The 53,060-nt window shown below is 51.6% G+C and carries 43 protein-coding genes; 35 read left to right on the top strand and 8 right to left on the bottom strand.

What is annotated here, in order from left to right:
• Positions 1–532 precede the first annotated feature (532 nt).
• Entirely contained in the window at positions 533–1,000 is a 468-nt protein-coding gene (locus EGT51_RS10280) for a hypothetical protein (protein ID WP_135368618.1), read from the top strand.
• Positions 1,001–1,044: 44 nt separating this feature from the next.
• On the top strand, positions 1,045–1,512 hold the full coding sequence (locus EGT51_RS10275; protein ID WP_135368617.1) for a hypothetical protein: 468 nt from the start codon (positions 1,045–1,047) through the stop codon (positions 1,510–1,512).
• A gap of 220 nt (positions 1,513–1,732) precedes the next feature.
• Here EGT51_RS10275 and EGT51_RS10270 read toward each other — a convergent pair whose 3' ends face one another.
• Positions 1,733–3,034 (bottom strand): IS1380 family transposase, encoded by a 1,302-nt coding sequence (locus EGT51_RS10270; RefSeq protein WP_135368616.1) that lies wholly within the window; start codon positions 3,032–3,034, stop codon positions 1,733–1,735.
• Positions 3,035–3,600: 566 nt separating this feature from the next.
• Here EGT51_RS10270 and EGT51_RS10265 point away from each other — a divergent pair.
• The gene (locus EGT51_RS10265) at positions 3,601–4,776 is read left to right on the top strand and encodes a CAP domain-containing protein (RefSeq protein WP_135368615.1); all 1,176 of its coding nucleotides are present in this window, start codon (positions 3,601–3,603) and stop codon (positions 4,774–4,776) included.
• Between the two features lie 409 nt (positions 4,777–5,185).
• Here EGT51_RS10265 and EGT51_RS13160 read toward each other — a convergent pair whose 3' ends face one another.
• From EGT51_RS13160 to EGT51_RS10255, 3 genes are all read right to left on the bottom strand, one after another.
• Positions 5,186–5,356, bottom strand: a complete 171-nt coding sequence (locus tag EGT51_RS13160) for a transposase domain-containing protein (protein ID WP_318531311.1) — start codon at positions 5,354–5,356, stop codon at positions 5,186–5,188.
• Entirely contained in the window at positions 5,353–5,523 is a 171-nt protein-coding gene (locus EGT51_RS13155; RefSeq protein WP_318531312.1) for an IS66 family transposase, read from the bottom strand. The genes EGT51_RS13160 and EGT51_RS13155 overlap by 4 nt, the downstream gene beginning before the upstream one ends.
• A 214-nt stretch (positions 5,524–5,737) precedes the next feature.
• Entirely contained in the window at positions 5,738–6,289 is a 552-nt protein-coding gene (locus tag EGT51_RS10255) for a cysteine hydrolase family protein (RefSeq protein WP_135368614.1), read from the bottom strand.
• A 412-nt stretch (positions 6,290–6,701) separates the two neighbouring features.
• Here EGT51_RS10255 and EGT51_RS10250 point away from each other — a divergent pair, with 412 nt between their 5' ends.
• From EGT51_RS10250 to EGT51_RS10180, 15 genes are all read left to right on the top strand, one after another.
• Positions 6,702–7,604, top strand: coding sequence for a D-alanyl-D-alanine carboxypeptidase (locus EGT51_RS10250; RefSeq protein ID WP_225428718.1), 903 nt, complete (start codon positions 6,702–6,704; stop codon positions 7,602–7,604).
• Between the two features lie 191 nt (positions 7,605–7,795).
• Entirely contained in the window at positions 7,796–8,113 is a 318-nt protein-coding gene (locus EGT51_RS10245; RefSeq protein WP_135368613.1) for a PadR family transcriptional regulator, read from the top strand.
• Positions 8,106–8,741: a DUF1700 domain-containing protein gene (locus EGT51_RS10240; RefSeq protein WP_135368612.1), complete on the top strand. Its 636-nt coding sequence runs from the start codon at positions 8,106–8,108 to the stop codon at positions 8,739–8,741. Before EGT51_RS10245 ends, EGT51_RS10240 begins: the two co-directional genes overlap by 8 nt.
• Complete coding sequence (locus EGT51_RS10235) at positions 8,738–9,697, top strand: DUF4097 family beta strand repeat-containing protein (RefSeq protein ID WP_135368611.1); 960 nt, start codon at positions 8,738–8,740, stop codon at positions 9,695–9,697. Before EGT51_RS10240 ends, EGT51_RS10235 begins: the two co-directional genes overlap by 4 nt.
• A gap of 1,177 nt (positions 9,698–10,874) precedes the next feature.
• A complete protein-coding gene (locus EGT51_RS10230) occupies positions 10,875–11,285 on the top strand; it encodes a hypothetical protein (RefSeq protein ID WP_135368610.1) in 411 nt (136 codons plus the stop codon).
• 57 nt (positions 11,286–11,342) lie between these two features.
• A complete protein-coding gene (locus tag EGT51_RS10225) occupies positions 11,343–17,432 on the top strand; it encodes an MBG domain-containing protein (protein ID WP_135368609.1) in 6,090 nt (2,029 codons plus the stop codon).
• A 381-nt stretch (positions 17,433–17,813) separates the two neighbouring features.
• Positions 17,814–18,809: a tRNA dihydrouridine synthase gene (locus EGT51_RS10220; RefSeq protein ID WP_135368608.1), complete on the top strand. Its 996-nt coding sequence runs from the start codon at positions 17,814–17,816 to the stop codon at positions 18,807–18,809.
• A gap of 203 nt (positions 18,810–19,012) precedes the next feature.
• Positions 19,013–20,215, top strand: a complete 1,203-nt coding sequence (locus tag EGT51_RS10215) for a trans-2-enoyl-CoA reductase family protein (protein WP_135368607.1) — start codon at positions 19,013–19,015, stop codon at positions 20,213–20,215.
• A 254-nt stretch (positions 20,216–20,469) separates the two neighbouring features.
• On the top strand, positions 20,470–20,916 hold the full coding sequence (locus EGT51_RS10210; protein ID WP_135368606.1) for a flavodoxin domain-containing protein: 447 nt from the start codon (positions 20,470–20,472) through the stop codon (positions 20,914–20,916).
• Between the two features lie 704 nt (positions 20,917–21,620).
• Positions 21,621–22,139 (top strand): GNAT family N-acetyltransferase, encoded by a 519-nt coding sequence (locus tag EGT51_RS10205; protein WP_135368605.1) that lies wholly within the window; start codon positions 21,621–21,623, stop codon positions 22,137–22,139.
• A 204-nt stretch (positions 22,140–22,343) separates the two neighbouring features.
• Positions 22,344–23,717: an amino acid permease gene (locus EGT51_RS10200; RefSeq protein ID WP_135368604.1), complete on the top strand. Its 1,374-nt coding sequence runs from the start codon at positions 22,344–22,346 to the stop codon at positions 23,715–23,717.
• A 522-nt stretch (positions 23,718–24,239) separates the two neighbouring features.
• Positions 24,240–24,902 (top strand): hypothetical protein, encoded by a 663-nt coding sequence (locus tag EGT51_RS10195; RefSeq protein WP_135368603.1) that lies wholly within the window; start codon positions 24,240–24,242, stop codon positions 24,900–24,902.
• A 284-nt stretch (positions 24,903–25,186) separates the two neighbouring features.
• The gene (locus tag EGT51_RS10190; RefSeq protein ID WP_135368602.1) at positions 25,187–25,834 is read left to right on the top strand and encodes a WxL domain-containing protein; all 648 of its coding nucleotides are present in this window, start codon (positions 25,187–25,189) and stop codon (positions 25,832–25,834) included.
• Positions 25,835–25,881: 47 nt separating this feature from the next.
• Entirely contained in the window at positions 25,882–26,913 is a 1,032-nt protein-coding gene (locus EGT51_RS10185; RefSeq protein WP_135368601.1) for a DUF916 and DUF3324 domain-containing protein, read from the top strand.
• Positions 26,914–26,925: 12 nt separating this feature from the next.
• Complete coding sequence (locus EGT51_RS10180) at positions 26,926–29,055, top strand: WxL domain-containing protein (RefSeq protein WP_135368600.1); 2,130 nt, start codon at positions 26,926–26,928, stop codon at positions 29,053–29,055.
• An 824-nt stretch (positions 29,056–29,879) separates the two neighbouring features.
• On the opposite strand, the gene EGT51_RS10175 is transcribed toward EGT51_RS10180, so the two are convergent.
• A complete protein-coding gene (locus tag EGT51_RS10175) occupies positions 29,880–31,115 on the bottom strand; it encodes an ArgE/DapE family deacylase (protein WP_135368599.1) in 1,236 nt (411 codons plus the stop codon).
• A gap of 313 nt (positions 31,116–31,428) precedes the next feature.
• On the bottom strand, positions 31,429–31,851 hold the full coding sequence (locus EGT51_RS10170) for an Lrp/AsnC family transcriptional regulator (protein WP_225428717.1): 423 nt from the start codon (positions 31,849–31,851) through the stop codon (positions 31,429–31,431).
• Positions 31,852–32,069: 218 nt separating this feature from the next.
• Between EGT51_RS10170 and EGT51_RS10165 the strand changes: the two genes are divergently transcribed.
• The 8 genes from EGT51_RS10165 to EGT51_RS10130 all read left to right on the top strand — a co-directional run bounded on the left by EGT51_RS10165 (position 32,070) and on the right by EGT51_RS10130 (position 41,892).
• Complete coding sequence (locus EGT51_RS10165) at positions 32,070–33,002, top strand: ABC transporter ATP-binding protein (protein ID WP_135368598.1); 933 nt, start codon at positions 32,070–32,072, stop codon at positions 33,000–33,002.
• The gene (locus tag EGT51_RS10160; RefSeq protein ID WP_135368597.1) at positions 33,003–34,523 is read left to right on the top strand and encodes an ABC transporter permease/substrate-binding protein; all 1,521 of its coding nucleotides are present in this window, start codon (positions 33,003–33,005) and stop codon (positions 34,521–34,523) included.
• Positions 34,524–35,013: 490 nt separating this feature from the next.
• Positions 35,014–36,144, top strand: coding sequence for a vitamin B12 independent methionine synthase (locus EGT51_RS10155; RefSeq protein ID WP_135368596.1), 1,131 nt, complete (start codon positions 35,014–35,016; stop codon positions 36,142–36,144).
• Positions 36,145–36,410: 266 nt separating this feature from the next.
• On the top strand, positions 36,411–37,529 hold the full coding sequence (locus tag EGT51_RS10150; RefSeq protein WP_135368595.1) for an ABC transporter ATP-binding protein: 1,119 nt from the start codon (positions 36,411–36,413) through the stop codon (positions 37,527–37,529).
• Complete coding sequence (locus EGT51_RS10145; RefSeq protein WP_135368620.1) at positions 37,495–38,439, top strand: carbohydrate ABC transporter permease; 945 nt, start codon at positions 37,495–37,497, stop codon at positions 38,437–38,439. The genes EGT51_RS10150 and EGT51_RS10145 overlap by 35 nt, the downstream gene beginning before the upstream one ends.
• Entirely contained in the window at positions 38,439–39,257 is an 819-nt protein-coding gene (locus EGT51_RS10140; RefSeq protein WP_135368594.1) for a carbohydrate ABC transporter permease, read from the top strand. Before EGT51_RS10145 ends, EGT51_RS10140 begins: the two co-directional genes overlap by 1 nt.
• A gap of 5 nt (positions 39,258–39,262) precedes the next feature.
• The gene (locus tag EGT51_RS10135; protein ID WP_404819927.1) at positions 39,263–40,618 is read left to right on the top strand and encodes an ABC transporter substrate-binding protein; all 1,356 of its coding nucleotides are present in this window, start codon (positions 39,263–39,265) and stop codon (positions 40,616–40,618) included.
• Between the two features lie 578 nt (positions 40,619–41,196).
• Positions 41,197–41,892, top strand: coding sequence for a glycerophosphodiester phosphodiesterase (locus EGT51_RS10130; protein ID WP_135368592.1), 696 nt, complete (start codon positions 41,197–41,199; stop codon positions 41,890–41,892).
• A 136-nt stretch (positions 41,893–42,028) separates the two neighbouring features.
• Here the strand turns inward: EGT51_RS10130 and EGT51_RS10125 are convergent, their stop codons facing one another.
• A complete protein-coding gene (locus tag EGT51_RS10125) occupies positions 42,029–42,580 on the bottom strand; it encodes an NADPH-dependent FMN reductase (protein ID WP_135368591.1) in 552 nt (183 codons plus the stop codon).
• Between the two features lie 68 nt (positions 42,581–42,648).
• On the opposite strand from EGT51_RS10125, the gene EGT51_RS10120 reads away from it, so the two are divergent.
• The 8 genes from EGT51_RS10120 (at position 42,649) to EGT51_RS10085 (ending at position 50,059) form a co-directional block, all read left to right on the top strand.
• A complete protein-coding gene (locus tag EGT51_RS10120) occupies positions 42,649–43,092 on the top strand; it encodes a MarR family winged helix-turn-helix transcriptional regulator (protein WP_225428716.1) in 444 nt (147 codons plus the stop codon).
• Between the two features lie 80 nt (positions 43,093–43,172).
• Positions 43,173–43,769 (top strand): PepSY domain-containing protein, encoded by a 597-nt coding sequence (locus EGT51_RS10115; RefSeq protein WP_135368589.1) that lies wholly within the window; start codon positions 43,173–43,175, stop codon positions 43,767–43,769.
• 639 nt (positions 43,770–44,408) lie between these two features.
• The gene (locus EGT51_RS10110; RefSeq protein ID WP_135368588.1) at positions 44,409–45,362 is read left to right on the top strand and encodes a phosphate/phosphite/phosphonate ABC transporter substrate-binding protein; all 954 of its coding nucleotides are present in this window, start codon (positions 44,409–44,411) and stop codon (positions 45,360–45,362) included.
• A gap of 97 nt (positions 45,363–45,459) precedes the next feature.
• Entirely contained in the window at positions 45,460–46,221 is a 762-nt protein-coding gene (gene phnC, locus EGT51_RS10105) for a phosphonate ABC transporter ATP-binding protein (RefSeq protein WP_135368587.1), read from the top strand.
• Entirely contained in the window at positions 46,218–47,012 is a 795-nt protein-coding gene (gene phnE / locus EGT51_RS10100) for a phosphonate ABC transporter, permease protein PhnE (protein ID WP_135368586.1), read from the top strand. The genes phnC and phnE (EGT51_RS10100) overlap by 4 nt, the downstream gene beginning before the upstream one ends.
• Positions 47,012–47,824: a phosphonate ABC transporter, permease protein PhnE gene (gene phnE, locus EGT51_RS10095; protein ID WP_179951146.1), complete on the top strand. Its 813-nt coding sequence runs from the start codon at positions 47,012–47,014 to the stop codon at positions 47,822–47,824. The genes phnE (EGT51_RS10100) and phnE (EGT51_RS10095) overlap by 1 nt, the downstream gene beginning before the upstream one ends.
• Position 47,825: 1 nt before the next feature.
• Positions 47,826–49,379 carry a bifunctional metallophosphatase/5'-nucleotidase gene (locus tag EGT51_RS10090; RefSeq protein ID WP_135368585.1) on the top strand — a complete coding sequence of 518 codons (1,554 nt, stop codon included), beginning with the start codon at positions 47,826–47,828 and terminating at the stop codon, positions 49,377–49,379.
• Between the two features lie 38 nt (positions 49,380–49,417).
• Positions 49,418–50,059: a methyltransferase family protein gene (locus EGT51_RS10085; RefSeq protein ID WP_135368584.1), complete on the top strand. Its 642-nt coding sequence runs from the start codon at positions 49,418–49,420 to the stop codon at positions 50,057–50,059.
• Positions 50,060–50,422: 363 nt separating this feature from the next.
• Here EGT51_RS10085 and EGT51_RS10080 read toward each other — a convergent pair whose 3' ends face one another.
• The gene (locus tag EGT51_RS10080) at positions 50,423–51,397 is read right to left on the bottom strand and encodes an alcohol dehydrogenase catalytic domain-containing protein (RefSeq protein WP_167850191.1); all 975 of its coding nucleotides are present in this window, start codon (positions 51,395–51,397) and stop codon (positions 50,423–50,425) included.
• Positions 51,398–51,705: 308 nt separating this feature from the next.
• On the opposite strand from EGT51_RS10080, the gene EGT51_RS10075 reads away from it, so the two are divergent.
• The coding region (locus tag EGT51_RS10075; RefSeq protein WP_167850190.1) for an HAD-IC family P-type ATPase at positions 51,706–53,060 on the top strand (1,355 nt) is incomplete at its 3' end.

Raw genomic sequence — 53,060 nt, 5'->3', positions numbered from 1 at the left:
ACTATACCAGAGCTGAGGCTCTTTTTCTGCACTTAAAAGGTGAAAACGTAAAATTCCCATCAAGCACTTGAATCATGTGTTTGATGGGGATTTTGGAGTTTCTGGTGAATAATTCAGGATATTGATTAACAATTTATATTGACTAATTGTAGTCAATCATAAATGTTCGAATTGCTGAATCAATTTGTTTATGATGTGGTATAATTTCATTTGTATAATATTTCTTCTAAAATATTAACATACTTTATTTAAGCGAAGCGTTTTATGGCGTTAAATTAGACACTGTATTACCTCGTATCTAACGCTTTTACTTATTAGGGAATAGTTATTAGATGAAGTGTAACTACTTTACATAGAGCTTCTAGATGACTTATTTCATCGTTTGCCCTCACAAGTATCATCAGACTAAGTATCAGTTCATTTGTTGTTACCCTGGTGTTACGTAGGTATTAGGGAATCTTGCTCGGGGGTATTTGAATGAATTCGGGGTTAGGGGGATGGTTTATGGAATCGGTTATTTTTAAGTGAATTAATGAAAGAAGGAGCGGGTTATGAAAAAGTTTTATTATCACTACTAGTGGCAGCAACCTTTGGTTTGGTTGGTGGAACAACGGCCAGTGCGTCGGCTTGGCATCATAGGAGTTATCCTAAAGTGGTTCGTGGATATTGGCATATGCCTGTAAATAAATATGGGACAACAGTGCAGTACCACTACACTAAGAAAGGCCAAGATAGCGAATTATATGCTAAGGCCAACGGAAAATGGCGACACGGTTGGTATAACTCTGTTAATATCTACGCCGGTTCAGTTCGTTATAAGGTGATTGGGCATCACAAGTACTACTTCAAGGCAACTAAGAAAGAGAATAATAAATGGTACAAAGGTGCCGATCGGATGATTCTTACCAGAAAGAGTCATCGTAAACTGACAATGAAACTGCACTATAAAGGCCAAAATAAATGGTATAAACAGACTTACTATGCCGGAAAAGTCAAATAAATATGATTATCGAACGATAAAGCTGTAAACGGAGGAATAAGAATATGAATAGCAAGAAAATCTATGTAAGTACCCTAACAGTATTAGCAATGGCAGGAGTTGCAGGAGTTGCAGCCGTCACACCAACAGCTAATGCGGCCACTAAACGTGCAGTTACTCCCAAATCCTTGCGTGGAACTTGGCAACAACGAACTAAAAAGAATGGGGTTTCAAAGATTAAGATTACCAAGTATACCTTCAGTGTAGCCGACTACAAGAAAGGCAAGAAAGAGGGTAGTTGGATGGTCGGCGACAAGAAAAAGAAAGGTTCTAAGAATCCATTCAACGGACTCCCGCTCTACGTCAAGAAAGATAAAAAGGGTTATACATTTATTGGTAGAGATGCAAGGGGCCAAATCTGGCATCTTAAGCGGGTTACTCACAAGAAGCGGCAAGCCTTGCGTGATGACGGATGGGCCTATAAATCATTCGGTGAGAAGCCAGTTGTGTCCTATTATTATCGCGTGAAATAGAGCAAGTTCAGAGGGAATTTATCTGAAATATTCATCAACGTGGATTTGGCCAAAAATGACGAGTTCTAAATCGATATTTTTCGATTTAGAACTCGTCATTTAGGTTTTGAAGTTATTATTAGGAATTCAAAGATGCATCCAGGTAATGGCGCACCACGTGGTGTTGCTTTTGAGCAGAGTTGTCCCTTGGCTTTACAGGTTGCCAATTTTCATCTGCCAGTTATCCCAGTCGATGTATGCGGTGTAAAGTGAACCAAAATAAGCGAATGAATGGATTATTATGGCTGAGGTGAACAATGGTCTTATGCGCATGAGTGGTGACGCGACCAGCGATATGTAAGAGAGAAAATCTAATAGTGGAAACGGTTTGGGTTCGCATAGACCTAAGGGGCACCAATTGTTTAAACAACAGTATAATCGTGTAGCTCAGTACAGCTAACCACATACGAACGTTATTGGCTTGAAACGAATGACTATTGGTCTTGTCGAAACCAAAACCTTCCTTGGCTTCTTTGATGAAATTCTCAGCGATTCCCCGCTTATGATAGGCCTTAAACAGTTCAATAATCGCCTGTTCTTCCAAGGTAGTCACTAAGAATTCGAAATGCCAAAATAAGTCTTCAACGGACCGCGTTGCCTTAACCACTATCCGTAAATTCCAGTCTTCAGACCAAGTATTGGCCCGATAATTCAGCGTAAAATAATGATCACAAAAATCATCTGGTCGCAGATTGCGAACACAGTCCTCCGCCAGATAAGTGAGCTTCGAGTTGGATTTTAATTTGATCAAGAATTTGGTTTTCGTGTTCAAACAGAGGCGATAGAGTTCAGGAGTAGCAAACCCACTGTCACCACGAATTAGTAGATTCATTCGTGGATTTAGCTGTTTAATAGCCGTAATGATTGGCGCGAGGAATTCAGTAGCGCCAGTCGATGTGTAGACGTTAGTAGGTCTCAGTTTAGCTCCCAAAAACATGCCAGTTAGGCCATCGAACGCCACCAGCGGGTGAAGGCCGGTCGCGGCGTAATGGGAATTGTAGGCCGAACCACTTCGCCGGCCAAAAGTGTCACAATGCGTAGAGTCCACGTCAAGTACCATATCAGATGGATTCTTCTGGGCCATCAAAAAACGATTAAGCTTCAAATTTATCTGACTGAAAACCTCTGTGATCTTCTCATCCAGACCATTGATAAGGCGAGAAATAGTCGGCTGAGAAGCCAAACGATCAACGTCTAGACAGCGCTTCAAGACGGGATCTTCAGCAAGATAGTCCGCCATCGAATCATTTTGATAACCCGCAATCTTTTGAAGCAAGAGCTGGGGTAGTATTTGTGAAAGACAATATTTTGCTCGTCGCTGTTTCGCTTCGGGAAAAAGGTGTTGGAGCATCGGTTTAAAGCCGATAGCGTTAAGGAAATCAGGTATCGCTAGCATGCCAGCATCATTTGAGAGCTGGGTACCATCATCACAGAAACAAATATTAGAATTGAAGTCTAAGCTGCGGTCGAGTATATTAGTCATTAGGAACTCCCCTTTGATTATTGTTTTGTGTGGTAACTTCACAATACCATTGTGGGGTTCTTTTTTTAGTTTTTTGGTTTCACCCAATGGGTGAAACCAAAAAAAGCTAGAATACCCAGTGATCACGGAAAAGATTGGGCATTCTAGCTATATTGATGAATAATTCAGGTAGTTGCTTTCAATACATTGTTTAACAACTTATAGTACCTTATTGAAATCAAACATATTTATTGGGTTTTTGAATATAATTGCTTACGGTGTGGTATAATTTTGTTTATATGATGTTATTCGGAAAATATTAACACAGTTGACTTTAACGATGAATATGTAAGAAAACAATTTCATGATCCCTAAAGGCCTCTGTTATCCCTTATTTGAGTATGAAAGATTTATTAAAGGAATGTGATTGGAGACTAGGCTGTTGAGTTCATACGCTGTGTATGGGGTAGTCATAGGCTTTTATATTGTGAGGTAGTATTTGAAAAACAACATACACGAAGGTTCAACTTAGTCAGTTATATAATTCACCTAATCAGGGGTGAAAATACTTAAAGGAGAAGGTCAATATGAACAAAAGACTGAAGAAATCGTTATTAGTTTCAGTTGCTGCATTATCGTTGGGAGTTGAATTTACTGTTGTAAATGAAACAGCCACAACAACAGTTATGGCTGCTAAGAAGTATAAGGTTGTTAAGACTAAGAAGCTGAAGAAGTATCGAGTCTCCTATAAACATAATGGTCCGGTTTATAGGAAAGCAAATCTTTCTAAGAAACGGACTACACTCAAGAAGATTAAGAAGGATAAGTTATATGTGACAAAGCAGGAAACAGTACGTAAGCACACTAAGAAAGGCAAGGCATATAATTCTCGTTATCTTTACGTGAAGGACATGAGTCATTCTAAGAAGAGTGGTTGGATTCACAATTCTAATTTGAAGAAATACAAGAAGAGTAGTAAGAAGTCACAGAAATTGAATTGGACTTATGAATCATTTGATAATGACTCATCAGAAAAGAATGTTAAGTCATATAGTTATTCTCAAGGTGTCCAAATGGCAAAACGAGATTTGATCAAGTTTATTGAAAATGAACGTGCTAAAGCTGGTGTTTCTCCTTGGATTCACGATTCAGGTGCTCAACAAGTTGCAGATATTCGAGCTCAACAAGTTGCTCAACTTAAAATGCAAAGTCATTATACAGATCCAGAAACTGGTAAAATTGTAACTTATCCAAATTCATCTTCTAAGATGCCAATGTTCAATAAAGTTGAAACAGATCTTGGTTTTCTCAATGATCCTTGGGATAATTCAATGTTGACTCATTCTGATGAATCGATTACTCAATTTGGTAGACTGACAAATGAACATAATAAGATTACTAAGGATTCTATTCAAAACTATTTAGATAGTGGTGCAGAAGGAATGATTACCTTTGATGGTGCAAGTAATAATGGTCATAAGAAACAATTATTAAGTTCAAGTTTAGTATACTATGGATTTGGTATGGCAACAACTAAAGATCAAGATGGAGATAATGTAACATATATCGTGATTATCTCATCAGCCGCACCTCTTACGAAAACAAATGCTTCAGATATTTCTTCTAATTCAACATCTTCTACAACTACAGCTGTAGATCCTAACGCTATCCCTCGTAGTCAAGATGATAAGAATTATGTTGGCTCTTCAGCACAAAAGGCTGACCAAGCCAAGGAAGCCCAATTAGTGACTACACAACAATAGTCTTCACTTCACGAGTTTTCATCCTATAGATTTAGTTTTATAGACTCACTCAGGAGAATTGCTCCAACTTCAGCGATTTCACTGTATAGAACTATCTGTCTATATAGTACTGTTAAGTAAACTCTAGTAGTATCTTAGATATGTTCACCCCTAAAATTCTAAGTTCCTTAGGTAAAAGATACATCCTGATTTGACTCAGGTGGGTATTAGAATACATGAAAAGTGGAGCAAAACCGTTTATTTTGGCGGTTTTGCTCCACTTTTTTATATAAAAACGCCTGTTGCTAATACTCTATGGTATGTCCAAATTTTGTAAGCACCCAATAACTGACCGTATTGAATTATAATTTAAAGAAATGGCCCGTCCTCGTTTTTTGAGGGCGGGTCATTTCTTCCATGCTCTAAGCGGCTATGGTAATTCTATCGCCGTTGCTAAGGCACGACTAAAATTCCATGGTAAATAAGCTTCCAGATCTTCCTTTTTTGGAAATTCTGGTAGCTGCGGAATCTTTTCTAAAAGATGTGTAATATAATCACGCGGATCAACATGATTAGCTTTGGCTGATTCAATCAGTGTCATCCAGATTGCTGTGCCTTAGCTCCAGCGGGACTGGTGCTGAAGGGCCAATTTTTTCGACCAATTACAAAACTCTTCATGTTACGCTCTGAGGCATTATTACTAAAATCTATCGAACCATAGTCGATGACTTTATTTAAGGCCGTTCGCTGATTTCGCGCATAAGTGATAGCCTTGCCCAGTCTACTTTTAGGCAGCTCATCGGCTCAATCAACGCTATCTAATACTGTTAAACAAGCCCATATTTTGCCAAAGAAAAGTGGTGTTAATTGCCACTTATTACTTCAGCTATTAGGGTTTTGTCCCAAACTCAATCATATCGTGTTGCGGCCGTCAATCATAGACGGTCAGTTATTAGGTGCTTACGTTCTTTTTGAATGAAGTTTAAATCAATTCCGCCCCCAGGCAAGTCTTGAAGTGGTTCAACGCCCAGGTGTGGCCGGCGGGGTCGAAACTGGCCACGGCGTCTTGGGGGATGATGAGGCGGTAGCCCAGATTGTAGGCATCCACGGCCGTGTGCAGCACACAGATGTCTGTGCAAACACCGGTGAGGATCAGGGTGTCCACGTGGCGTTCGCGTAGGCGTAAATCAAGGTCGGTGCCTGCAAAGGAACTGTAGCGGGTCTTATCAAATTGCCAGACGTCATCGGCGGACTGGTTGGCGGCGTACCACTCCTTGAGCGGCCCAAAGAGTTCCCGCCCCCAACTGCCGCGAACGTTGTGTTGTGGGAAAAGCTTGGTCTCGGGATGGTAAGGGTCGTTGGGCGTGTGGACGTCGGTTGGCAATAGAACCCAGCCGCCCTTTTCGTGAGTCTCCTCGGCTAATTTGACGATCTTAGGTGCCAAAGCTTGCCCCGGTTGTCCGCAGGTTAAGGCGCCCTGGTCCGCTACGAAATCATTGGTATAATCGATGATCAACAATGCTTGATTAGTCATGAAAATTCCCCCGTTTTCAGTCGTTTTCACTAGTATGCCGAAGCCGGGTGGGGAAGTCAACGGATTACGTTATTCGTTTTTTTAATAAAACTAACTGTGGTGTCGGGATGACCGGCGGGATTTGTTGTGGTAAAGCGTGAAGAAGTAAAGGTAACGGAGTCTTAACGGGTCTATAAGAATTGTAATACTAGTTAGTTTGTGAAGGCGTGGCCCCCTTGTAACGGCTGCTACTATCAGAAAATAATGGTTGTCAGACCTAATTAAGTTAGTGCGAAATAACCATCAATACACTACAATGATTGTACACAAGTAGTTTTGCGGGCGGTGGCTGTCTTTCCCATGGAGTGGATGTTAATCCATTTTAATTTGAGTTACAATTATTAGGTAGGAAATAGATTAGGGGGTAATGAGATTGTTTAAAATCAACAGGAGAGGTGCCATTTGGCTGATGTTGCTGGCTGTGGCTACGGGGATTGGTCTACTGCAATCGGGGACGCAAGCAAGCGCCAAAATAACCGCATCCTATCCATGGAAGTACGGGTTGAAGAAGAATTATTCCTGGAAGCAGCCCAAAGATGCCGCACCAGTCTATTACACCAAGGTCAAGAAGACGCAGAAGTCCGCGTACATTTGGAATAAGAAGTTCACTAAGAAAACTCACAATCTGAAGAACTTTCCTTACCACACTTGGTACGTTCAGCAATCCTTTAAACGCAACGGGAAGGTCTACTACAAAGTATACGGCGGCAAGGTATCTGGGTACGTTTGGCACGGCTACCTAACGCCAGCGATTTCCAGGGATTTGCCATCTTTCACTTCGAATAAGGCGTATGTCAAATACCTAAAGACGAACCCATCGCAGAAGCTATCGCGAGCGCTCTTAAAGTACTTTCCGAACGCGACGGTTGACCTGACGTTAACCAGACACGCTGCGGGTCAATACGTTAACAGCCAGGCCACGCCGTTGAAAGGCTACCAGGCTATGACACTGAAAGACTACCAGCACGTGATTGATTTAACCAAGTTACACTTTAAAGTGACCACGTCGCGGACGGTCACTGATACCTATGTTCAGGATGCGCTGATGGATCCGGTGTTGACCAGCAACGCGAAGAAGGCTAAGCAAGTCAACAAGATCTTAGTCAAAAACGGCTACACGCAAAAGAAAATTGCCAGCTTGATCAACCAAGGCTATAAGCTGGGCATTTACATGAATGATAATACTGGCGTCAGTGCGGCTAAGAGTGGCTATCCGTGGACGATCAATACAGCTTTCAATGTTCAAAACGATTATGGCCTGTGTTTGGCCAAATAAGTTAGCCGATGAGCAGCAAAATAAAGTCAAAATTTACAGTAGAATAGTTACCAGCAAGCGCCTCACGCCAACCCGTGAGGCGCTTTTCACATCTTCAACCATTTTTCACCTTGACAACCGCTACCCGCTATCGTATATTATTAGTGAATTGATATTATATGCGATATAGTATCGGAAAAGGAGGCAGTCACATGGCCATTCAGGTACCAACAGAGTTGTTAGACGGCAGTGTGCTGGGGCTACTGACGCGCGAAGACCATTACGGTTACACGCTGACCCAAGAAGTGCGGGCGCTGATTCCCATTTCCGAATCGACCCTGTACCCGGTCTTACGCCGATTGAAGAAAAATGGCTGGTTGGAGACCTACGACGAACCCTTTCAGGGCCGCAATCGCCGTTACTACCGGCTGACCGCCAGTGGCCGGGAGCGACTCGCGGAGATTCAAGCAGAGTGGCAAGACTTTAACCAGGCCATCACCAAGTTATTAGGGGGCAACCAAGATGAATGATTACATTCAGGCCGTGCAACGCTTACTCGGCCAGCTAACGACGGCGGAACAACAAGAAGTCGTCGAATACTATCGGGAATACTTATTGGACGCGGGCATCACGACCTACGAACAGGCCGTCGACGAGCTGGGCACCCCCCGGTCGTTGGCACGCAAGGTCCTGGCGGATTATTCTATCAAACTCACGGAACAAGACCAGGGCGACACCGCGCAATCACGGTCGTCCGTCCAGGCGACCAAGGCCAACGTGAAGACGGTCTGGCTGATCATCTTAGCGTTGTTGTCGACGCCGGTGACGATTCCGATTTTGATCGTAATTGGCGCGCTGTTCATCGCGTTTGCGGCGGTCGTATTCAGTCTGCTGGTTGCGGCGTTAGCTGTCTTTTTAAGTATCATCTTAGTCGGCGTCGCTGGCGTGGTCGTCGGTATCGCCACCATTTGGCAGGCGCCGTGGACCGGAATCTTTTACCTGGGCGTCGGCTTAGCGGCGTTAGGGGCAAGCTGGATTGGTTGGCTCCTGTTGAAATGGTTGGGGAGCAAGATTGCCTGGGCGTTAACCTGGGCGGCCAAGAAGATTTACAACCGCTTCATTCCACGGAGTCGGGCAGAACGGGGGCGTAAACAATGAAACGAACGACAAAAATTGCCATCATCTTACTGGTCCTGGGGGCCATTTTAATGGGTATCGGCTGGCTCAATCACGGCAACAAGGGCATCGCGTGGTCTAGTCAGGCGCGGCGCTTTGAGGTGATTCGCCACAGTACGACGAGTTATCAACCGGCGGCCTACGACAAGATCGTGATTGACGCGCACGCCCCGGTGACCATCGAAGCGGGAGAGACCAATCGCGTGCGAATCAGTCGCTTCGGCGATACCCAAGGACAATTGCGGACCAAGGTGGACCATGGCACGTTGACGGTTAGTGGTAGCAACGCGACCGAACACCTCAGCAATACCATCTTTGGCTTTAGCGACAGCGATTACCGGCAAGGCGTGCTGATCACCGTGCCACGCGATCAAAAGCTGGCGGCGGTTACCGTCAAACACGGCTGGTCCGTGTCAATGCAATCGCTGCGGACCAAACGCCTCGACGCGCATATCAGTGATGACCTGCATCTCTACGACGTCACGGTGGATCGTGATGTGGACGTGCAATCCAGCAACGGCGACGTGTGGGTCAACAATCTGCGCGCTCGGCAATTGACGCTGCGGGCCGAAAATGGCGACGTGGGCCTGAACAATAGCCGTTTGACCAGCCGGCACAACCAAGTGTCTGCGGCCAACGGCGACCTGCGGGTAACCAAGAACACCCTTGGTGGCGGTCGACTCCAAGCGGATGACGGGGATATCCACCTGTTGAACAACCGCCTGGACCGCCTGTTGACGGCCAAGACGGCTGATGGCGACATCACCGCTCACGTGGCACCGTCGGCCGGGGTCAAGGCCACGGTCAAGGATCCCGATATGGGTGACATCAAGGTCTTCGGCAAGGTCCACAACAGCGGTTACCAGCGCCATCCCAAGGCCGCTGCCCAGTATCGCTTGGCGTCAGCAGACGGGGATGTGACGGTCAGCGCGGAGTAGTGGGGGATCTTAGAAGATGAGTTGAGAAGGCGATTTCGTTGGGAGGCGAGGTCGCCTTTTTGAGTACGGTAGAAAAGCAGTCGTTGGCAGAATCTTTGCTTGTGATAAAGGCTGACTTGACGGGTAACCGCCAGCTTGAGACATTAACGTCAAGATTGCCCTTTGGTCGGCCACTTACGGTGACGGAGATTATATTTCAGACGATGCAATCATACACGTGGTGTAGTCCGTGCCTACTTGTATACAGTAAAGCGCGTGTACTTTCTGACTTGCGGTCGTTAGTTACAATGGCTTCGATAGCTATCAGATAACCGACGACACGTTATGTTCAGAAAAAATGTTATCCAACACAATGCCTAACGGCCACTTGATCGCGGTTGGAAAGGCTTTAGACGAAAGTCCTTTTTGCTAGATGTAATCATGGACAGATTTCCCATCTTGATTAAAATTTCACTAGTTTTAATCTGAATAACCGGGATGGCGGTGCTGATAGTTTTGTATATTTGAGATAAAAAGATGATTTCTATTCAGAACTGACCGCGCAGCAAGGCTAAACAATTGAGCTTGTTTTTAACGTAAACGTTTAATTATTTTTAAAAATACGTGGCCTGCTGATCAGTTTTGTAATGCAGCAGGAATCAGCTGATGTAGATGGAACGGCATAAAATCTGATTCGTGATAGTAAACGGGAAGTTCGTGATATTGAAGGAACTGCGAAGGAAACTTAACAATAAGCATTTTCCGTAAAAAAAGAACATTCAACTTGAAAATCAAGAGTATATAAGTCGGGTAATAAGGAAGAAGCAATGAGAAATGTGCACAAACAATTACATGAGTAACATTCAACAACAAGTTAATATTTACATGTTGAACATTCGCTTGATTAATACTATAATTTCTGTATTATATTAGAAATAATTTTATAATTGTTTTCAAACTGCCCTGAAGAGCCTATTTGGGTCGTTGGCTTTTGGCAATGAAGACGATAGCTAACCGCTTAAGATTCTGCGGGAAGAGCCTGAGTGCAGAATTTGTAGTGATAATCTAGGCCTGCAATATTAGTGGTCAACTTATTTAATGATTTGACAATGCTACAGCTAAAAAACGATGCCAATTAAGCGGCTCTGGTCGTGAAGAACGGCATGGTTTTGAGCTATAGACAATACGGGGGATTTTTATGACAGATTACAGTGAAGCGTATTCAAAGACTCTTGCGAATATTAACGGTCGAATGGAAGACCTACGTAAGACGTTGCTGTCTCTTCAAAATACATTAAATTTACCAAAGGTTCTTCGACCACAACTGCATCCTTACCTCTTCGACGACAAGTTGACCAGAAGTCAGGCATGTGATTTGTACATAGAGTCTCAAACGAAATTAGATTATTTATTTAAGTTACTGCTGTTTATCGAGCGCGACCAATATGGCGCATTAGCGGAAGGATTCACGGACTTTTTTGATAAACGGGATTTGTATTGGTGGCAGAGTGCTTTGAGCCTGCAGGGGAGTCCCCAATACTTAGAACATGAAATTATTGCGCCTGAATACTACGAACTGGCGCAAGAGCAAGCTGTAGCTGATTCTTGAGAGTCGGCCAGGATAGTCATTGCGGATTTTAGAGGATACGAGAGGAGAAGTTAAGTCTTGAAACAAAAAATGGCAAATCAAGGGTTCAAGAAAAACTTTATTCTGTACAAAGGACATACGGGTTGGAAAGTAAAGACACGACTCTTTGGGAGCTTAGTGGTGGCCTTATCGGCGGTAACTTTGGCCGAGGGAAGTGGATCAGTGGATGCGCATGCAGCGACTGATGATTCAACCGCAACCGGTCAGATGACTAAGACGGTGAAAGACTCAGAAAAGCCGTCATCACAAGTAGCCTTGCGGTCAAGCGTGAAGTCAAGTGCAGCCCCGGTTGCGCCAGCTAGCCAGGAATCAGATGAAAACTTAAATCCGGATACGGCACCCGATGACGACGCAGCTAAAGATGCGACCAAGCAGCCGGTCTCTGAGAGTGAACCACTGACGCCAACTACACCAGAACCCTCAGCAGCGGATGACTCGACGAACGGAACATCTGAGGACAAGACTTCGGATAGTAGCAGTCAGTACCCAGTTCTTTCACAGGATGGGACGACTGAAATTGGTGTCGACAATACTGAGGTTCATTTGACAGCTGACCAGATTGCCGATCATTTTACGGCGACGGTCGTGGATCGGGATAATAACGATAAAAACGTTAATCCAACTAAAAACACGCATGTCCAAACGATTGGCAAAGACGGCAGTGTTGCGTTGACATCAAATGATGCCCATGATGTTTATTCACAGTACGGCACTAAAACCTCCATAACGGGACATCAAGTTGCCCACGTTTCATTTGAACATGAAATTGACTTTGGCCACGACTTTTCGTTGTCAGGTGCGTTAGGAATTGGGACCAAGACTAGTGGTGGTGCTGACAGTGTCGGAGTTGTTTTTGCCCCTGGTAACCCAGAGAAAGCCACTGAGGGTGGTTCCGGTGGTGATTTGGGTATTGGTGGCCTGGCCAACGCCTTTGGCTTCGTTTTTGACGAATATCCTAATTCGGATAAAAATGATCCGTCTACACCTTATTTTGGTTGGCGAACGACTGACAGCAATGGTAATTTGCAACGCGTAGCGAGCTCCAGTGAGTGGATGTTAGCAAGTAGGCTTAACTTAAACAACCGGTCGACGAATCCGTTGAACGATTTTACGATGGATTATGATGCGGACACAAAGACGTTGACGGTTACGCTTGGTGGTCAGTCGTTTGTGCGACAAATTTCGGATACGAGCCAAGGTTATTCCATCTCGATTGCTGCTTCTACCGGTGGGAGCCAGAACGATTACTCTGCACGGATCGACCAATTTACCTATACGCCCAAGACAATGCCATTAGATTATCAAATGGTGGATAGCGCCGATCAGGGAGCCTTACTTGATCAGGCAAAAGTACAAGCAATCGCCAATGTTGGGGATACGGTTTCGGTTTTTTCCACGCAAGCAGCAGCGGCAAGAGCGGTTGCAGCGGGATTAGTCGATCCTAATTTGATTGCCATTTTACCGACTGATAGTGCCGGCAACGTGTATGTCATTGATGGCGCTCAGACCTCTAGCAGTACGGGAACGGCTAAGACAATTGACAATTCGGGCGTTGCTGATAATACGTACTACAGTTATACGGTCCAAGATAGAGATGACCAGTCAGTGACGATTCCCGTGCGGTTAGCCTTTAAAGCTAAGGTGACCCCGGTTGATTCAAAGACTGGACAACCTATTGCAGGCTTAGATCCAGTAACGGTGGTCGCAGTGGATGGGGAGCCAACTTTAGTGCAAATACCAGGGTATACGCCAACAAAGGTCACTTTGGCTGCACCAGAGGCTGGCGAAGAAGTTGCCGATGATAAATTACCGATTGATCAAGGGTCAACGAATACGGGAACAGATACGACAACGACCAATGACACAGCCACACCAATTAGCCATTACTATGTCGGCACTGGCCAGACAGTTGATGGCCAGACGGTGACGACCGGGACAGTCATGGCTGGGACAGGGCAGTCCGTTTCCGATAACTTCAATCAACAGCCATTAGTTGATTCAAACGGTCAGGCCGTTACCAGTGGTGGTAAAACGATTACTAGTAGTGATTACTATTGGTCCACGACTGGCAACGCCGGCGCTACAGATTCAACGGATGAAGCCAATCCACAAGCCGGTGGGAGTTTACTCTTACCAACGACCAGTACTTTAGATTATTGGGAAGCACAAGCAACGGATAACCAGACAAAAGCGGATAACTATAAAGCGCAAGCACAGCAGATGTACGATAAATTCATGGGAATTACTGGTCTGACACAGGCGCAAGAAGATGATGCGCAAGCCTTACTTAAATCAGTTAGTGATATTTATACCAACATTTCTACAGCCAATGGGGAAGCCAAAGCGGATTTTGAAGCCGCTAAGGGTGCCACGGCAGCGAACGATATTTATGAAGATGGCCAGAATGGTTATGCTTCACTGGAAAAAGTTCAAAACTTGCTGGTATCGTTTGAAGCTGATTTGACAAATTTGGATAATAACAATACAGATGCGGCAAGCAGTTTGGCAACGTTCGAATCTTGGAGTGAAGATTATGGCAGTCCGATCACGATTCCAGTCGTCAGCTTCGGCCCTGATTTCTGGACTAACGGGACAGAGACATCAGCTGATTTTAGCAATTCCGACTACTATGCCTTTTACAGTACTGATGCGGCTGACGGGGACCCAGTTACCCCCAGGGCAGTTGGCAACTATTTCTTTAAATTGACCGATGCTGGGCGAGCTTATTTAAAGAGCTTGAACCCCAATAACGACAAGATCGGGCTTTATGTCTCAGCGATGCTGACAATCAAGCCGGTGGAAACTGCAGCAACTGTTGACGCAGCTACGGTTGAATATGGCGGTGGTCATGCGGCTGACGGTACGGTGGGTACTTGGCCAGCTTTCACGGGTAGTCTAGGTACAGCCAATGCAGACCACACTGTAAGCTCGGCTGATTTTGAAGTTGTCGATGGAAGTGGCAATGTCGTTACCGACATTACCAAGTTACAAGCCAAGGGTAATTACACGATTCGCTATACGCAGAAAGCTCAAGCTGAATTAGCCAAAGACCAGAACTATACGTTTACGTCATTTGGTACAGCTAAGCTGACTGTTGCGCCGCGTCAAATTACGGTAACCGCGAACAATCACGGTAAGACTTTTGGTACAGCTGATGATCCTAAACTTGACTTGACTAGTGACTCCGCAAATGGCCTGGTGAATGGCGATACGCTCGATTCACTTGGTGTGATTTTGACCCGTACTGCTGGCGAAAATGCCGGTACTTATGACATTACTGAAGATGAGAGTTCACAGCTTAACAGTAATTATAAGATTACGGTCAATAAAGGGACTTTCACGATTGCCCGCTTGCCAGTGACGGTGCAGGCTAAGGACCTGTCGAAAACGTATGGTGATGCTGACCCACAACTGGTACTAGCTGATACGCTTGTTGATGGGCATCAATTGACTGCTAATGACTTCACGTTGAGCCGTCAGGATGGTGAAACGGCCGGAACTTACAAAATTACAGGATCAGATGTTGCGACGTCTAACTATAATGTGACGGTGAAAGATGGAACGTTTACGATAACTAAACGGGCGATTACCGTTCAGATTGACAATCAAAGTAAAATCTATGATGGTACGGCTTCAACCGATCAGGATTTGACGTGGGAGATTGTTTCTCAAGAAGGCCTAGCTAAGAACGATACCCGCGATATGCTAAACGTTAGTTTGCAGCGGCAGGCTGGTGAAGAAGTTGGTCACTATGCTATTACGGGAACATTTGATAATCCTAATTATGACGTTCAATTTATCGATGGAACGCTCTTGATCAATCCACGGGTGGTTACAGTCACAGTTGATCCTCAAGAGAAGATCTATGGCGAAGCAGACCCAACATTGACCTGTCAATTATCTGATGGTTCAACGCTTGCAGCTGGTCAAAAATTATCAGACTTATTAACGTTGACGCGTGATTCTGGAGAAGACGTTGGGACTTATACGATTAGCGGAGCTTCGAAGAGTGATAATTATATTTTTGAAGTAACGCCAAGTAAATTAACGATTGCTAAACGGGCGATTACTGTTCAGATTGACAATCAAAGTAAAATCTATGATGGTACGGCTTCAACCGATCAGGATTTGACGTGGGAGATTGTTTCTCAAGAAGGCCTAGCTAAGAACGATACCCGCGATATGCTAAACGTTAGTTTGCAGCGGCAGGCTGGTGAAGAAGTTGGTCACTATGCTATTACGGGAACATTTGATAATTCTAATTATGATGTTCGGTTTATCGATGGAACGCTCTTGATCAATCCACGGGTGGTTACAGTCACAGTTGATCCTCAAGAGAGGATCTATGGCGAAGCAGACCCAACATTGACCTGTCAATTATCTGATGGTTCAACGCTTGCAGCTGGTCAAAAATTATCAGATCTATTAACGTTGACGCGTGATTCTGGAGAAGACGTTGGGACTTATACGATTAGCGGAGCTTCCAAGAGTAATAATTATACTTTTACAATAGCAACAGCTAAACTGACAATTAACAAACGAGCCATTGTGATTCAGGCAGACAACCAGCGTAAAGTTTATGGGGAAGACGATCCACAATTGACATGGCAGGTTTCTGGCGCAACGCCATTGCTAGCTAAGGATTCACCATCAGATTTTCAGGTTACTCTACAGAGACAGTCAGGTGAAAACGTTGGCCGTTACATGATTAGTGGCTCCGCAAATTCCAAGAACTATGACATTAGTATTGATAGTGGCACGCTTCTGATTGATCCACGACCAGTCACCGTCACTATTGACAGTCAAACAAAGGTTTATGGAGACGCTAATCCTGAGTTGACGTGGCAAGTAAGTACGCAAACGCCTTTGCCACAAACGCAGCAGCCAGCCGATTTACAGTTGCTTTTGAGTTGCGGAACTGCTAGAGATGTCGGCACCTATGTCATTTCGGGAGCAACAACGAATGCCAACTATGCGGTGAAAATCATTTCTGGCCAACTGAAGGTCTTAGGCTATGATGTTGATTCAGCCGATAATGTGACGGTCACTGAAAAAGATTCGGCTGGGAATGTCACTAAGGTTACTAAGGATTGGAATGATGGGAGTACGACGACGTACACCTATAATCCCAAGACTCGTGTTCGAAAGGTGACGGAGCAACGAAGAGATAGAACGACTGTTAGTGAACAGACGATTACCTCCGATGATACGAACGTGATTTTACCGGACGCAGCCTTACCAGATGGAAGTGATGTTGAGACAACGGTTGTTCCTGGACAACCGGGCTCACAGCCAACGTTTGATCACTATACGACTCACGAAGATATCGATAAGTCGAATAACGTGACGACCACGACTAAGGATTCAACTGGGAATGTCACTAAGGTTATCAAGAAGTGGAATGATGGGAGTATCACCACATACACCTATAATCCAACGAATCCAACGACTAGCGTTCGAGAGGTCACGGAACAACAAGCGGATGGCAAAATTGTTAGTGACAAGTCGTTTGACCCTGGTGATTCGAGTGTGACCTTACCAGATGGTAATGGTGGTACAATCGTGGTTAAGATTGATAAATCTGATACGCAGCCAACGATTACGCACTACCCAGCTAGTCACAATGTGGTTATTGACACACCAACCGATGAATCTACGGGTGAACCTGAGAAACCCGTGACGATTACCAAGCAATGGCCGGATGGCAGTAAGATAATTTATACCTATGATCCCGTAACGACTAAACGACTCATTCGTGAACTGAGAAATGGGTATCTTATTGAACAACAAGCCGTTGCTCCCGGCTCCTTGCGTACAATTTTGTCAGATAATAATGGTGGCGTTATTATTGTTCAATTTGATAAGTCTGGGACAGTCCCATTCTTTACCCGACAAACTGCTAATGAAATGAATGATCGCTACTCACAGTCTGCAACAATTTCCAACGCGGGACATGCGCGTAATCTCGCAGAAACTAAGCGTGTGCATGGTCAGCAGGAAAAGAAGTTACCGCAAACGGGACAAGAGAATGAGAGTTCTTTGGTTCGTTTAGGTGAATTGCTGTTGACATTGTTGGCCGTACCATTTATTTTCCGTCGACGTCATTAATGAGTTATGCAAAATTACGCTAATCATTGGGCTGGAAAAGTGGCCGTTGGTTAACCGAGAATCTGAGAGGTTCAATTCACTTACGAGTTGAGCCTCTTTTTGATTACTCTGTGTGGCCCTTACCCCAAGACCATTTGAGGGTATTAGGGGCGAGGTTAACCGATTCTCACAGAGCCGAAAACCAGACAGTTAGATTGGTCGTGGAAAGGAGTTGTTGCGGTGTTTGCCAACAAATCAATCGTCACTTCTTCAATCGTGACCACCCGCACAAATTCCCGCGCTAATCGGTTTTCCTGGCTTTCCTCGGCAAACGTGGTAAAATATATGGACTGCGTTAAACCGGACTAAACATCAAATTTAACTACACAAGGAGATTTTATCGTGTCTGATTCATCTTACTGGCAAAAAATTGCGGACCACGCACGGGCGGAAAACCGGCCCTTCTTTAGCTTGGCACCGATGGAGGCCGTGACCAACGCCATTTTCCGGCGCGTCGTGGCGCGGGCCGCGGCGCCCGATGTCTTCTTTACGGAATTCACCAATGCCATCAGTGTGACCCACCCCAAGGCTAAGTTCACCGTCCAAGGTCGGCTGTACGTCGCTCCCGAAGAGGCTCACATGCCGGTCGCTCAACTCTGGGGCAACGACCATGACGCCTTTGCTCGCGCGGCTGTGGCCGTCAAGGACCTGGGTTACGAGGCCATCGACCTGAATATGGGGTGTCCCGATTCCACGGTCATCAAGAACCACGGGGGCAGCGATTTGATTCGCAACTTTGACAGCGCGGCAGCCGTGATTGCCGGTGCCAAGGAGGCTGGCCTGCCCGTCAGTGTGAAGACGCGGCTAGGTTACAGCCGGTTGGATGAATGGCGCGATTGGCTCACGTTCTTATTTGAACAAGACATCCCATTGCTGACGATTCACCTGCGGACGAAAAAGGAAATGAGCCGCGTGCCCGCCCATTACGAGCTGATCGACGACATCGTGAAGCTCCGCGACGAGGTGGCGCCACACACTTTGTTACAGCTGAACGGCGACATCGAAAATTACCAGGAAGGCGTCAAACTGGCGCAAGCACACCCCGGCGTCGATGGCATCATGATTGGCCGCGGTATCTTCACCAGTCCCTTTGCCTTTGAAAAGACGCCACAAGAACACGACATCAAGGAATTGTTGGGCCTGTTGAACTACCAGCTGGACCTGTACGACGACTTCGAAAAACGCTTCGACACGTCGCGATTCGCGTCCTTGAAGCGGTTCTTCAAGATCTACGTGCGCAACCAACGCAATGCCGCTAGCCTGCGGAACGCGATGATGGAGACGCACACGACAGACGAGGTTCGCCAGTTGTTGGCGGCTTCCGAATTTACAGATTAAATACGAGTCACGTTGTCCGCGGGGACGGCGTGGCTTTTTTTTGGTTAAACGGAACCAGTTGCCTGTTGGCCCACGTTTCGGCTAGCTAAAGCAAGCGCCACCAGCTTTGATGAAATCACCACGCTTTTCTTCGGGCAAAATTCTATCAATCCACCGGTGAGAAGTGGTAAGTTAGAGGAAAGATCCTAGGAGAGTGAAATGGTATGACACAGCTGACGTTTACGGAAAAAATCGAAGGCAACGTGGCCCGTTCGGTGAATCCACTGGGCTTGCAACGGATGATGGCCGAGCAGATTGCGGCGGTCGCGCAAAAACCGCACTATACCGGGGCCAAGCACGCCTTGGTTCTCGGCGGCTCCTCCAGTTATGGCCTGGCCAGCCGCATCACCGCGGCTTTTGGGATGGGGGCCGCCACCTTGTCCGTGGGCTACGAGCGGCCACCGCGCCCCGATTTCTTGGGAACGGCCGGCTGGTGGAATCAGCGGTTCTTTAAGCAACAGGCCGCCCAAGCGGGGCTCGTTGCCAACAACTTAAATGCCGATGTGTTCCTGCCACAAACCAAACAGGAAGTCATCCAATTTATTCGCAACCGCTTTGGGGGGCAATTAGATCTGCTGGTGTACTCGATTGCGGCGCCGAAACGCAAGAATCCGGACAATCCTGCCGAGGCTTGGCGTTCCGTCATCAAGCCACTGGGCAATCCGGTGACCGACTACACGGTCGACCTGGAACATCAGCGTCTAGTCAAGACGACACTGGAACCCGCCAGCGTGGCAGAAGTCGCCGCTACCAACCACGTCATGGGCGGCGAGGACTGGGAGCTGTGGGTCGACGCCCTGCAGGCTGCCGGCGTCTTAGCGCCTAATTTCAAGACGATTCTATTTTCCTACGAAGGCCCGCGGGTCACGGCGCCGATTTACCACGACGGGACGCTGGGGCAGGCCAAGCGTGCGGCCGAGGCCAGTGCCCACAAGATTCAGGCCAAATTGGCCAAGACGGGCGGCGAGGCGCTGATTAGCGTCAACCGTTCCGTGACCACCAAGGCTTCCGTGGTCATCCCGGGGTTCTCGCGCTACTGCATGGCGCTGTACCAAGTCGAACAGCAACGCGGCGGCCACGAACAACCCGTGGCTCACATCGACCGGCTGTTCCGCGACATGGTCTACGGGACGAAACGGGTCGTCGATGGCCGCGGCCGGTTGCGGCCCGACGCTGCAGAGTTGTCGCCGGCAGTCCAAGGTGCGGTCGAGGACTTGTTGCCCCAGCTGACGCCAGATCATTTCAGCACGACAATGCCCGGGTACCAACAGTTCCGGCGCGAATTTCGCCAGTTAAACGGTTTTGACGTGCCCGGGGTGCCTGACACCATGGACCACGACGCCTTTACGCAATTAGCCACAGACTAGCCAAGTGCTCAAACGACACTGCCACCGCGGTGTCGTTTTTTTATTGGGTGCGCCGGTCGGAAAGGTCGTTGACACAACGAACGAGCGGGATTGGTAGCGCTACACCGGGGTTTGCTTGCAACCGCCATCAATTAAAAATTGGCGAGAAACGGTGCTTTTTGCTAGGGAATCTGAGAAAAAAGGGCTATAATACTTAGCAGTTTCCAGTTTGCCCACTGTGGGGAGACTGGTGGAATCGAGAGGATTTTTAACTTATGACACCATCCATTCAAATCATTTACGCCAGTCAATCTGGCCGCAACCAAGCGATTGCCGGTCATTTGCAGGCGCAACTGGCTTCTCAGGCGCAGACGTTAGTCACCGAGGTATCGCAAGCCGATGCCTTTGACTTACTGGCTAACGATGCCGTCATCGTGGTCAGCTACACGTTCCACGACGGTGACCTGCCGGATGAAGCCCAAGACTTCTTTGCTGACTTGAAAGAAGTCGACTTGGCGCGGACAAAATTTGCCGTGCTGGGTTCTAGCTCGAAGAAGCACATCCATTTTGGCCGGGCCGTGGATTACCTGACCATCCAGCTGAATGCCAGCAATGGCGAACAGGTCGCCGATTCGGTCAAGATCGATCAAGATCCCGATGACGCCGACTGGGCCCGCGTCGACCAACTGGCTAAGCGCGTCTTAGCTAGCTTGGCTGAGTAACTGCAGGTTGAAACTAGAATTAGCACGTTGACTGCCGTGACAGCGGTGTTCTGACACCTAAAATTGGTGAAACCAGACGCCTGCGTCAGCCAGGGTTCCGCCTGCTATGGGGAACACCTCCAGCCTGAGAAGCGGTCTTCCGGTTCGCTTGAAAGCCTGGCAAAAACCGGCCAGTCTCTCAAGTCGTCCCGCGCTGTAACCTGGCAAACAACGCCAGGTAACACCGCCGACACAGCCGGCTCCACCCTAGCTGTCTCCGGCAAGGTAGCGATTATCAGTAACACTGTGTTAATCAAAGACTGGTCGTCAATGCAGCTGCTATCTGGGGTTAAGCCGACTGTTACTGGCAAGCACTATCGTAGCCGAGAGTTCGCCAAATATGGGTTCAGCCGCTTAACAAGAGTGTGACGAAAGGCGGTTAACTGGCGAGCATTAACGGTGCTAGGCGGATAATCCTGATTCTGGATTATTTGCCTAGCAGTGTTAAGCGGAACCAGTTGCCTGTTGGCGCACGTTTCGGCTATGAGGCTACTTTGAGACCGCCTTTTGGCTCGGCCCGTCCGCCCCAGGGTTCCAACCCATATTTGGCGAACGGTAGGCGAACAGTTTGCATCATGAGTCGCATGATAACAGCAGTGCCAGCTGATTTTCGTCTTGCAACCTTCAGTTGAGTAAGAAAAAATTTAAGATGAGGTGAGACCACCATGTATTTACGGAAAGCAAAGATTGAAGAATTAGACTTAGTTTGTGACATTATCGAAGACGGCAAGAAGCAACTCGCCGATGCCGGCATCGACCAATGGCAAAATGAATACCCGAACCGCAACGTTATCAAGGGTGATATCGAAGACGGCCGGGCAGTGATTTACAACAGTGATGACCACGAAACGTTGGGTGTCGCTGCCGTCATCGAAGCACCAGACCACGCCTACGATACGTTGCAAGGTGAATGGCAAAAGGATACCGATAAGTACGTGACGGTTCACCGGGTCGCCATCTTCTCCCATCATCAAGGGAAGGGCTACGCATCCCAGTTGTTCCGCGACTTATTCGATTACATCGCCAAGAATCATCCCGAAGCTGAAAGCATCCGGATCGACACGCACCGCGACAACGCCAAGATGCAACATTTGATTGAAAAATTCGGTTTCGTCAAGGCGGGCCAAATCGTCGGCGTTTACCATCCAGACGATGTCTGCTTCGTTTACGAAAAAGTTCTTTAAAAAAATCACCCGAGACCGTTACCGGTACATCGCCGTTAACGGCCTTTTTTGTGTCGAGAGACGTTTGAAAGCCAACTGGTTTTGCGGCATACTGAAACAGTGTCTTACTAAATTTACGAAAAAAACATTGCGGAAAGGGGCCAAATCAGGTAACCTTTCCTCATGAAGTTTTAATTATCCAAATCATAGAAAGAAGGAATTAGATTGCAGAGAAAACTAAGTGCCCGCCAAATGCAGATGATTGCGTTGGGCGGTACAATCGGCGTTGGATTATTTATGGGGTCTGGTTCCACCATCAAGTGGACGGGACCTTCCGTCCTCATCGCTTACATTATTTCTGGTATTTTTCTCTACTTAATTATGCGGGCGCTGGGCGAAATGCTGTACGTCCATCCCACCACTGGGTCGTTTGCGACCTTTGCTTCCGAATACATGCATCCCGTGTTTGGCTTCTTGACGGCCTGGAGTAACATCTTCCAGTTCATCGTGGTCGGCATGAGTGAAATGATTGCGCTGGGCGGGTATTTTCGTTTCTGGTGGCCGAACCTGCCGGATTGGATTCCCGGCCTGATCGCCATCACTTTCCTGTGTGTCGCCAACCTGATTTCCGTTAAAATGTTCGGGGAGCTCGAATTCTGGTTTGCCTTGATCAAGGTGGTCACCATTATCTTAATGATCATCGCTGGGTTGGGTGTCATCTTATTTGGCTTTGGAAACGGCGGTCACGCGGTCGGCATCAGTAATCTGTGGACGCACGGCGGCTTCTTCACCGGTGGTGCCAAGGGCTTCATCTTCGCGCTGGCCATCGTGTTGGCGTCGTATCAAGGCATCGAGCTGATTGGGGTCACGGCCGGGGAAGCGGAAAACCCGCAACACACTCTGGTATCCGCGATTCGCTCGACGGTAGCGCGGATCCTGATCTTCTACGTGGGGGCCATCTTCGTCATCGTCTCCATCTACCCGTGGGATAAGCTGAACCAAATCGGCTCACCGTTTGTTCAAACGTTTGCCAAGATTGGGATCACCGCGGCGGCCTCCATCATCAACTTCGTGGTCATCACGGCGGCCTTATCCGGGTCTAACTCCGGGATTTACAGTGCCAGCCGGATGGCGTTTACCCTGGCGGAAAAGGGGCAGTTGCCACGCAAGGTGACGCTGCTGAACCGTCATGGGGTGCCCTTTTACTCCGTTATCGCGATTTCACTGGGGATTGCGATTGGGATCGTGCTCAACGTGGTCTTGCCGATGTTCTTCAAGGACGCCAGCCAGATCTTCGTCATGGTGTACAGTTCCAGTGTCTTGCCGGGGATGGTACCGTGGTTCGTGATTCTGGTCAGCGAAATCGAGTTCCGCAAGCAAAACCAGCAGCACATGGCCGAGCATCCGTTCAAGATGCCGTTCGCCCCGTGGTCCAACTACATTACGCTGGCATTCCTGGCCATCACGCTGATCTTTATGTTCCTGAACCCCGAAACGCGGGTCTCCATCCTGGTCGGCGTGGTCTTCTTGGCCATCATGACCGTGATCTACTTCAAGAAATACCAGCCTCGCGAAAAGGCTGCGAATAATGATAAATAAGTAAGATGAGCGACTGGGACTCTAGGTGTCCCGGTCGTTTTTTTTAATTGACGAGTGATGTTAGCTGATCGTCTGACCTTTTGCTAGCTAGGCGTCGGATTGAACCGAGTTGTCAGTCGAATGGCCGATAGTCGAACTCGGTCACGTCACTACCAACAGTCATGGCTGCTAACCCGCAGCCGCCAATCCGGATGTTTCAAACCAATATTGTTGACACCCGCTACCGGAGCCGGGAGCGGCGCGCAAGATGCGTTCAGCCGTGGGAGTTCCCTTAACGGCGCGGGCCATGCCGTTTAGGGAACTGGCGTCTTTGAGACGTGATTTCCGGCTCAAAGCGAGGCGTCGAGACCGTCCTATGGCTCGACCCGTCCGCCCACAGCGTACCAACGCATCTTGCGCGCCGCGGTAGGCGGCCAGCTCCCCACTATCCCGTCAGCCAGAGTCAGCAATGCCCGCAGTTCAAATCCCGCCAGATTTGCGGTATGATGTTGTCATGACTAAAGGAAAAGGGAGCGAACAAACATGAGTCGTCCAGGCAATTACGGCAAGTCAAGCCGGCTGAAACAACTGCGTCAACTCAAGCGGCGCAAGCAACAACAAGCGGGCAATACCATCAACTGGGACCAGGTAGCAGACTTTCTGTTGGGTCGGTACCACTTGGTGCAGGGCAGTAAGTTACCGCCGCTAGTCGACGCGACGGTCCAGCGTTTCTTTAGCGAGTGGCTGACCACCGCCATGGCCGCCGGCGAACAGCAGGTGCAGTGGGACATTGCGGCCACGACGGCGGTGACGCTCAAGCGCATTGGCAATCAGGTGCCGTGGCAATTTTACTACGTGTTAGCGGGGCAGGTCATGCGCTGGCAAAAGCTACTGTTGCGCGAAGGGCCCGTCGTCCCGTTGGCGACCCGGCGGCAAATCGTCAAACCCCTGACGGCTACGGCGTACGCGGGCCTCATTGCCGACCAATTGGCGGTGAACTTACTGACTGTGATGGCCACGCCGATTACGCCCAGTCAACGCGAGCGGTTAACGCAGAGTTTCTTTCAAGACGGTCAGGTCCAGTGGTCCGCCGTCGACGCGCTGTTTGAACCCATGGGCTTTCAGATTCAGGGGACACCCGATGACCAGACCCGTGAATGGTTAAACGGCTTACTAGCCTTAACCGTGAGCGGTCACCACCATTAAATGACTAGATACGAAAGGCCAGCTAAAGTCTGGTCTTTTTTGTTGGGAGCAGGTATTATCTTAATTGGATCAAGTGATTGGTCCGTAAAGCAATCATAGAGAATGAAGGTCGGCGAACCTAGTGGCCGGCATGGAACAAGTTAGGTGGTCATTTGCTGGGTGACTCAGCCATTACCAGGGTCATTCGTTTACACTAAAGCCGGTAATCAATGGACTACATTTTTAAACGATATCATGCGTTGTCGCGCGAGGAGTGTAGCACTTATTTTAGAGAGGTGAGCATGATGACACGCAGATTAAAAGTGACTTTACTGCGTAGTCTGGCTGTTTTGAGTATTGGTGTTGGATTAGTGGGCGCTGCACCTGCATTGGCTGCGACGACGGACACGTCTAGTAGCAGCGATAGTAGCAGTAGCTCATCGGCCGTCACCAGTGACAGCACGACTGCCACGGCGGAATTTGACATGAGTCCCAATGCGGCGATTTCCTTGGATTCGGCGCCTGACATTGGTTTTGGGGCCAACATTGCGCCTAACAGCAAGTCAAATGGGAGTTACACGGCAAGTACGTTGAGTGCACCCCTAGAAGTTTCTAACCCCGGCCTGTCTTCCGGGTGGACCGTTCAGTTGAAGAACACGCCATTTACGGATGCTGACGGTGACACGTTAGGCGGAGCCCAATTGACCTTGGGGACCGCTGACGTCGCTGCTGGTAACAGTGGCAACCCTTCAACGGCACCAACCCAGGACAGTGCTCCACTGACTGGGTCTGGTGACAACCAGGTCGTCTTTAGTGCCCCTGCTAAAGGCGGTTTAGGGATTTGGGATTCCAGTTACGCGATGGACAATGTCAATTTGACGGTTCCTTCAGGGCAATTGCCAGGGACCTACACGTCAACGTTGACGTGGCAATTAAGTGACACGCCACAATGAGGTTAACTGAGTTAGGACTTTTTCGCTGATTGATTGGGGGAGTCAGTATGCAGCGGGGACTTAAAATTTTGTTTGCAGTACTAGTGGCCATGTTGGCGTGGGGTGCGCAACTGGCCAGCGCGTCGGCCAGTTCGGTGGGGTACACCGTGAAGGCGGAATTGCCTAGCGACCAGTTGAGCAAGCAGGTCAGCTATTTTGATTTGCACACGCAACCGGGTCAGCAACAGCAGCTCAAGGTCGTCATCAGCAATACCAGCAACACCACGCAACGGTTCGCGGTCAGCGTCAATCAGGCGGTGACCAACGACAACGGGGTCATTGACTATAGCCAAAGCGACCCTAAGTTGGATCCAACGCTTCAAGTGGGGATGAAAGAACTCTTCACCAAGGCGAGCGGCCAACGCGTGACGGTGCCGGCCAACGCGCAAAAGACCGTCGTGTTGACGTTACAAATGCCTGAAAAAACGGTGCGGGGAACCTTGCTCGGCGGCGTCTATGTGGCGCAACTGCAAGGCAAGGCGGCTAAACCGAAAGTTCCCATTTCCATCAGAAATGCGTTTGCTTACGCGATCGGGGTGGAATTGCGTGAGGGTGCACTGGTCAAGCCCAATCTGGTCTTACACCAGGTTCGAGCGACCCAGCTCAACCGTCGTAACTTCATCACGGCCAATTTGCAAAATCCGGAACCCGGCATTATGTCCGGCTTGAAGGTCAATGCGCAGGTCATGAAGGCGAAGCAAAGCCAATTGCAACCGCTGATCAGCCAGCAACAAAGCCACATGGGTATGGCGCCTAACAGTAACTTTAACTTCGCCATCCCTTGGGGCAACAAAGACCTGCCGGCGGGCCAGTACATCCTGCATTTAACGGCTCAGGCGGGCAAACAAAATTGGCAGTTCACCCGTAACTTTACGATTGCCAAGAAGACGGTCAAACGGCTCAATAAGACGGTGATTACGCCAACCAAGCGGCCAAATTACTGGCTGTACCTGGTCTTGGGGCTCATCATTGTCGCCTTGCTGGCCGTCATCGGCTACCTGATTTACCGCAATCGTCAACAGAGAAAGTCATTGCAATAGGAGGAAAGTGTGTTGTTTAAACGGTGGTTAAGCGCTGGCTGGTTGTTACTGGCGATTTGTCTGGGGAGTGCGCCCATTGTTGCCCGCGCCGATAGTGATTTAGATCACGCATTGGCAACGGCGCCGCAGGGCATCGTCCTCGACAAAACCAATGCGTTCGTCACAACCGAGACGACAAAGAAGAGCTCAGCCACCGTTATGGATGGCAAAAATGAAGCGACGCCCGGAACCGACGTTGCGGCGTTAACGTCCGGGACGCACCAGTTCGGGTCGCTGTGGTCCTTGGATGCGGGGAGCTTTAGCCTGTACCACGACCAGACGATTTCGGCGTGGCTCTACCTGGGAGACCAGGGTGTCAAGTCAGCCGGCGGGGTAGCCTTTGTCCTGCAAAATGACTGGCGCGGCATCGGGGCCATGCCGGTCAAGAGTAAGGATGCCATCCCAGCGGAAACGGTAGGGGTCTGGGGCATCGACAATGATCGCCACCAGTCCCAACCGAAGGCACTTGCCGAAACGGCTATTCAAAATAGCTGGGCGTTGGAGTTTGACACGGGCTACAACGGCGACTGGGGGAAGTCCGCGGTCGGCCAGGCCAACGCGTTTGACGGCGCGGAGCATGGCCCCCACATCGGCAACAATTTTCCCGCTGATCCTCGGACTTATACCCAGCGGGTCTTTGACAAAGGGCTCCTGAACCATAAGCACTACTACTTCAACATGGTCCACCATGGCGTCATTGAGGACGTCAATCACCCGGATTTCCTAGCGAACGGGCAGTGGCACCATGTGACGTTGAAGTGGGACTATCGCGCCGAAACGCTGTCGTACGCGTTTGATGACCGTAACCCGATTACGGGCGAGCGGCAACCGGGCCGCCATGATGAGGCGCGCGTCTTTCCCTTCATGCTGGACCCCCACAAAACGGGGGAGGTGCGTTGGGGATTCACCGCGACCAGTGGCAGTCAGGCGGAAAACAACCTGGTGATCCTGGAAAATGTTCCGGGGCTGGTCAGTGCGAACGCCGATTTGACGGCCACCAACCTGTCGCAGGCCCGCGAACTCACGACCAACGGCCAGGTACTCGGCGGTGATCGCCTCCAACTCGACTATCAGCTGAAATACGTGGACGGTCGTCAGCCGTGGCAAAACATTTTGGCTAATTTGGCCCTGCCAACGGCGTTTACGCCCGAAGCCATTACCATCACCTACCAAGATGCCCACTTGCCACCGCAGACGGTATCGGTGCGCGATGTCAAGGATCACCGGCTTTCGGTGCGGCTGCGTGAGGCGCTCAACACCGCCAATCGCCAAGCTACCGTTCGCGTTGTCGGGCAGGTCGATACGGTGACGGCCTGCACACCCGTGGCGCCGGTCACCAGTACGTTTACGTCCACCACGCAGACGTGTGCGGTCGATAGTCCCAAGTATTTCATCAACCCGCACGCCGACCTAGACTTGAAGGTGACTAGCGACAATCCTGCTAAATTAGCAGCCGGGACCGCTACTACGGTGACCGGGACCGTCAGTCCGGCGCTGACTGGATTACGGGTCAAGCCCGTGTTGAACGGTCAGGCCTTACCGGACGTGCCGGTCAAGGACGGCCAGTTTACGCTCCCGTTAACGGCCAAGCAGTTGCAGGGTGGGACCAACAATCTGGTCCTGCGAGCCGTGACGGCGATGGGGGATGAATCGGCACCGGTTACCGTCACCCTCGCGGTGGCTGGCGAGCTGAAATTTTCAACGGTCTCACCACAGGAAAATTTCCAAGCGACGCGACTAACGGGGCAAAGCCAGTTGGTCAAACGTGCCGGTCAGTGGCAACTCGCGGTGCGGGATACCCGCGGGACCGGTGAGCGGTGGACGTTGACCGCGGCGGCGACCCCCTTTATCGCCAAGGACGCGCACGGCGCCCAACTGGTGGGCCAGCCGGTCTACGTCACTGACTACCAGCGCATCCCCATCTTGACCACCCCTACCGCAGTGTATTCGCACGTGACGGATGATAGCGTGGCCGATGGTGAGGTCGATGTGGCCGGCGGTTGGCGCGATGACACCGGCGTCCTATTGCACGTGCAAAGCGCCTCACTTAGCGGTCAGTACCAGGGCACGATCACCTGGGCGCTGACCGATGCGCCGCAATGACCACCGCGTTAACGGAATGTCACAGGTACGCTTTAGCGGTCAGCGACCAGCTAAAGACGACCAGTTGGCGCGACGACAGCCCAACCTAATGTGACCGGGTTGACGCGGTGACCAGCGGCATAGTTAGAGGCAAGCAAAGCGCAGTCGTTTCGCTCCCCGTGAAGGGGGGAGGCGGGACGACTGCGCTTTTATGATGGTGAATTGAAGGTTGAACCTAAGATTAGTGAAACCAGGCGCTTACGTCAGCCAGGGTTCCGCCTGCTCTGGGGAACACCTCCAGCCTGAGAAGCGGTCTTCCGGTTCGCTTGAGAGCCTGGCAAAAATCGCCAGTCTCTCAAGTCGTCCCGTGCTGTAGGCTGAGAAAAAACCTCAGCCAACACCACCGACACAGCTGGTTCCACCCTGGCTGCCTCCGGCAAGGTTGATGTCTATCAGCAACACAGTGTTAATGATAGACTAGCCGTCAACGCAGCTACAATCTGGGGTTAAGACGACTGTTACTAGCATGCACAACCTTAGCCGAGAGTTCGCCAAATATGGGTTCAGCCGCTTAACAAGAGTGTGATGACAGGCGGTTAACTGGCGAGCATTAACGGTGCTAGGCGGACAATCCTGATCCTAGATTATTTGCCTAGCCCTGTTAAGCGGAACCAGTTGCCTGTTGGCACACGTTTCGGCCATGAGGCCACTTTGAGACGTGTTTTTCGGCTCAAAGCGAGGACGAGACCGCCTTATGGCTCGGCCGGTCCGCCCACCGCGTTCCAACTCAGATTGGCCGGACGGCAAGGCGACCAGCTCCGCACTCCGTAACCAATATCGCCAATCTATTTCAACAGTTCCGTGATCAACCGTTCGTAGATGGTGATGAACCGGTGGTACATGTCCAGATCGACGTACTCGTTGACCTGGTGCGCGGTGATGTTGCCGGGGCCGAAGACGATGACGTCGATGTTCGGGTTGACCGCCAAGAAGGAGGATGCGTCGGTGCCGCCAGGAACGCCGATCAATGGGAGCTTTTGTTGCAAGACGTCCTCACCGATTGCCTTGGCCACGGTGACCAGTTGCGTGTCGTCCATGGTGTGCATGGGCCGTAAGTCGCTGTGGATTTCCAGACTCAGGTCGGCCCCTTGGGCGTTGATTTCCGCAATAATTTGCTTGATGGATGCGGTGATGTCGGCGTTGGCCAGTTCAGGGATGGTCCGAATCTTGACGGACAAGTCCGCGCTGGCGGGCACCGTGTTGATTTGTTCGCCGCCTTTGACCATGGTGACGACGGGCGTAACTGGGCCCAAGACGGGGTTGCGGTAGGCCTTGATGCTGTCAAAGTAGGCTTCTTCTTTTTGATAGAAGGTCATCAGCGGGGTGATGGCGTTCTTGCCGATTTCGGGCATGGAACTGTGGGCGGCGATGCCCTTGGAGTGCACCGTGTAGGTCAAAGAGCCCTTGTGTGCCAGTTCAATGAAGTGTTGTTCGTTGGTCTGGTTGGCCGCTAACAGGGCCTTGGCGCCGGCTTCATCGCTTTGCAGCATGTATTGAATCTGCTTTTGCAAGAGTAACTGCTTGTTGACACCGCTGGGTTCGCCGACAATCAGGGTGTCCAGATCCTGGGCGTAGCCGGCTTCGGCGAGTTGCTTGGCGCCGTATTGGCCGTATTCCTCGCCCACCGTGGCCATCAAACGCAGGGTCCCGTGAAGCGGTACATTTTGTTCCTTCAAATGAATCAGGGCAAAGACGCCGGCCATTAAGCCAGACTTCATATCGGACGTCCCGCGACCCAGCATGTTGTTGTCTTTGATGGTGGCGGAAAGGGCCTCGACTTGCCATTTAGCGGCATCGCCGAGCGCCACGATGTCTTCGTGACCATCAAAACCAACAACGGGGCCGTGACCATCGCCAATTTCGGCGACCAGGCTGACTCGATCCGGTTCGTAGGCGACCGCCTTGCTGTCGATACCGTGTTGTTTCAAAAGGTTCGCCAGGTAGTCGGCGACCAATTTTTCATGGCCGTTGACCGTGTTTAATTGAATAATATCGCTTAGTGCTTGAACTACTTCGTCCATAATTGATTCCACCTTAGGTTTAGTTTGACCGCGAATAGTTATCATTGATTAAGCAGAGAAATGATGTTCAACCTGATTACAGCACTTTTCGCGGGAGGGGTCAAGACTGTCAGGCAGCGAATTGGGGTGAGGGTGGCAAATGTACTGGGAAGTGATGCGGGCTGATCTTGTGCAGGATGAAGGTGCTAAAAATAGGGGCAAGCAGACGGCCAGTTGCCAGCAACGTTGCCACTAGTCTGTCAGTTGATACTGTGGGTAGTGCAGGCGCCTGATTTAACCAATTTCAGGTGTTAGAATACTATCATTCCAGGCTTCAAATATCGTCGATCACGTCAATCACCTGGTAGGTCGCCAGCTTGCTCAAAGCCTGAAGGAAGTCGCTCAAGTCGTGGCGGTCCGGGAACGCGCCTTCGATCATGTAGGCGAACTGACCGGTCGTGCGGTAGTGGTGGCGAATATCATTGTGATAGTGGTGGATCAATTTCAAATAAGCGGCGTGCTGTTGTTCTTGGACCGCGACTTGGATGAAGACCTGACGGGGAAACCCCAACTTGTCGAGGTCCACTTCCACGGTATAACGGGTGATGACGCCGGTATCGGTCAACCGTTGAATGCGGGCGGCCACGGCTGGGGCGGTCAGGTGGACCAATTTGGCCAGGTGGCTGGTCTTGATGCGGCTGTCGCGATTTAGGGCCTTGATGATGGCCATGTCGATTTCGTCTGGGATGGTAAACACCTTGTTTTCTAAGTTTTTAGGGGGCCAATGCTTTGGTTTTAATATTAACAGTCGGCCGTCAACCGTGTAAAGTAGAGGTCATTGCATTAGGAAATTTGTAAGCCGTTTGCTTAGGAATCTAGGTGAAGATTAGTATAATTAAACGGTAACCACTATTTGAACTATCTCAGTAGTGAGATAGTTCTTGTTAATAACAAAGTAACAGGACGGAGGTCGTCATGATAGAATTTAAGAACGTTAGTAAACGCTACGCCGGGAATCAAGCCCTAGACGACTTGAATTTGACGATTCCGACCGGGGACTTTTTTGTGCTGGTCGGCCCCAGTGGTAGTGGCAAGACCACGACATTAAAGATGCTGAACCGGTTGATCGAACCAACCGACGGCAATATCTACTTCGATGATAAACGGATTATTGATTATGATTTAAAACAGTTGCGTCAACAAATGGGTTACGTGTTACAAAATATCGCGCTGTTTCCCAATTTGAACATTCAAGACAACATCGCGATTCAAGCCGAATCACTGGGCTGGTCGCGCAAACGCCGCATTGACCGGGCCCGGGCGCTGCTCAAGCAAGTCGACTTGGATCCGGACCAGTACGCCACGCGGATGCCCAGCGAGCTGTCCGGTGGGGAACAACAGCGGGTCGGCATCATTCGCGCTTTGGCCATCAAGCCCAAGGTCGTGTTGATGGACGAACCGTTTAGCGCGTTGGACCCGATTTCACGTAAACAGCTCCAGGACCTGGTCTTACACCTCCATCAGGAATTGAAAATGACGTTCGTGTTCGTGACCCACGACATGCACGAGGCATTGCGGTTGGGCCAACACATCGCGGTCATGCGCCTCGGTCACATCCAGCAAATTGGCACGGGCGAGGCCATCATGCAGCACCCGGCCAACGCCTTCGTGCAGGGCTTCTTTGAAAATGAACATACGCCGCGACCGGCCACGATTCATGATCTGTTGCTGGAAGGCTACGGGGCAGCGACCAGGGCGCCGGCCACGTTACCGGCCACGGCGTCCATCAGTGAACTGGCGGATGCTTTGCGCACCCAAACGGCGGTGGTCGTCACCACGGACCAGGGCGTGCGCCAGCTCACCACGGCCGATCTCTTGGATTACTTAGCCACAAAGGAGGCCAATTAGTTGTCACAGATTAACCATATTTTGCAGACCCAGGGTGGCGACATCCTTCACGCGATTGGCCAACACATTGGGCTGTCGTTGATCTCCCTGCTGATTGCGGCGGTCATCGCGATTCCCGTGGCCATTTTGTTGATGCACCATGACCGGTGGGCCAAGGTCATGCTGCAGATCACCAGCATCCTCCAGACGATTCCCAGCCTGGCGTTATTGGGGATTTTGATTCCCATCGTCGGAATCGGGACCGTGCCGTCGATTATCGCGCTGGTCATCTACGCGGTGATGCCAATTTTTCAAAATACGTATGCCGGCCTGACGACCATTGACCCCAACTTGGAAGAGGCGGCGACGGCGTTTGGATTGTCACGGCGGATGAAATTATTTCGGATTGAATTGCCCTTAGCGTTACCGATGATCATCTCGGGGATCCGCATTGCGACCGTCATGATCATTGGGACCGCCACGCTGGCTGCCTTGATCGGTGCCGGTGGGCTGGGGACCTACATCCTGCTGGGAATCGAAACCAACAACAATGCCCTGCTGATCATTGGGGCCGTGCTCTCGGCGATTCTGGCGTTGGTCTTTGGCGCCGCAATCGACTGGCTGGGCAAGTTGTCGTTTAAGAAGGCCGGTATCATCTTAATGACGTTGGTCGTCTTGATCGGCGGCTTCGCGGGTTACCGCAAGCTCGCCAACCCACAAACGACCATCACGGTGGCCGGCAAGCTCGGCAGCGAACCGGAGATTCTGATTAACATGTACAAGGACCTGATCGAACACGACCACCCGAACATCAAGGTGACCACCAAGGCTAACTTTGGCGCGACCTCCTTCCTGTTCAAGGCGCTTCAGTCGGGCTCAGTCGACATTTATCCCGAGTTCACCGGGACCGTCCTGGAGTCGCTGGTCAAGGGGGAAAAATCGGCCAGCCACGACCCGGCCAAGACCTACCAGACGGCGAAAACCGCGCTGAAGTCGCAGTTTCAAATGGCTTACCTCAAGCCGATGAAGTATCAAAACGGCTATGACTTGGCGGTCACTAAACAGTTTGCTCAGAAATATCACGTCAAGACCATCTCTGACCTGGTCGCCGTCGAAGACAAGGTCCATGCCGGATTTGACCCCGATTTCCACCAACAAAAGGATGGCTATCCCGGCTTGAGTCAGGCGTACGGCTTGAAATTTGCCAGCGTCAAGACCATGGAACCGTCGATTCGCTACAAGGCCATCGCCAACGGCAAGGTCAATCTGGTCGACGGCTACACCACCGATCCGGAGGTCCAGGAATACCACCTGGTCGTCTTGAAGGACGACAAGGCATTCTTCCCGCCGTACCAAGGCGCACCGTTGATGACGGAAAAGCTGTTGACGGCCCACCCCGAGCTGCGAACAACGCTGAACAAGCTCGCCGGCAAGGTCACGACCACGGATATGCAGAAGATGAATTATCAGGTCTCCGTCAAGCACCAGAAGGCCGCCACTGTGGCCAGAGACTATCTGAGGAGTCACGGATTGTTGGATTAGAAAAGAGATGATCAGTATGCGGACGCAATCATTCGGAGGTGTTTACGCACGACGGACGCTCTCATCGGTCAGTCGACACAGTTTCGGCAAGGTCGTCGTGCTTTCCTGAAATTAACCTTGACAGGCGGGTGTCAGAAGACTAAACTATCATTAATTTCTAATCAGTTTTTCATAAACAAAGCTGGGAGAAGAGTAACGGTCAGGTCGTTGCGCAGTGAGCCCGAGTCAGTGCAAACGGGTCAACGACCAATCGTGAAGATGAACTCCCGTCAGCTATCAAGCGGTTCACGCTGCTTGGTCGGTAGGAACCGTTAACTTTCCGGGTATCAATGGTACCGGTGAGGCAAGGTCTGTGAGGGCCTTGTAAATAAGGGTGGTAAAACGACGCGTTCGTCCCTGGAACTAAGTAATTAGTTCTGGGGATGAGCGCGTTTTTGCGTTAGCTGATGATTGGAAAACACTGTCTAGGTTTAAAATAGGAGGAATTTATATGACTACACTTACTGAAACACAGATTCCGTTCCGTTACGATGTCGTCGGCAGTCTCTTGCGACCGGCCTCGCTGAAACAAGCTCGCGCCGAGTTTGCCCAGGGGGCCATCGACGCCGAACAGTTGAAACAAGTCCAGCGCGCCGAGACCAAACGCGTCGTGCAAAAACAGATTGACCTGGGTCTCAAGGCCGTGACCGATGGCGAATTCAACCGCAGCTGGTGGCACCTCGACTTTTTGTGGGGCCTGACTGGGGTGGGTCACTACGATTATCAACAAAGTTATAAGTTCCACGGCAGCAAGACCCGGACCGACAACGCCGATTTGGTCGGCAAGGTGGCCTTTAACCCGAACCACCCGTTTTTTGAGAGCTTCCAATACTTACAGAGCCTGGTGCCAGCGGGTGTCCTGGTCAAGCAGACTATCCCGTCACCGACCATGTTGTTCCGGGATAACCGCAGTGACAACTGGCACGAATTTTACCCGACCTGGGACGCCTACCTAGATGACCTGGCCAAGGCCTACCACGAAACGATTTTGCATTTCTATGAACTGGGGTGTCGTTACTTACAACTAGATGATACGACCTGGGCCTTTCTCATCAGCAAGCTCAACGCCACGACCGACGACGTGACCGCCCATCAGACCTACGTCAACCTGGCACAAGACGCGGTCCACGTGATCAACACCCTGTTAAAGGACCTGCCGGACGACTTGACCGTGACCACTCACATTTGTCGGGGGAACTTCAAGTCAACCTACCTGTTCTCCGGCAGTTATGATGATGTTGCCGACTACCTGGGCGAGCTCAATTATGACGGCTTGTTCCTGGAATACGACAACGAACGGGCCGGCAGTTTCACGCCGCTGGCAAAGATCTGGCACCACGATGCCCACAAGCGCCTGGTGCTGGGGCTCATCACGTCTAAGTTCCCCGAACTGGAGGACGTTGAAACGGTCAAGGCACGCATTGCCGATGCCGCTAAGCAGGTGCCCCTGGCTAACCTGGCCATTTCCACGCAATGCGGCTTTGCCTCCACGGAAGAGGGCAACATCTTGACCGAAGACCAGCAGTGGGCCAAGCTGCGGTTGGTGAAGCAGGTGGCCGATGAGGTTTGGGACGCAGACTAGGCAGGCGCTGCAAGTTAGTTAGCAGTCGCAATTAAAAAGATAGGTTAATTAGATAAGTGACCGAAGGAATGCTCCCGCCATTTCTTCGGTCACTTTTTAGCTTGGCGTTGGTTTGAAATTAATCCGGTAACTTTTGGCACTAGCGGGTAACTTGCGGTTTGAAAGGGGTTCCCGGAGAACTTTACACACTATTTACAAGGACAACATCATCCCATTACGTGGGCCACGTAGACTAGTCACAGATTCATAAAAAGGGGAGTGGCAGTATGGCGATTGAATTAAATGCTTTAGGCAAAGAGTATACAGCGGGCAACTGGGTGCTGGAAAATGTCAGTGCCCACATCAACAGTGGCGAGTTCTTTGCGATTGTCGGGCCTTCCGGGTGTGGCAAGAGTACGCTACTGCGGATGATTGCCGGGTTGATTCCGATTTCTGCGGGTGAATTGAAGATCGATGACCAAGTGGCCACCAATCTCCCTCCCAAGGACCGCAAGTTGACCATGGTCTTTCAAAGTTACGCGTTGTTCCCGTTCCTATCCGTTAGCGACAACGTGGCCTTTGGCTTGAAGGCCCGGAAATTTCCGGCGGCGGAGATCAAGGAACGTGTCGACCGGGCCATTGACCTGGTCAATTTAAATGAGTTCAAGGACCGCAAGCCCCGTGACCTCTCTGGTGGGCAACGGCAACGGGTGGCCTTGGCGCGGGCGATTGCCAGTGACGTGAAGATCTGTTTGATGGACGAACCGTTATCTAACCTGGACGCGCAATTGCGGATCAAGATGCGCACCGAGTTGCGGAACCTCCAGCGGGAATTGGGCTTGACCGTGATCTATGTGACCCACGATCAGGTCGAAGCCATGACCATGGCGGATCACATCATGGTGTTGCACAACCACGCGATCCAACAGATCGGCACGCCGCTAGAAATTTACAACCAACCGGCCAACACCTTCGTGGCCAGCTTCTTTGGCACCCCGCGGATGAACCTGTTGCCGGCCCGGGTCGTCGGTGACCGGGAGCTGTTGTTAGCCGACACGCTGCGGTTAGCGGTGCCGAGTGACTTGCCGGTGGCCGATTACGTGGTCGGCTTGCGGCCCAACGCCCTGCGCGTCATGCGGGCATCAGCGGACGCGGCCAACGCCCAGGTCAAGACAGTCGAGTATTTGGGCTCGGACATCTTACTTGAGGCGCAAATGGCCGATGGCACGCCGATCGAATTGATGACGGCGGCCGAGGAAAGCTATCAGGTCGGGGACCGCTTGACCGTGGCGTTAGCTGGCAAGGCGTACGTCTTTAATCACGCTGGTCAGGCCCAATTCATCGTGGAAGGGGGCGTGCACCATGGCGGAAATGATGTCAACACCAAAGCCGCAGTCCACGCCTAAGCCCCAAGTCGCCGAGCGAGAAAAGCAACGTAGCTTCAACCTGCACGTCAACGACAAGTACTACGCGTTGGCCTTCTTGGGACCGTCTTTACTGGTCTTGGGCGTCTTCGTGTTCTACCCGATGTTGCGGACGCTGTATCTGAGCCTATTTCTAACCAATAACGTCGGCCGGCCCACGGTCTTTGTCGGCTTGAAAAATTACGTGAACCTGTTAACGTCTAGCGCCTACCAGGCCAGCCTGCAAGCCACGGCCGTCTACGTGATTGGCGTGGTGGTCTGCACCTTGGTCATCGGGTTGCTACTGGCCCAAATGGCGGTGCGCAAACTGGCCGGGATCCAGTGGTTCCGGACGATCTTCTCCGCCACCATGGGGGTCTCCGTCTCCGTTGCTGCCATCTTTTGGCTTTTCATCTTCAGTCCATCTGTGGGTCTGTTCGACCAAATCGGCAAGTTGTTGCATTTACCGCTGGTCCAATGGTTGACGACGCCCGGACCGGCGATGGTGGCTGTCATCATTTCGACGGTGTGGATGAACCTGGGCTTCACGTTTTTGATTCTGTTCGGCGCGCTACAAATGGTGCCCCAGCCGCTGTATGAGGCGTCGGCCATCGAGGGCGCATCGCCGAGGTATCAGTTCTTTCACGTGACGCTGCCCATGATCAGTCCCACGCTGTTCTTCACCTCGACCGTCACGCTGATTGGCGCGTTCAAGAGCTTCGGACTGATCGACTTAATGACGGCTGGCGGGCCCAACAACGCCACCAACCTGATGGTCTACCAGGTCTACCGGGATGCCTTTTTAAATGGTAACTACGGCCTCGCTAGCGCCGAATCGGTCATCTTGGCAGTCATCATCGCGCTGTTTACGTTACTGCAATTCAAGTTCTTAGAGAAGCGGGTGACCTACTGATGATTCAAACCAAAACTTTAAAGCCCCTGCGCTATTTGGTCCTGATTCTCTTAGCTATTGTGATTTTAGGACCGTTCATTTTGGGGTTCTGGACCAGCCTGCTACCGACCGCTGACATTGCCAAAGGGGCGCTGTGGAGCAGTCACATCTCCTTTGCCAATTACGCGGAAGCCGTCAAGCAAACGGCCATCTTGCGGTATTTGCTCAATAGTTTCGTGATTTCCACGCTAACCATGGCCGCCCAGTTGCTGTTTTGTTCGCTAGGCGCCTACGCCTTCGTATTCCTGTCCTTCAAGGGTCGCGACCTGCTGTTTTACCTGATCTTGGCCACGATGATGTTGCCCTTTGAAGCGGAAGTCATCCCCAATTTCGCCACGGTTCGGCGGCTCAACTTGCTGAACCACTACGGCGTCATGGTGATTCCATTTCTGACCTCGGCCTTTGGCATCTTCATGTTGCGTCAGGCCTTTCGCCAGATCCCACCGGAGTTAAAGGAAGCCGCGGACGTCGAGGGACTCAACCACTGGCAATTCTACTGGCGCGTGACCCTGCCGTACGCGCGCATCAGCCTGTTCACGCTGGCGGCCTACAGCTTTTTGGAAAGTTGGAACCAATACCTGTGGCCTATGCTGACCACGTTTAGCGACAAGTTCCGCCCTGTACAAGATGGGCTGCGGCAGCTGCAATCGCAAGAAACCTTCAACAACTGGGGCATGATCCAGGCCAGTGCGGTCATCGTGGTCGTGCCGACACTGATCGTCTTGTTCGTGGGACAACATTACTTCAAGAATGGGTTAAATGAGGGGGCCACGAAATGACACATTTGAAAGGACGTCAACGGCTCTTAGCACTCGGTGGGCTTTTCTTGGTCGTACTGGCCGTATTCGTGGGCTGGTCGGTCATGAGCAAGCCCGCCGCCCAGGCCCAAGGCGCCAAACGCACACGAATCGTCTTTTGGCACGAGATGACGGGGCCCGCCCAGCAACAGTTGGACACCTTCGTCAAGGACTTCAACCATTCGCAACACAAGTATGAAGTCGTGCCGGAATTCGAGGGCAACTACAACGAAGCCGTCCAAAAGATCATCAACACCCACGGCACTGACGCCTCGCCCGCGGTCTTCCAGTCGATGGACATTTCGACCAGTCAGATCCACCACACGGGCTACACCACGCCAGTTCAGAAATTCATCGATGCCGACCACTACAATGTCAATCAGATTGCGGCCGGGGCGCGGGCCTTTTACGCCAACAAGGGGACCCAGCTCTCCATGCCGTTCAACACCTCACAACCTGTGCTGTACTACAATGAAACGCTGCTGAAGAAATACCACATCACGCCACCGCCGGTCAACCCATCGTACAGCGACATCACCCGGGTCGCCACCCAGCTGATGGACCGCTCGCACAAGCAGGTGCAGGGGATGACCGTGGAAATCTACGGCTGGTTGTTTGAACAATTCATGGCCAACGCCGGCGTGTCTCTGGCCAATCACCAAGACGGTCACGCGGGCACACCCACGGCCGTCAACTTCACCAGTCCGTCGACTTTGACGACGATGAAATGGATTCAGGATAATTTGAAACGCGGCGACTTCGTCAATTACGGGGCCGGTGCCAACGCCCAAAACAACGAGACCGCCAGCTTCCTGTCCGGTCGGTTGGGGATGTTTCTACAAAGTTCCGCGTCGATCGGGCAACTGACGACCGGCAATCACGACCAACTGGGCATTACGTATTACCCTCACCCGGATGGTCAAAAGAGCAACGGGGTCGCCATTGGCGGTGCTTCGCTGTGGATCTCCAACGACAAGTCCGCGCACGTCCAGCGCGGGGCGTGGGACTTTATTAAATACTTGATGACCGCCAAGAGCCAGGCCCAGTGGCAAGTTGCCACCGGGTACTTGGCCTTGAACCAAGGCTCGCAAAAAGAGGCCGTCTTGCAGAAGCTGTACCAGAAGTTGCCGGCTACCAAGGTTCCCGGCGAACAACTACGCGCAGCCACGCCTAACGCTACGAATTCCGGGATCTTCTTACAAGGATTGATTCAGGAACGTAATTTAACCCAAACGGCCATGGAACAGATTTATAATGGGAGTGATATCAAGAAGTCCCTGGAGACGGCGGAGAAGTCCATGAACAGCTACATCCAGGGTAACAACCGTGCCAACGGGTACTGACCGGGCCTGTTGACCGGCAACGTGGTTTTGGCTGGCCGCCTTACCGTTCGCCAACTATGGGTTGGAACGCGGTGGGCGGACGGGCCGAGCCAAAGTGCGGTCTCGACGCCTCGCTTTGAGCCGCAGCCCACGTCTCAAAGACGCCAGTTTCCTAAGCGCCGTGAACCGTGCCGCTAAGGAAACTCCCACGGCTGAACCCATATTTGGCGAACTCTCGGCTACAGTGATGGTTGTCAGCAGCACGGATCAGTAGCCGTTGGGAAGCACAATTGTGCCGGAGGAGGCCAGGGGTGGAGCCAGCTGTGTCGACGGTGTTAGCTGGCGTTTTGTGCCAGGTTACAGCGTGGGGCGACTTGAGAGACTCGCGGTTTTTGCGAGGCTTTCAAGCGAACCGGAAGCCCGATTCTCAGGCTGGAGGTGTCCCCCATAGCAGGCGGAACCCCCTGGCAGCCGGAGGCGTCTGGTTTGCTAAGTTTCGCGTAGGCAACTGGTCCGCCCGCCGCGTTCCAGTCTCATCTGGGGCAGGCTGGAGGCGGGATATAGAAACAAATATTAAAAATGTAGTAGGGAGCGGTAAAATGACAGTTAAAACGTTAGTGTTTGGGCACCGGGGTTATCCGGCGAAATTTCCTGAGAACAGCTTGGCGGGTTTTGCCTACGCCTTGGATCATGGGGTCGAGGGCCTGGAATTTGATGTGCACTTGACCAAAGACCAGGTGCCGGTCATCATGCATGACGAGCGCATCGACCGGACCAGTAACGGGACCGGTCTCATCAACAGTTATACACTGGCCGAATTACGCCAGTTTCATTTGGCCGAAAACGAACCGATTCCCACGCTGGCGGAGTTTCTCACGCTGGTCGGGACGCATGACGTGCAACTGAATCTGGAATTCAAGACCGACAAGATCCAGTACCCCCACATCGAGCGCATCGTGATGGGGATGGTCAACGCCACGCCACTGAAGCATCCAGTCATCTACTCGTCGTTTCACCTGCCCACATTGAAGACTTGTCAGCAGTTCGCCCCCGACGAGGCCTACTGCTGGTTGACGGGCAAGCCGGTGGTCAATGCCGCGGCCTTCGTGGCTAGTGAGCACTTGGCGGGCCTGCACCTCAGCCATTATCAAGCCGACGTGCCGGTCGCCGAACGCATTTGGACCGTGGATGACCCAGCGCTAGCCAAGCAACTGTTTCAAGACGGCGTGGCCGGTATCTTCACGGATGATTTCGTGGCGATGACGGCGCTGCGCGATGAGGTGATGGTGGAATAAGGACTGCGACTTGCAGTGCTAGTGCATATTTATACCCAAACTAAAAAATCGGGCGCACCGGGAATCTTTCCTGATGCGTCCGATTTGGGTTGGTTACTGACTGCCGAATTGTTGGTGTTCGGAACACGACCGCTAGCTAGATTAATCGTCGCCGCAATTCCGCCCCCAGCTGACGTGCTTCGGCGGCATAAGGGGTCAGAGCCAAATCAACGTCGGTGAATTGGCCCTGATCGTCGAACCAGGATTTTTCCAGGCTGATCTGAAGGTTGTTGGTCAACAGTGGCATCTTCAAGCCGCGCACGACCAGTTGCATGCCTAATGCAGCCTGAAAGCCGCCGTGATTGCCGTAAGAGACCAAGCTGACCGGCTTGCCCTGCCACTCTTGATAGAGGGTGTCGAGGGCGTTTTTCAGTGGCGCCGGATAGCCCCAGTTGTATTGTGGGAACAGCAAAATGAAGGCGTCGTAGCCCTGGACCTGTTCACTCCAGCGCTTGGTCGAGTCTAGGGTGTACTGGTGGTCGGCGGGCATGGCGGGGTCCTTTAAAAACGGCAGGTCGATGGTGGCGAGATCGAGTAAGTCGACCGGTAAATCAGGCTGGGTCACGCGGGCCTGTAGCCATTTGGCGATGCTGGGACTGATACGACTGGGGCGGGTGGACCCGATGATTAACCCAATTTTTTTCGACATAAAATCGCTCCTTTAATTCATCCGTGCATTATGCACACATCTTAGCACCGTTCTGGTATAATGGCAATATGGATAATGAAATTTTTGAAGCACTCTTTGAGATCGTGACGTTTTTCAATCAGCCCCAACAGGACCGTAAATTACTTCAGCAAGCCAGTATTCCCTTGGAACCGGCCGCACTACCGATTATCGTGCGCGTCGGCCGCCAACCGGAAATCAGTATTGGCGAGCTGGCTGACCAGATTGGCCGCAACCATTCGTCCATCAGTCGGCAGGTCGATAAGCTAGTCGCAGCAGGATGGCTCGTGGAGGTCGAGCGGCGTGACCAGCGGATTCGGCAAGTGGCTTTGAGTCCCCAGGGCCAGCGGGCGTTGTTACAGATCAAGGTGGCCCGCGAGGCCGCGATTCGGCAGAAATTGGCGAACTATTCCAACGCGGATCGCACGGAACTGTTGCAGGTCTTACAGCAGCTGGCGGCTACGTTGACCGGTCCCAGCGACTACCACGAATGAGCGACCTGATTGCTGCGGGTCGTGGGTGTTTGGTACACTAAGGATAAGAGAGAAAGCCAGACAAACTGGAGGACGAGTGTATGCGCAAATTCAGTTGGGTATTGGTGGCCAGTTCACTGTTGCTGGTGGGCTGTGCCAATCAACAGACGCAATCGAAGTCAAGCAGTGCCAGTCAGACCACGTCGCAATCAGCGTCGCAGTCAACGACCCCGTCGCCGCGGCAGATCAAGGTGAGCATGAATGCGGCGGTCAAGCAGTTCCACCAGCGTTTTGGCGGCAAGGTGGCCGTGACCGAGTTGGCGTTGGAGACCGAAAATCAGCGCTACCAGTATGAAATCAGCGGTGTGGACCAGCACAAGGAATACGAGCTGACGGTTGATGCGCGCACTGGCAAGACCAGCCGCGCCCAACAAGAAAATCTAGATGCCGATGAGGCCAATGGGGTTGCCCAACGAGACGCGTTGCCGTTGACCAAGGTCAAGTCCCGGGCCAGCGTTTCGCAGATTGCCCAAAAGCAGGTCGGTGGCGGTACGGCCATTGCCTGGTCGTTGGACCGCGATCACGGCACGACCGAGTGGGAGGTCAAGGTCCGCAAAGACCAGACTCACCATGAGGTACGGATCAATGCGCTGACAGGCAAGGTCTTGGGCCAAGAGACCGATGACGACGATGATTAGGCCCAGCATGCGTTAGACCAGTAGAATTTTAGTGCAAAAAAAATTAACCTCATTGAATCGAACTGGGATTTAGTCTGATTCAATAAGGTTAATTATTCAATTGGGGACAGACAGTGTTAAGGCATTTTCCGGGTACCTTAACCGCTGTTACCAAAAAAGCTTTAGTTTGTCGTTAGTTTGTTAAGCAATTGTTTACGACATATTTACTATAACAGAGAAATCAAGGCTTGCGGGCGAATTTGGCGATTTGTAATATTACAATTTTACCGCAACGTTTTAATGGTGTGACAGCTAGTAAACGTTTTAGTGGCTATCCTTGAAAATTCAGCAGAGAAACGAATACTTATTCACTAAAAATAAATGGTGATTGGAAGTGCGCGAAAAAATTTCGGGCGCTTTTTTTGCGGTCGATTTTTCCTGAAAACTGGGAGTCGTTATAAATATTTTGATAACGGTGATCAGAAAAAGAAAATTTAATGTTCAGGTTTCTCGTTTTACCGATTGAAATAAGCGCGTTTTCCTAATTATAAAAATACTAATAGCGAACTAATAAATAATTTATTCTTGATAAGTTCGTATTTTCTGGTAAACTTGAAATTGCTAAAGGGAATTCAATTACATACTTGAGGAGTGAATGTCATGCATTTGAAGGGCAAGGGCAAATTACTCTTGATCGCTGCCGCATTATTATTGTTACCGGCCGGACTGGCCGCTTGTGGTAAGTCATCGAGTAGTAGCGCGGGGGCCGGCAACAAGGCGTATACCCCGAAGAAGTTGACGGTCGAATTCGTGCCGTCGTCTAATGCGGGGACCATCGAAGCCAAAGCCAAGCCACTGGAAGGCCTGTTGAAGAAGGAACTGGGGATTCCGGTGACGGTCAGCGTTTCCACCGACTACAACACCATCGTGGAAGCCATGGGCTCCAAGAAAGTCGACGTGGGTTTTCTGCCGCCTGACGCCTATGTCTTGGCGCACAAGCAATACGGGGACAAGGTCTTACTCCAAGCCCAACGTTACGGCGTGTCGGAACCAGATGATAAGACGACCAAGAAATTAGTCAACTACTACCGGTCACAAATTCTGGTTCGCAAAGATAGTGGCATCAAGTCCATCAAGGATCTGAAGGGCAAGAAGATTGCCGTTCAAGATACCACATCGACCGCCGGCTGGATCTACCCGGCCGTAGAAATGTTGAAGCACGGCGTTAACATCAACAAGTCCGGCATTCAAACCGTCACGGTTAAGGGTCACGACCAAGGGGTGCTGTCGGTCTACAACAAAAACACCGACGCCGCCTTCGTCTTCCAAGGCGCCCGGAAGCTGGTCATGAATGACGAAAAAGACGTGATGAGCAAGGTCGTACCGATCTACACCACGGCTAAGATTCCGAACGATACCATCACGGTGCGCGGCGATATGAGCAGCAAATGGCAAAAGAAGATTGCCACGGCCTTTAAGAACATCGCCAAGACCAAGAAGGGCCACGCCATCATTTCCAGCGTTTACTCGCACGAAGGTTACGTGGACTCTAAGGACAGCAACTTCGACATCATTCGGCAATACGATAAGCAGGCCAAGCAATTGGACAAGTAATGCCCAAGCCACCATTTAGTTGAATACACGTCAAAATCAAAAAGTAGTGGGGAAGCGCGTTTGAGCACCTTGCTACTTTTTTACGGGGGAACCAACCATGACACAAGCACCAATTATTTCGTTTAAAGGCGTCAATAAAATTTATAGTAACGGGACGGTCGGCCTCAAGGATATTAGTTTTGACATTCCGCGCGGCCAATTTCTGGTCGTCGTTGGGCTATCCGGCGCCGGCAAGAGTACGTTACTGCGCACCATCAATCGGATGCACGAGATCACTTCTGGTGAGATCACGATTGAAGAAGAACCCATCAACGATTACAAGGGCCAGTCGCTGCGGTTATTGCGGCGCAAAATTGGTATGATCTTTCAAGGCTTCAACCTGATCAACCGTTCCAGCGTCGAGCGCAACGTGTTGTCTGGCCGGGTCAGTTACTACCCGACCTGGAAGACCCTCTGTGGCCTCTTCAGCAAGGCCGACCGGGAAATGGCGGTGCGGTCCTTACAACGGGTCAACCTAGCGGACAAGTTGTATACCCGCGCCGACGAATTGTCCGGGGGCCAACAACAGCGAGTTGCCATCGCCCGAACGCTAATGCAAGACCCCAAGATCATCTTGGCAGATGAGCCGGTGGCGTCGCTAGACCCCTTGACCACGGCGACCGTGATGGACACGCTTCAACGCTTGAACCGCGAGGACGGTATCACGGTCATCGTCAATTTGCACTCGGTCGCTCTGGCGCGCAAGTACGCCGATCGCATCATCGGGTTGCGGGCCGGCCAATTGGTGTACGACCAACCAATTGCCGCGGTCACTGAAGCTGACTTGAACAAAATTTACGCGGAGGGGGCAGAGGCATGACCTATCCAGAGATTCCCCGGCGTTCCTGGGTCCAGCGCTGGCACGTCAAGGGGATTGGCGGCACGGTGGTGTTGCTGGTTTTACTAGTGGCCTCATCGCAAATGACCGGCGTTGATGTGGGGATGTTCTTCAGTAATTTTGGCCAGTTCATGAATCTACTGGTCCGCATGTCTCATCCAGCCTGGGATTACACGACAGTCATCATTCAGCCGCTCTTAGAAACCATTCAGATGGCGATTCTGGGGACCACGATTGGGGCGGCGTTTGCCATCCCCTTTGCGGTGCTCAGCGCCAGCAACCTGATCCACAGTCGGCTCTTGCGCAATGTCACGCGGCTGTTCCTCGACTTGGTGCGGACCTTGCCCGATTTGTTATTGGCAGCGATTTTCGTGGCCATCTTCGGGATTGGGTCCACCGCCGGGGTCGTCACGTTGGCCATTTTCTCCTTTGGGATGGTGTCCAAGCTTTTCTACGAAGTGATTGAGACTATCGACATGGGGCCGTTGGAAGCCCTGGAATCGGTCGGGGCGTCCAAGGTGACAATCATTTGGTACGCCGTGTTGCCACAGATCTTGAATCAATTTATCAGCTACTTTCTCTACACGCTGGAAATCAACGTGCGGGCCTCGACCGTCCTGGGGTACCTGGGTGCCGGCGGGATCGGGGTATTCTTACAACGGTCACTCAACGAATTCAATTACAGCCAAACGGCCGTGATCATCTTGGCCACCCTCGTCGTGGTGCTGGTGATTGACGGCATCAGCAATCACTTAAGGAGGGTCCTGCTCTGATGACAACAACGACAGTAATGACCAAGCCCCATCGCACCATTTGGCAGCGCTGGAATTGGCTCTTGTGGGTCGTGGTGATTGGTGCGCTGTACTATTGGACGATCAACGGCCTCAAATTCACCGGACTACAGGAATCGGCCGGTGCCGTGTCGCGGTCCATTGTGGATGGCTTGGTCCATCCCCAGTGGTCCTACGTGTATGACGGCAGTGGTGAAGACCTGGTCTCGTTGATCTTACAAACGTTGGCCATCGCCTTTTTGGGAACCATCGTGTCAGCCGTCATCAGCGTGCCCTTCGCCTTTTGGGCCGCGCGGGGGACGCACGAACGGTTCTTCTTGCGCTCCGGTAGTGGCAAGGTGGTCTTGACGCTGATTCGGACCTTTCCGGAAATCGTGTTGGCCATCATGTTCATCAAGGCCGTGGGACCGGGTTCTTACGCCGGGGTACTTGCCGTCAGCATCCACTCCATTGGGATGTTGGGCAAGCTCTTTAGTGAAGCGATTGAAAATATGGACCGGGGTTCCGAGGAGGCCATCACCAGCGCTGGGGGCCGATCCGGCCAGGTCTTTGCCTTGGCCACGGTGCCAACGATCATGCCCGAATTCTTCTCGTACACCTTGTATCGGTTTGAAATTGCCGTGCGTTCCGCCTCCATTCTGGGGATGGTTGGTGCCGGGGGGATCGGGACGCCGATGATCTTTGCGATTCAGACGCGAAACTGGCCGAAAGTCGGCATCATCTTGCTCGGCATCGTGATCATGGTGTTACTGATCGATTCATTGTCCGAACAGTTACGGAAGAGGTTGATCTAAGATGAAATTAACCATTTTATCGACCAGTGACGTGCACGGCTACGTGTACCCGACCAGCTACCGAACGGCGACCGACCAGCAAGCGTACGGCTGGTTGAAGGCGGCCAGTGTGATTCGCGCGGTCAAGGCCGCGGCGGGTCCCGACGAGAGTGTGGTCACGATTGAAAATGGCGACTGGATTCAAGGGTCGCCGTTTGCCAGTTATTTGGCCCAACGACCGGCCGCAGACCAGGCGTTGTTCACGCGGCTCACGCGAGAATTGGGCGTGGATGCGGGCGTGCTGGGCAATCATGAATTTAATTATGGCTTGGACTACATCCGCCACTGTGAGGCCCAACGCAACTACCCCTTGTTAGGCGCCAATATCGCTGGCGGTCAGGCGCAGGGCATCGTGGACGCACCGTTTGTCATTTTGCATCGGCAAGGGGTGAAGATCGCCATTCTGGGGCTGACCACCGCCTACGTGCCGGTGTGGGAACGTGCCGACCACCTTGCCGGGCTACAGTTTGCGTCGGCATTAAAGACGGCGCAACACTGGGTCCCGCAACTGCGGCAACAGGCCGACGTGGTTATCGTGGCCTATCACGGCGGCTTTGAGGCCGACCTGACCACGGGAACGCCGACCGAACGAGTGACCGGCGAAAACGAGGGCTATCAGCTGTTGACGCAGGTGCCGGGCATTGACGCCTTGGTGACCGGCCACCAGCATCGGCAAATTGCGGGGGTGTATCAGGGCGTCGCCACGACGCAACCGGGCGAAAAGGGCGTGGCCGTGGGCGCCATCACCCTGGAACTCGATGCCAACCATCATGTCGTCGACCGGTCTGCGCGTTTGTTGCCCACGGCGGAGGCGGCGCCAGCGGCTGACTTAGCGCAACAGACGGCCGCCGTGCAGCAGCGCGTCGAACGCTGGCTGGACCAACCGGTGGGCCAGTTGACGGGCGCTTCACTAGAAGTGACCGATCCCATGGCGGCACGACTGCACGGTCACCCGTATCTTCAGTTGATCAATCAGATCGAAATGGCGGCGGGGCAGACCGACATTGCGGCTACGGCTTTGTTCAATGACGACGTTCGCGGGTTTGCCCGCCAGGTCTCGTTGCGCCAATTACTGAACAGCTACCCGTATCCCAACACCTTGGTAGTCGAGCGGCTCAGTGGTGCGGATCTGCGCGCGGCTTTGGAGCGATGTGCCAGTTTCTTCACCCTAGTCGAGGGGACGGTGCAGGTGGCGCCGGCCTTCACCACGCCGAAATTAGCGCTCTACAATTATGATATTTATAGCGGCATCGATTATCAGTTTGACCTGACCCAACCGGTCGGCCAGCGTGTGACCCAACTCGAGTATCACGGCCAACCGATTCAACCAGACCAATGTTTAGACGTGGCCATGAACCAGTACCGTGGCAACGGTGGCGGCGATTACCCGATGTTTACGCCGGCCAAGGTCATTCGTGAGGTCAACACGGATATGGCCGAGGTTATTCGCCAGTATTTCGCCGCGCATCCGGTGGTGACGGGCCAGCCGCAGACCAACTTTACGGTGACCACCTAACGGGTGTATGCTGGGTGAAAAACAAGGGATGATGATTGATGTATGGCTTGAAACACTCCGCCAACGGGGCCAAGGTGACGATTCTAGTGGCCCAGTGTGTGTACCTGATGGTGAGTGGCTATTGGCTCGCCACTGGTGGGCAATCGGCGGTACTCACCTGGACGCTAGCCGGGTGCCTCGCGATTATTTTCGTGCGCCTCAACGCGATGATGTTTATTTGGTTGCCGCGGGGCATCGGCTGGCCCGAAGCCTTGGGCAACAGCCTGGCCTTTGCGCTCTACTACTTGGGGTTTCCACTATTGTTGCTGCACGGGGGTCGCTTTAGCCTCTGGGCCTACATCTTGGGCTTGCTCTGTTTTGTGGCCGGTAGCGTGATCAATACCACGGCCGAACTCTTGCGCAAGCCGTTCAAGGCCGATCCACAAAACGCCGGCAAGCTGTATCGCGGCGGCCTGTTCAAATACGCCATCCACATCAATTACTTCGGCGACGTGCTCTGGGTTCTGGGGTGTGCATTATTGACCGGAAATCTGTACGCCCTGCTCATCCCGCTGATGTTACTGGCACTATTTGTTTTCTCCTACATTCCCACGGCGGATAAGTATCTCGCCAGCAAGTACGGCGCAGACTTTGCGGCCTATCAACGCGAGACCAAGGAACTGATTCCGTTCGTGTGGTAGCTTTTTAACGACAAGAAAAAGGTCGAGACGATGGGGTCTCGGCCTTTGGTGTATCTGGTTTTGTTTGAGGTGACTAGAGGTTGAAAGGTGGGAGTTGTTGTCGACTTTCGGGGATAACAGGGTCTTGTTCACTAGAATTGATGAAACCGGGAGCCTGCGTCAGCCAGGATTGATAGCTATCAAGAACACTGTGTTGGCTGAAAGCCCGTAGACAACTGGCGTCTTTGAGACGCGACCTTCGGCTCAAAGCGAGGCCGAGACCGCTTCTCAGGCTCGGTCCGGTCCGCCCACCGCGTTCCAACCCATATTTGGCGAACGGTAAGGCGGCCAGTCCCGACCATGTAGCAGCAATCCGGCTAACCGTTAGTCCACCTTAACCACGAGCTTGCCCAGGTTGTCACCGCGCTGGAGGATGTTCAACCCCTCGGCCGCGTCGTCAAACGGCAGAATCCGGTCGATGACGGGGTCGAACTCGCCGGTGGCCAGCTTTTGGCCCACGACGCCGGCCATGAAGCCCAGGTCGGCGATTTCCGTGGGATTGTTGGAGCCGTAAACGCCACCGAGAGCGGAGCGCACCAGACCCAGTGCCTTACTGTCGAGGTCCAGATGCGCCGGCATGCCGTCGCCAATGGCGATGATCTGGCCGTTGTAGGCCATGCGCTCAACGTCGGCCGCTAGCTCTTCGCCGCCGATCGTGTTCAGACTCAGGCCGACGCCCAAGCCATCCGTGGCGGCCATGACGGCGGCGGTCACGTCTTCTTGGTGGTAGTCGATGATGGTATCCGCACCGACGCGCTCGACCAAGGGCCGTTTGCGCGCCGAGGTCGTGGCAATCGTCGGCAGGTTCAGGTCGTGAGCAAATTGTAGTGCGGCCAAGCCCACAGCCCCGCCGCCCGCGTGGATCAAGACGGTCGGTACCTCGGACAAATTGGCCTTGCGGTACAGCGCCTGGTAGGCGGTCAAAGTGCCACAGAGGCTGGCGGCCGCTTGTTCGAAGCTGACGTTGCTGGGAATTGGCGCCAGACTCAATGCCGTGGTAACGGTAAATTCGGCCAGACTGCCGGCGCGGCGCAGGTCACCGTGATACATAACGCGGTCACCGACTGACCAATTGGTGACATTGGCGCCGACCGCGACGATTTCGCCGGCACAATCCATGCCGACGACGCGGGGAGTGGTGTTACTGCCGGCGATGACTTTATAATCAGCGGGGTTCAGGCCCACGGCGCGTACGTAGACCTTGACCTCGGTGTCACCCGGTGTGGGTTCCGCGACGTCGGTCAGTTTCAGGTCAGCCAGGGTGTGGGGCGCAGGTCCCGTAATGGTCCAAGCTTTCATGTTGATCATCCTTCTTTGTTGGTGGATTAAATACAGAAATTAAAAACTAGAGTCGTCATTGATTATAGTAAACGATGGGGGCCATAAAGGAAAACATTTCGTTTGATTGTAACCGTTAGCCATTTACCCTATTATTAAAATTGTGTTGCAATCGACTCTAATGAGATGCAATCCCGGTGAAAACTTGGTAAAATAAATTAACGAAAAATGAGATTTGGAGGTGGACGTCTTGCACCAACCGTATGCTGCATTTCCCATACCTGACCGCTAATAGACATTTTCACAGATAGAAAGGAAGTTTTATTTACATGGCACAAGACCCTAAGACAACCGTTACCCCAACTGAAGCAGAGACCACTGACCCTGGACCCAGCCAGCAGACGCCGTTATGGCAGCGCTCGACTGAGTCCTTACTTGTCGATTTTGCCACCAATGCAGACGAGGGCTTGACCACGGCCGAGGCGAAAAAACGCCTACAGGCCAATGGCCCCAACGAGTTGACCGCCAAGAAACAGTCAAACCTGTTGCGTTTCTTGAAGCAGTTCAACAACTCCATCATCTACATTTTGGCGGCCGCAGCGCTGATGACCTTCTTTATGCATCACTATTCCGATTCCATTGTTATCGGGCTGGTGATCGTCGCCAACGCCTTCATTGGTTATTTCCAGGAACGGTCGGCGGATAACGCGCTGGACCGCATCAAGGCGCTATTGGTATCCGAAGCCGTCGTGTATCGCGATGGCCAGAAGGTGACCCTGCCTGCCCGCGAACTGGTGACCGGCGACATCGTACAGTTGGAAGCCGGGGATACCGTCCCCGCTGACCTGCGGCTGATCGACGCGGATAACTTAAAAATCCAAGAGTCAGCCTTGACCGGGGAAACCGATTCGGTTGAAAAGGGTGAGGACCCACTGGCGGTGGCCGAATTGCCGCTAGCCGAACGGTCCAACCAAGCCTTTGCTTCAACGGCGGTCACTAACGGTTCCGGCCGTGGGATCGTGACGGTGACTGGGGCGCAAACAGAAATTGGGCACATCCAACAGAACGTCGCGGAGGTCAAACAACAGACGACGCCGCTGATGAAGAACTTGAACAGCTTAGGCCTGGGCCTGTCCGTGGCCATCTTGATTGCTGCGGTCTTGCTGTTTGCCCTGGGGATGTGGACCCACGTTTACAGTTTGCCAACGCTGCTGATCGCCGTTATTACCATGGTCGTGGGTTCGATGCCAGAAGGGTTGCCGGCCAGCACGTCGGTGGTCTTGGCCATGGGGACGCAGGCGATGACCAAGCAAAACGTCATCGTCAAGACCTTGCCCGCGGTGGAAACGCTGGGGGCCGTGGATATCGTCAACACCGATAAGACCGGGACCTTGACGAAAAACGAAATGACCGTGACTGACATTTTAACGCCGCAAGACACCTACACCGTGTCGGGCGTGGGTTACGATGCCGACGGTCAGGTCCAAAACGATGCGGGCCAAGCCGTTGACTGGCAAAAAGACGCGGACCTCGAATGGCTGGTCCAGATTGCTGGGCAGACCTCCGACGCCGAATTCCATGAGGAAGATGGCCAATGGGTCCTGACCGGGGAACCGACCGACGGGGCGTTAACGGCTCTGTACCACAAGCTGGTGGGCGCCGACCCGGATCCGCAAGAAATTGA

The sequence above is a fragment of the Levilactobacillus suantsaiihabitans genome (genome assembly GCF_004745505.1).
GTDB classification, from domain to species: domain Bacteria; phylum Bacillota; class Bacilli; order Lactobacillales; family Lactobacillaceae; genus Levilactobacillus; species Levilactobacillus suantsaiihabitans.
This window is presented reverse-complemented; position numbering and strand designations above follow the sequence as displayed.

Excerpts from the sequence above, each read along its gene's own strand:
- EGT51_RS10280 (WP_135368618.1), top strand. The coding sequence starts at position 533 with ATGAAAGAAGGAGCGGGTTATGAAAAAGTTTTATTATCACTACTAGTG.
- EGT51_RS10275 (WP_135368617.1), top strand. The coding sequence starts at position 1,045 with ATGAATAGCAAGAAAATCTATGTAAGTACCCTAACAGTATTAGCAATG.
- EGT51_RS10270 (WP_135368616.1), bottom strand. The coding sequence starts at position 3,034 with ATGACTAATATACTCGACCGCAGCTTAGACTTCAATTCTAATATTTGT.
- EGT51_RS10265 (WP_135368615.1), top strand. The coding sequence starts at position 3,601 with ATGAACAAAAGACTGAAGAAATCGTTATTAGTTTCAGTTGCTGCATTA.
- EGT51_RS13160 (WP_318531311.1), bottom strand. The coding sequence starts at position 5,356 with ATGACACTGATTGAATCAGCCAAAGCTAATCATGTTGATCCGCGTGAT.
- EGT51_RS10255 (WP_135368614.1), bottom strand. The coding sequence starts at position 6,289 with ATGACTAATCAAGCATTGTTGATCATCGATTATACCAATGATTTCGTA.
- EGT51_RS10245 (WP_135368613.1), top strand. The coding sequence starts at position 7,796 with ATGGCCATTCAGGTACCAACAGAGTTGTTAGACGGCAGTGTGCTGGGG.
- EGT51_RS10240 (WP_135368612.1), top strand. The coding sequence starts at position 8,106 with ATGAATGATTACATTCAGGCCGTGCAACGCTTACTCGGCCAGCTAACG.
- EGT51_RS10235 (WP_135368611.1), top strand. The coding sequence starts at position 8,738 with ATGAAACGAACGACAAAAATTGCCATCATCTTACTGGTCCTGGGGGCC.
- EGT51_RS10230 (WP_135368610.1), top strand. The coding sequence starts at position 10,875 with ATGACAGATTACAGTGAAGCGTATTCAAAGACTCTTGCGAATATTAAC.
- EGT51_RS10215 (WP_135368607.1), top strand. The coding sequence starts at position 19,013 with ATGACACAGCTGACGTTTACGGAAAAAATCGAAGGCAACGTGGCCCGT.
- EGT51_RS10210 (WP_135368606.1), top strand. The coding sequence starts at position 20,470 with ATGACACCATCCATTCAAATCATTTACGCCAGTCAATCTGGCCGCAAC.
- EGT51_RS10205 (WP_135368605.1), top strand. The coding sequence starts at position 21,621 with ATGTATTTACGGAAAGCAAAGATTGAAGAATTAGACTTAGTTTGTGAC.
- EGT51_RS10195 (WP_135368603.1), top strand. The coding sequence starts at position 24,240 with ATGAGTCGTCCAGGCAATTACGGCAAGTCAAGCCGGCTGAAACAACTG.
- EGT51_RS10190 (WP_135368602.1), top strand. The coding sequence starts at position 25,187 with ATGACACGCAGATTAAAAGTGACTTTACTGCGTAGTCTGGCTGTTTTG.
- EGT51_RS10185 (WP_135368601.1), top strand. The coding sequence starts at position 25,882 with ATGCAGCGGGGACTTAAAATTTTGTTTGCAGTACTAGTGGCCATGTTG.
- EGT51_RS10175 (WP_135368599.1), bottom strand. The coding sequence starts at position 31,115 with ATGGACGAAGTAGTTCAAGCACTAAGCGATATTATTCAATTAAACACG.
- EGT51_RS10165 (WP_135368598.1), top strand. The coding sequence starts at position 32,070 with ATGATAGAATTTAAGAACGTTAGTAAACGCTACGCCGGGAATCAAGCC.
- EGT51_RS10155 (WP_135368596.1), top strand. The coding sequence starts at position 35,014 with ATGACTACACTTACTGAAACACAGATTCCGTTCCGTTACGATGTCGTC.
- EGT51_RS10150 (WP_135368595.1), top strand. The coding sequence starts at position 36,411 with ATGGCGATTGAATTAAATGCTTTAGGCAAAGAGTATACAGCGGGCAAC.
- EGT51_RS10145 (WP_135368620.1), top strand. The coding sequence starts at position 37,495 with ATGATGTCAACACCAAAGCCGCAGTCCACGCCTAAGCCCCAAGTCGCC.
- EGT51_RS10140 (WP_135368594.1), top strand. The coding sequence starts at position 38,439 with ATGATTCAAACCAAAACTTTAAAGCCCCTGCGCTATTTGGTCCTGATT.
- EGT51_RS10130 (WP_135368592.1), top strand. The coding sequence starts at position 41,197 with ATGACAGTTAAAACGTTAGTGTTTGGGCACCGGGGTTATCCGGCGAAA.
- EGT51_RS10125 (WP_135368591.1), bottom strand. The coding sequence starts at position 42,580 with ATGTCGAAAAAAATTGGGTTAATCATCGGGTCCACCCGCCCCAGTCGT.
- EGT51_RS10120 (WP_225428716.1), top strand. The coding sequence starts at position 42,649 with ATGGATAATGAAATTTTTGAAGCACTCTTTGAGATCGTGACGTTTTTC.
- EGT51_RS10115 (WP_135368589.1), top strand. The coding sequence starts at position 43,173 with ATGCGCAAATTCAGTTGGGTATTGGTGGCCAGTTCACTGTTGCTGGTG.
- EGT51_RS10110 (WP_135368588.1), top strand. The coding sequence starts at position 44,409 with ATGCATTTGAAGGGCAAGGGCAAATTACTCTTGATCGCTGCCGCATTA.
- phnC (WP_135368587.1), top strand. The coding sequence starts at position 45,460 with ATGACACAAGCACCAATTATTTCGTTTAAAGGCGTCAATAAAATTTAT.
- phnE (WP_135368586.1), top strand. The coding sequence starts at position 46,218 with ATGACCTATCCAGAGATTCCCCGGCGTTCCTGGGTCCAGCGCTGGCAC.
- phnE (WP_179951146.1), top strand. The coding sequence starts at position 47,012 with ATGACAACAACGACAGTAATGACCAAGCCCCATCGCACCATTTGGCAG.
- EGT51_RS10090 (WP_135368585.1), top strand. The coding sequence starts at position 47,826 with ATGAAATTAACCATTTTATCGACCAGTGACGTGCACGGCTACGTGTAC.
- EGT51_RS10085 (WP_135368584.1), top strand. The coding sequence starts at position 49,418 with ATGTATGGCTTGAAACACTCCGCCAACGGGGCCAAGGTGACGATTCTA.
- EGT51_RS10080 (WP_167850191.1), bottom strand. The coding sequence starts at position 51,397 with ATGAAAGCTTGGACCATTACGGGACCTGCGCCCCACACCCTGGCTGAC.